At 70.4% G+C, this 57,671-nt stretch carries 28 protein-coding genes (2 of these 28 only partly in view); 15 read left to right on the forward strand and 13 right to left on the reverse strand.

What is annotated here, in order from left to right:
• Positions 1 to 4, reverse strand: the start of a protein-coding gene (locus JL100_RS34535; RefSeq protein WP_202683273.1) for a hypothetical protein. It extends 224 nt beyond the left edge of the window; the window shows 4 of its 228 coding nt (coding positions 1-4); its start codon is at positions 2 to 4; its stop codon lies beyond the left edge, outside the window.
• A 393-nt stretch (positions 5 to 397) separates the two neighbouring features.
• Between JL100_RS34535 and JL100_RS34540 the strand changes: the two genes are divergently transcribed.
• Positions 398 to 2,986, forward strand: coding sequence for a toll/interleukin-1 receptor domain-containing protein (locus JL100_RS34540; protein WP_202683274.1), 2,589 nt, complete (start codon positions 398 to 400; stop codon positions 2,984 to 2,986).
• A 118-nt stretch (positions 2,987 to 3,104) separates the two neighbouring features.
• On the opposite strand, the gene JL100_RS34545 is transcribed toward JL100_RS34540, so the two are convergent.
• The 6 genes from JL100_RS34545 to JL100_RS34570 all read right to left on the reverse strand — a co-directional run bounded on the left by JL100_RS34545 (position 3,105) and on the right by JL100_RS34570 (position 31,999).
• Positions 3,105 to 3,848: a glycosyltransferase family 32 protein gene (locus JL100_RS34545; protein ID WP_202683275.1), complete on the reverse strand. Its 744-nt coding sequence runs from the start codon at positions 3,846 to 3,848 to the stop codon at positions 3,105 to 3,107.
• The gene (locus JL100_RS34550) at positions 3,845 to 4,612 is read right to left on the reverse strand and encodes an SDR family NAD(P)-dependent oxidoreductase (protein WP_202683276.1); all 768 of its coding nucleotides are present in this window, start codon (positions 4,610 to 4,612) and stop codon (positions 3,845 to 3,847) included. Before JL100_RS34550 ends, JL100_RS34545 begins: the two co-directional genes overlap by 4 nt.
• Before the next feature lie 89 nt (positions 4,613 to 4,701).
• Positions 4,702 to 5,439: a hypothetical protein gene (locus JL100_RS34555; protein WP_228421713.1), complete on the reverse strand. Its 738-nt coding sequence runs from the start codon at positions 5,437 to 5,439 to the stop codon at positions 4,702 to 4,704.
• Between the two features lie 177 nt (positions 5,440 to 5,616).
• Positions 5,617 to 16,623 (reverse strand): non-ribosomal peptide synthetase, encoded by an 11,007-nt coding sequence (locus JL100_RS34560; RefSeq protein WP_202683278.1) that lies wholly within the window; start codon positions 16,621 to 16,623, stop codon positions 5,617 to 5,619.
• A gap of 4 nt (positions 16,624 to 16,627) precedes the next feature.
• Positions 16,628 to 25,525 (reverse strand): non-ribosomal peptide synthetase, encoded by an 8,898-nt coding sequence (locus tag JL100_RS34565; RefSeq protein WP_202683279.1) that lies wholly within the window; start codon positions 25,523 to 25,525, stop codon positions 16,628 to 16,630.
• 3 nt (positions 25,526 to 25,528) lie between these two features.
• On the reverse strand, positions 25,529 to 31,999 hold the full coding sequence (locus JL100_RS34570; protein WP_228421715.1) for a non-ribosomal peptide synthetase: 6,471 nt from the start codon (positions 31,997 to 31,999) through the stop codon (positions 25,529 to 25,531).
• A gap of 343 nt (positions 32,000 to 32,342) precedes the next feature.
• Here JL100_RS34570 and JL100_RS34575 point away from each other — a divergent pair, with 343 nt between their 5' ends.
• On the forward strand, positions 32,343 to 32,552 hold the full coding sequence (locus JL100_RS34575) for an MbtH family protein (protein ID WP_202683281.1): 210 nt from the start codon (positions 32,343 to 32,345) through the stop codon (positions 32,550 to 32,552).
• A 9-nt stretch (positions 32,553 to 32,561) separates the two neighbouring features.
• Here JL100_RS34575 and JL100_RS34580 read toward each other — a convergent pair whose 3' ends face one another.
• From JL100_RS34580 to JL100_RS34595, 4 genes are all read right to left on the reverse strand, one after another.
• Positions 32,562 to 33,677, reverse strand: coding sequence for a prohibitin family protein (locus JL100_RS34580; RefSeq protein ID WP_202683282.1), 1,116 nt, complete (start codon positions 33,675 to 33,677; stop codon positions 32,562 to 32,564).
• Positions 33,674 to 35,317, reverse strand: coding sequence for a cyclic peptide export ABC transporter (locus JL100_RS34585; protein WP_202683283.1), 1,644 nt, complete (start codon positions 35,315 to 35,317; stop codon positions 33,674 to 33,676). Before JL100_RS34585 ends, JL100_RS34580 begins: the two co-directional genes overlap by 4 nt.
• Before the next feature lie 107 nt (positions 35,318 to 35,424).
• A complete protein-coding gene (locus tag JL100_RS34590) occupies positions 35,425 to 36,141 on the reverse strand; it encodes a thioesterase II family protein (RefSeq protein WP_202683284.1) in 717 nt (238 codons plus the stop codon).
• Positions 36,138 to 36,713, reverse strand: coding sequence for a hypothetical protein (locus tag JL100_RS34595; RefSeq protein ID WP_202683285.1), 576 nt, complete (start codon positions 36,711 to 36,713; stop codon positions 36,138 to 36,140). The genes JL100_RS34590 and JL100_RS34595 overlap by 4 nt, the downstream gene beginning before the upstream one ends.
• Positions 36,714 to 37,255: 542 nt before the next feature.
• Between JL100_RS34595 and JL100_RS34600 the strand changes: the two genes are divergently transcribed.
• Positions 37,256 to 37,765: a YcjF family protein gene (locus JL100_RS34600; RefSeq protein WP_228421745.1), complete on the forward strand. Its 510-nt coding sequence runs from the start codon at positions 37,256 to 37,258 to the stop codon at positions 37,763 to 37,765.
• 368 nt (positions 37,766 to 38,133) lie between these two features.
• Here the strand turns inward: JL100_RS34600 and JL100_RS34605 are convergent, their stop codons facing one another.
• Positions 38,134 to 38,787, reverse strand: a complete 654-nt coding sequence (locus JL100_RS34605; protein ID WP_202683287.1) for a hypothetical protein — start codon at positions 38,785 to 38,787, stop codon at positions 38,134 to 38,136.
• Positions 38,788 to 38,879: 92 nt separating this feature from the next.
• Entirely contained in the window at positions 38,880 to 41,237 is a 2,358-nt protein-coding gene (locus JL100_RS34610) for a ShlB/FhaC/HecB family hemolysin secretion/activation protein (protein WP_202683288.1), read from the reverse strand.
• 307 nt (positions 41,238 to 41,544) lie between these two features.
• Here JL100_RS34610 and JL100_RS34615 point away from each other — a divergent pair, with 307 nt between their 5' ends.
• From JL100_RS34615 to JL100_RS34670, 12 genes are all read left to right on the forward strand, one after another.
• Positions 41,545 to 42,252, forward strand: coding sequence for a hypothetical protein (locus JL100_RS34615; protein WP_228421716.1), 708 nt, complete (start codon positions 41,545 to 41,547; stop codon positions 42,250 to 42,252).
• A gap of 112 nt (positions 42,253 to 42,364) precedes the next feature.
• Entirely contained in the window at positions 42,365 to 43,780 is a 1,416-nt protein-coding gene (gene ehuR / locus JL100_RS34620) for a MocR-like ectoine utilization transcription factor EhuR (RefSeq protein ID WP_202683290.1), read from the forward strand.
• A 35-nt stretch (positions 43,781 to 43,815) separates the two neighbouring features.
• Entirely contained in the window at positions 43,816 to 44,580 is a 765-nt protein-coding gene (locus JL100_RS34625) for a GntR family transcriptional regulator (protein ID WP_202683291.1), read from the forward strand.
• Between the two features lie 93 nt (positions 44,581 to 44,673).
• Positions 44,674 to 44,880 carry a hypothetical protein gene (locus JL100_RS34630; protein WP_202683292.1) on the forward strand — a complete coding sequence of 69 codons (207 nt, stop codon included), beginning with the start codon at positions 44,674 to 44,676 and terminating at the stop codon, positions 44,878 to 44,880.
• A gap of 168 nt (positions 44,881 to 45,048) precedes the next feature.
• Positions 45,049 to 46,044 carry a hypothetical protein gene (locus JL100_RS34635; protein ID WP_202683293.1) on the forward strand — a complete coding sequence of 332 codons (996 nt, stop codon included), beginning with the start codon at positions 45,049 to 45,051 and terminating at the stop codon, positions 46,042 to 46,044.
• Positions 46,034 to 47,515 carry an MBOAT family O-acyltransferase gene (locus tag JL100_RS34640; RefSeq protein ID WP_202683294.1) on the forward strand — a complete coding sequence of 494 codons (1,482 nt, stop codon included), beginning with the start codon at positions 46,034 to 46,036 and terminating at the stop codon, positions 47,513 to 47,515. The genes JL100_RS34635 and JL100_RS34640 overlap by 11 nt, the downstream gene beginning before the upstream one ends.
• 203 nt (positions 47,516 to 47,718) lie before the next feature.
• Complete coding sequence (locus tag JL100_RS34645) at positions 47,719 to 48,579, forward strand: universal stress protein (protein WP_202683295.1); 861 nt, start codon at positions 47,719 to 47,721, stop codon at positions 48,577 to 48,579.
• 783 nt (positions 48,580 to 49,362) lie between these two features.
• Positions 49,363 to 50,655, forward strand: coding sequence for a diaminobutyrate--2-oxoglutarate transaminase (ectB, locus tag JL100_RS34650; RefSeq protein WP_202683297.1), 1,293 nt, complete (start codon positions 49,363 to 49,365; stop codon positions 50,653 to 50,655).
• Between the two features lie 143 nt (positions 50,656 to 50,798).
• Positions 50,799 to 54,905 carry a Pls/PosA family non-ribosomal peptide synthetase gene (locus tag JL100_RS34655; protein WP_202683298.1) on the forward strand — a complete coding sequence of 1,369 codons (4,107 nt, stop codon included), beginning with the start codon at positions 50,799 to 50,801 and terminating at the stop codon, positions 54,903 to 54,905.
• Positions 54,906 to 54,994: 89 nt separating this feature from the next.
• Positions 54,995 to 55,411, forward strand: coding sequence for a hypothetical protein (locus tag JL100_RS34660; protein ID WP_202683299.1), 417 nt, complete (start codon positions 54,995 to 54,997; stop codon positions 55,409 to 55,411).
• Positions 55,387 to 56,793 (forward strand): S41 family peptidase, encoded by a 1,407-nt coding sequence (locus tag JL100_RS34665; protein ID WP_202683300.1) that lies wholly within the window; start codon positions 55,387 to 55,389, stop codon positions 56,791 to 56,793. The genes JL100_RS34660 and JL100_RS34665 overlap by 25 nt, the downstream gene beginning before the upstream one ends.
• A gap of 55 nt (positions 56,794 to 56,848) precedes the next feature.
• Positions 56,849 to 57,671, forward strand: partial view of a porin gene (locus JL100_RS34670; protein WP_202683301.1) — the start only. It continues 869 nt past the right edge of the window; only the first 823 of its 1,692 coding nucleotides appear in the window; the start codon lies at positions 56,849 to 56,851; the stop codon falls past the right edge of the window.

The following is a 57,671-nucleotide window of genomic DNA, read 5'->3' on the forward strand; positions in this document are numbered from 1 at the left end:
GCATGATGCTTACCCCCGCGCCGCCGGACTGACGACGGTGGGAGCCCCCCGCCGCGGCGAACGAGGTCGCCGCGGCGGGGGTAACAATGACCGGAGCGCGAACACTCCGTTTGTGCTAATCAATTGGGTAGCCATGGATGTGGTTCCTTGATCAAGAGGCATCTATGGTCAGGCCGGGCCTAGGAGTCCCCACTCTTTGGCTCGGCCGCCACGTCCGGGTGGTGTGGCGCGCGAATTTTGATCCGAATTCGCGCGCATGTCAAATTATGCGCATATTTCAGAATGTTTTCGCGCAATAATGCTCCCGACGCGGTTCCGCTGCTGCTATAATGCCCGCATCGGTTGATCTTGAAGGCTTGGCATCGTCGCTGCCGGCCGGTACCGGGCGGGGCGGGCGATGGAATACGATATCTTCTTCAGCTACGCCTTCGCCGACCGCGACGCGGCTCTGCCGGTGATCCAGGCGCTGCGGGCGCGAAAACTCCGCGTTTTCAGCTTCGAAACGGAGATTCAAGAAGGCGAATCCATCCAGCGCCGGATCGTGGAGGATCTTGGCCGCGCCCGGATGATGGTGGCGTGGTATTCGGCGACTTACCCGACCAGCCGCGCCTGCCAATGGGAGCTGACTTCCGCCCTCATCGCCGCCCGGCACGAGTCACCCGACGGCCAGATGGTGGAGCGCCGAATCCTGGCGCTGAACCCGGAGGAAGATGTCGGCCATCTCCAGCCGGCCGACATTCTCGTGAAGAGGTTCGTCAATGCGCGGGGTGTCCGAGCGGACGAACTGGCCGGCCGGGTCGCTGACCGGCTGGCGGGGCTGACCGGCAACTTCGGGAGAATCAAAGCCTTCAGCGGCACGCACTGGCACGGCGGCAACCCGCGTGCCGGGTCCAACCGGTTCGTCGGCCGCTTTCCGGACATGTGGCGGATCGACAGTCACCTGTCGAAGAACAGGATCGCGCTGATCGCTGGCGCCAGTCCCAGCCTGATCCAGGTGCAGGGCATGGGCGGCATCGGCAAGACCCTGCTGGCGGAGGAATACGCCCGGCGCTTCGGCGCAGCCTATCCCGGCGGCATCTTCTGGCTCAATGCCGTCAAGGGGCAGGACCTGGGCGCGCAGCGGCAGGGCATTGCCGGAAACCTCGGCATCGCGGTCGCCGGCCTGGGGCCGCACGAGGTCGAGGGTGCGCTGAAGATCAAGCTTGCTGACCTGGACAGCTACCTGTGGATCGTGGACGACTTGCCGCCGGACGCTGGCATGGCCGACCTGAACGCCTGGAGAGCACCCACCGACAACGGCGCCACCCTGGTCACCACCCGCGGCACCGGGCTGGACGGGGCGGGCTTCGTCCACCGGCTGGGGCTGCTGTCGGGTACCGAAGCCCATGAGCTTCTGACCAGCCGCCGATCTGCGCGTAGCGATGACGAGCGGGCGGCGGCGCGGGAGATCCTGGCCCTGCTGGGCAACCATGCTCTGGCGGTCGATGTGGCGGGTGCCGCCGTCGCGATGCTGGGCTATGCGGCCTTCCGCGACCGGCTGCGCGATCCGGCGAAGGACGCGACGGAACTTGCCGCCGAACTGGCCGGCGACCTGCCGACCGGCCATGCCCGGCAGATCGCGGCCACCCTGCTGGACAGCATCGACCGGCTGGACGCGGCGGGCCTGCGCTTCCTGCACCTCGCCGCCCTGCTGGCCCCGGCGCCCATCCCCCTGTCCCTGGCCGCCGATGTCTTCGCCCGGCAGCCCGGCGGCGACGACGGCTTGGCCGAGGCCGCCCGCGCCGTCAAGGCGGCCGCGCGCGAAGCCCTGGCCGAACACATCCCGGGTGGGGAGGAGGATGCCGGCGACGCCGTGTCGGTCCATGTGCTGGTCAGCCGCACCCTGCGCTTCCACAGGGGCGATCCGCCGCCCGCGATGCGCGACGCCGCCGTGGCGGCGTTGAACGAGTCGATGGAGGAGGCCGGCGACATCCGCAACCATGCCGCCTTACTGCCCCTGGTCCCCCACGCCCGCGCCCTGACCGGGGACCTGCCGGACGTCCCTACAGCCACGCTCCTGTCGTGGCTTGGACGGCTCAATAATGAGCGGGGAGCCTACGCCGACGCGGAGGCGGACTACCGCCGAACAGTCGAGGCCAGGAAACGCCTGCTGGGCGCCGAGCATCCCGACACCCTGACCAGCATGAACAATCTGGCCGAAACGCTCCGGGCACAGGGCGACCACGGCGGCGCCCGGACGTTCCAGGAGCAGGTGCTGGCGCTCCGCCGCCGGGTGCAGGGCGACGAGCATCCCCACACCCTGACCAGCATGAACAATCTGGCCGTAACGCTCGATGCACAGGGCGACCACGGCGGCGCCCGGGCGCTCCACGAGCAAGAACTGGCCATCTGCCGCCGGGTGCAGGGTGACGAGCATCCCGACACCCTGGCCAGCATGAACAATCTGGCCCTGACGCTCCAGGCACAGGGTGATCACGGCGGCGCCCGGGCGCTCCACGAGCAGGAATTGGCGCTCAGCCGCCGGGTGCTGGGCGAAGAGCATCCCGACACCCTGGCCAGCATGAACAATCTGGCCACAACGCTCCGGGTACAGGGCGACCACGGCGGCGCCCGGGCGCTCCAGGAACAGGTGCTGGCGCTCTGCCGTCGGGTGCTGGGCGACGAGCATCCCAACACCCTGACCAGCATGAACAATCTGGCCCATACGCTCTGGGCACAGGGCGACCACGGCGGCGCCCGGGCGCTCGAAGAGCAGGTGCTGGCGCTCCGCCGCCGGGTGCTGGGCGACGAGCATCCCGACACATTGCTCAGCATGAACAATCTGGCCGAAACGCTCCGGACACAGGGCGAAGCTGACCGAGCAATGGCGCTGGTGGCCGAGGCATTGCCCATCGCACTGCGGAAATATGGTCCCGAGCCCGAAGTTTCGCAGTGTTTGATCGCCAGGGCCAAGCATCTCGGCCTGCCGATCCCGCCCCTGCCGTAGTCTACGTCGTCGCCTTGATCCTCCGATGGGATCAGCTATGCCAGCGTTCGGCATCGGCGATCCCGCCGCTTCGCCGCGCCGGGGTGAAGCGGCAGGCCGTCTGGACGCCGCCGCCGCCTCACCCCGGCGCGGCGAAGCGGCGGGCGAGCGCCATCACCGGCTTGAGGGCGGCGTCGAGGGCGCGGCGCCAGGGGGACATCCAGGTCTGGCTCATGTGGTGGATGCCGTAGGAGCGGGAGGTGTCGGGGTCGATGGTGATGCGGCCGTTCACTTCCGCCGGGGTGCCGGGCTCGAAGTACCAGGAGGGGCAGACCAGGGTGTCGGCGTCGGCCTCCACGCCGCTGCGCCGGACGCAGTCGGTGAACAGGCGGGGTCCCGTGCTGTGCGCCATGAACAGGGCGTCGGCATCGACCAGGAGGTTCAGCGGCGAGCGCTTCGGGCGCTGGTGGTTGGACTTCAGCGCCTCGAACACCGTCTCCCAGAAGCGGTGGCCGGGCACGCTGCCGACGATGGCGTTGTTGTACCCCACGGTCCGCGACAGCAGCAGGCTTGGCCGTTCCACCAGCGTATCGATCGGCTTCAGGCTCTCGATGTCGCTGTCCACATAGAGGCCGCCCAGCGTGTGCAGGATGAAGTAGCGCACCGCGTCGATGCGCTGGATGTTCAGCGGATAGCCGTCGTAGATCGGCAGGAACCAGGCGTGGTTTTCCGCCATGAAGGCGCGCATGGTGGTCTCGTTCCACAGGTGGAACGACCAGTCCGGGTGGTTGCGGCGCCAGCCGTCGCCGAAGGCGCGGAACTTGGCGGGCATCTGGTCCTCGCCCTGGTACCAGATCTGGTGGATGATGCGCGGGATGCTCATGAATAGCTCGCCCCGCCGTCCACCTGGATGACCCGGCCGGTGAAGAAGTCGCATTCCACGATGAAGCGCAGCGCCGCCCAGATCTCCTCCGGCCTGCCCATGCGGCCGAGGGGCACGTCGGCCACCATGCCGGCGCGCTCGTCGGGGTCCAGGGCCTGCGCCATGGGCGTGTCGATCAGCCCCGGCGCTATGCCGCCGACGCGGATGCCGTATTGCGCCAGTTCCAGCGCCCAGGTCCGCGTCGCGGCGTCCAGGCCGGCCTTGGCGGCGGCGTAGTTGCCCTGGCCCGGGTTGCCGGCCCCGGTGATCGAGGAGATGTTGACCACGAGGCCGGGGCTGACGCCGTTCTCCAGCATCTGCGAGACCACCTCCCGCGCCATCACGTAGCAGCCGGTCAGGTTGGTCTCGATCACCGACTTCCACTGGACGCTGGGCATCTTGCGGACGAAGCCGTCCTCCTCGCGCAGCGCCAGGACGCCGTCGCGCAGGATGCCGGCATTGTTGACCAGCAGGTTCGGCGTGCCGAGCCGGGCCGCCGTCTCGCCCAGGAAGCCGCGCACCGAGGCCTCCTGGGTCACGTCGAGCGCCATGGTCTCGACCCGGCCGGCGAGTCCCCGGGCCTCCTCCGCGAGGGTGCCCAGGCCGTCGGCCTGGATGTCGCCGGCCATCACCCGGGCGCCGGCGCGGGCCAGCTCCAGGGTGAAGCAGCGCCCCAGCCCCTGGGCGGCCCCGGTGACGACCGCGGTGACTGTGTCTATGCGCATGACCTGTTCTTTCGTCTCGGGGGCTTTGGCGATGCGGAGGCGGCGGCGTACCGCCTCCGCAATCTCGACGGGGCGAAGTGAAAACCGAATTAAGACGGCAAGGGCTGCCTGTAGGCTGCGTCGAAGCGGTCGCCGTTCCGTAGGCGTTCGATCAGCGCCAGGAGGCCGGCACGTCCATTCCGCGCCAGCCATCCGCGAACCTCATGGCCGACCATCGGGTAAACGACCATCGGATGATCCGGATTGCCTTCGATGGCGGCTTGAACGTCGCCGTACCGGACGACGGCACGACTCCAGTCGCCGTTCGACATCAACTCGGTCAACTCAGGCCGTGGCAACGCGCGTCGCTCCACCGTCCGCCAAACTTCTTCGGAATGCATCGGCTCGCCGCTTACGGCCACGGCCAGTCCTTCATCGAACCATGATGGCAGATCTCCCAGAACCCAGCGCGTGAGCCAGCCCAGCCGGGCACTCAGTTCGGTATGCGACCACTCGTGACTGACCATGTGAACCGTGGAGCCACGGGGGGAAAGCAACATCCGATCTCCGAAGGCCAGCGCCCGCTGTCGGCCGCCGCCGAAGCTTTCGAAACAGCTCTGCGTCGAGCAGGCCACTATGTCCGGCGTGGAAACAGCAGCTCCATAGACTTCGGCGATCCGGCTTCTTGCTTCGGCGACATTGGTGACGAGTGCGCGTCGCACTTCGTCCGACATGGAGCTGTCGACGTAGATGCCCTCGGCGATTCGTTCCATGCCGAACAGCTCGGGGTTGAGAGCCTTGGCATAGCCTACCGCCGAGCATCCGCCGAGCCCGCCGATGAACAGCATCAGGAGAGACGACAGCCGCAGAAAGCCTCGGAGCCGGTTGTGCCTCATTCATTCCCGCCATATCTCGATCGGCTCGGTAGGCCAAGTTAATCGCCATGATCACGTTCCGGGTAGCGTTGCGATGCCGCAGCACGGGTATTCGATGGGAGACTTTCGCTTGACGGATGATCGGCCGGCTCATTGAACGATTTGGGCTTTGCCGGCGGAGCGGGCCTGCCGCAGGGCTTCCTTCTGCTCCGGCGTCATGGCGAGCAGGCGGAGATAGGCCTGGGCCACCTTCAGCGCGCGGCCGGGCGATGCCTCCCGCGACCGCAGCAAGGCGGCCTGGGCGGCGACGGTCGGCGCCTCCAGGAACTCGCGCAGGCGCAGCTCGGTCTGGAACACCCGGCCAAGCTTGGCGTGGATCCGCATGGCGACCAGGGAATGGCCGCCGAGGTCGAAGAAATCTTCCTCGACGCCGATCTCCCCGCCGCCGAACGCCTCGGCCCACAGGCGGGCGACGGCGTCCTCCACCGGGTCGCGGGGCGCCAGCCGGGTGGCGGTCACCTCGACGGGGGCCTGGGCCAGGGCCTTGCGGTCGATCTTGCGGTTGGGCGTCAGCGGCAGCTCGGGCAGGATGCGCCAGACCGTCGGCACCATGTAGCCGGGCAGGCGGGCGAGCGACCGCTCGCGCAGGTCGGCGACGGCCAGTTCGGGGGCGGGTTCGGGCGCGCCGTCCTGCGGGACGAGGTTGGCGACGAGGCGCGGTTCGCCCTGGCCGTCGCGGCCGATCACGACCACCGCCTCGGCGATGCCGGGCAGGGTGCGCAGGACGCTCTCGATCTCGCCCAGCTCGATGCGGAACCCGCGGATCTTGGCCTGGGTGTCGAGCCGGCCGAGGATGTCGAAATCGCCGTCCGGCCGCCGCACCGCCCGGTCGCCGGTCAGGTAGCAGCGGGCGCCGGGCAATCCGGGGAAGCGGTTGGGCGCGAAGCGGTCGGCCGTCAGGTCGGGGCGTTCCCAATAGCCCTCGGCGAGGCCGTCGCCGCCGATCGCCAGCTCACCCGGCGCATCGACCGGGGCGGGGCGGCCGAAGGCGTCGACCACGCCGATCCAGGTGTTGCGCACCGGCGCGCCGACCACGCCGGCCTGAGCCGCGTCGTCGATCCGGCGGGCGGCCGACCAGATCGTCGTCTCGGTCGGGCCATAGACGTTCCACAGCGCGACGCCGCGGTCCAGCAGGGCCGCCGCCAGGTCGGCGGGAACCGCCTCCCCCCCGACCCAGCCGGCGAAGCCCTGCGGCGGGCGCCAGTCGGCGGCGAGCAGCAGGCGCCAGGTGGCGGGTGTGGCCTGGAGCACGGTGGCGCCCCGGGACGCGATCAGCTCCGCGAGCGCTGCGCCGTCCACGGCGGTGGCGCCGCCGCACAGCACCAGCGTGGCGCCGGCGGCCAGCGGCAGGAACAGTTCCAGCGCCGCGATGTCGAACGACAGGGTGGTGACCGCCGCCAGCCGGTCGTCGCGGCCGAAGCCGGGCCGGTCCGCGAAGCTGTCCACCACGTTGGCGAGCGCGCGGCGGCCGACCGCGACGCCCTTGGGCCGCCCGGTCGAGCCGGAGGTGAAGATGACATAGGCCAGCCGGTCGCCCTCGCGCGGGTCGGGGGGGACGGGCGCGTCGGGGCCGGCCAGCAGGTCCTCCACCGTCAGCACGGGGGCGGCGGTGGGCGGGGCGTCGGCGCGCAGGGCGCGGGAGGCGACGACGGCGGCGGGGCGGCCGTCCTCCACCATCATCGCCAGCCGTTCCGCCGGGAACGCGGGGTCGAGCGGGATATAGGCGGCCCCCGCCAGATGCACGCCCAGGAGGGCCGGCAGCAGGTCGGCGCCCCGGTCCAGGAAGATGCCGACGCGGTCGTCCGGGCGGATGCCCGCCGCGGCGAGGCCGGACGCCACGCGCCGGGCACGCTCGGCCAGCTCGCCATAGGTCAGGGTCGCGTCCTCGGCGATCACGGCGAAGCGGCCGGGTTCGGCCTCGGCATGGTCCAGGATGCGGCGGTGGACGGGGAGCCCGACCGGGCCGGCGGTGCCGGTGGCGGCGGGGCTCGGTGCTGCCGGCAGCAGGTCGGCGATCCGCTCCCGCGCGGGGTCGCCAAGGGCTTCGAGCAGGGCCGCCAGCTCGGCCAGGAGCGCGCCGGCGGCGCCCTCGTCCAGCCGGGCGCGGTCCCACATCAGTTCCAGCCTCAGGCCGTCGCCGGGGAGGGTCCCGGGAAGGACGTAGAGGCTGAGCGGGAAATTGTTCTGTTCCCGCGCCGTGACCGCGCCGACCGCGAGGCCGGCGGAGGCGCGGACCTCGGACGCGACGGGGTAGTTCTCATAGACCAGGATCGCCTCGAACAGCGGCTGCTGGCGGGGGCGCCCGCTCCAAGACTGGATATCCACCAGCCGGCTGTCCTGGTGGGCCGCCAGATCGCCGAAGCCGGCCTGGAACGCCGGCAGCCAGTCGGCGAGATTCGCCGCCGGGTCGAGCACGGCCCGCACCGGCAGCGTGTTGATGAACATGCCGACCATGCCGTCGGAACCGTCGAGGTCCTGCGGCCGGCCCGACACCGTGACGCCGTAGAGCACGTCGAGCGTGCCGCCGTAGCGGCCGAGCAGCACCGCCCAGGCGGCGTTGACCAGCGTGCTCTGGGTGACGCCGTGGCGCCGGGCTGATTCGGCGAGGCGGGCGGCCGGGGCCGGGGGCAGGTCGAGGCTGCGCATCGCCATGCCGGTCCCGTCGCCGCGCTGGCGGCCGGCGGCGGGGAACGTCGCCTCCGGCGCGTCGGCCAGCCGATCGCGCCAGAAATCCGCGGCCTTGGCCGGATCTGCCTTCGCGAGGCGGGCGACATGGTCGCGGAAACCGTGGTCGCCCGGCAGGTCCGGGGCCTCGCCCCGCGCGATGGCGGCCAGCGACCGCATCACGCCCCGGAACACGATCGGCATGGACCAGCCGTCCAGCAGCAGGTGATGGTGGCTCCACACCACCTGCCAAGCGATCTCCCCGATCCGCGCCAGGGTGACGCGCATCAGCGGCGGCGTCGCGGGATCGAAGCCCCGCGCCCGGTCGTCGGCCAGGAAACGGTCGAGGGCGACGGCCTGCCCGGCCTCGTCCAGGCCGCGCCAGTCCAGCACCGCGACCGGCAGTTCGGCGCGAAGGGGAATCCGCTGGAGCGGCCGGGGCAGCCCCGCCCAGGCGAAGCCGGCGCGCAGGTTGGGATGGGCATCGAGCACCGCCTGCCACGCCCGGGTCAGCCCCTCGGCGCCGAGCGGGGTGTCCAGCCGGGCGGTGACCTGCTGGACATAGACGCCGGAGGCGGAGTCCTGCTCCACCGTGTGGAAGAGCATGCCTTCCTGGGCGGGGGTCAGCGGATAGATGTCGTCGAGGTCGCCGTCGCCCAGGACCAGGGGAAGCGTCTGGGCGTCGAGCCCCGCCAGCGGGAAGTCGGACGGCGTCCAGGCGGCCCGCGCCGCGGCACCGTCCAGGCGGACGAGCCGTTCCAGCGCCTGCGCGAAGCGGTCGGCCCAGGCTTCGACCCGGGCGGCGGCGTGCAGCGCGGGGACATGGATCCAGCGCAGGGTGAGCCGGCCGCCGACCACGGCGGCGACCAGTTCCAGCGCGTGGCGCCGGGGCGCGTCCGGGTCGATGGTGTCGCCGACCGCCTCCGGCGCCAGCGCGATCGGGGCGGAGCGGCCGAGCACCCCGTTCACCTGGCCCAGGAAGTTGTACGCGAAGGCCGGCTGCGGGGCGGAGGCCAGCCGGTCCGCGACCTCCCCGTCGCCGTACCAGCGCAGCAGCCCGTAGCCGACGCCGTCGTCGGGGATCGCGCGCAGCCGTTCCTTGACCCGGGCCAGCGTCGCGGCCGGACCCTTGCCGCCGTCATCGCCGCCGCCGGCGGGCAGGCGGAACGGGTGCAGCGCGGTGAACCAGCCGACCGTGGACGCCAGATCGACGCCGGGGACCAGGTCCGTGCGGCCATGGGATTCCAGCGCGATCCGCAGGTCGCCGGAGCCCAGGTCGGGAGCGACGGCCTCGGCCAGGGCGGCCAGCAGGATCTCGTCCAGCTTGGCGCGCAGCTTCTGCGCCGCGGAGCGGAGGAGGGTGACTTCCCCGGCGCCGATCTCCCGCTCGACCGTGCGGGCATCGCCCTCGACCGCGGGGCCGGCGCCGTCGGACGGCAGGTCGCCGGCCTCGCCCAGCGCCTCGTCCAGCCAGTAACCGGCCTGCCCCGCGATGCGGGGGCCGGCGGCGGCGGCTTCCAGCCCGCGCGCCCAGCGGCCGAACGCCGGCCGCAGGGGCGGCGGCTCGGAAAGGGAGCCGATCAGCGCCCAGCCGAGATCGATCAGGATCAGGCGCCAGGAGACGCCGTCCACCGCCAGATGGTGGGCGACGATCATCAGGCGCGGCAGTTCCGGTGCCGGAAGGGTATAGAGAACGGCGCGGACCAGCGGCCCGGCGGCGAGGTCCAGGGTGCGCTGCACGCCGGCGGCATGGGCGACCAGGGCGGCGCCGTCGGCCACCGCGACCGCCTCGAACGGCACCGGGGCGGCCTGCTCCGCGTAGGTCTGCTCCCAGCCGGCATCGGCGCGGCGGAAGCGGAGGCGGAAGGCGTCGTGCCGCTCCAGCGCAGAGCGGACCGCCGCAGCCACCGCGTCGGGCGCCGCCGGCCGCTTCAGGGTGACCAGGACGGCGTGGTTCCAGTGCGACGGGTTGGGCGGCGGGTCGGCGAAGAACCAGCGCTGCGCCGGGGTCAGCGGGACGGGGCCGGCCAGCGGCTCGGCCGTCGGTTCCGCGGCCGCGGGGGCCGGCAGCGCGGCGGCGCGCGCCATGTCGGCCAGCTTGGGGTGGCGGAAGACCTGTTGCAGGGTCAGGATCAGGCCGCGCGCCTTGGCGCGGGCGACGATCTGGAGGCTGAGGATGCTGTCGCCGCCGAGCGCGAAGAAATCGTCCTCGGCCCCGACCCGCTCGACCGCCAGGACGGATTGCCAGACCTCCGCCAGGGTGGTCTCGGCGCCGGGGGCGGGTGCCCGGAAGGGGCGGCCGGAGTCGGGTTCCTGCGGGGCCTCGGCGGGGTCGGGCAGGGCGGAACGGTCGATCTTGCCGCTCGCCAGCAGCGGCCAGGACCGGACGGCATGGTACAGCGCCGGCACCATGTAGTCCGGCAGGCTGGCGCGGGCGTGGTCGGCCAGCGGCTGTTCCCAGCCGGCGCCGGACTCCTCCAACGATATTTCCACATAGGCGACCAGCCGGGGCGAGCCGCCCGGGCCGGGACGGACGGAGACGGCGGCGCGGCGCACCAGCGGGTGCCGCTCCAGCACGCGCTCGACCTCGTCCGGCTCGATCCGGTATCCCCGCAGCTTGGTCTGGCGATCGACGCGGCCGAGATAGTCGAGCCCGCCGCCGGGGGTCCGGCGGACCCGGTCGCCGGTGCGGTAGAGCCGCGCGCCGGGCGTGCCGGAAAACGGATCGGGGACGAAACGTTCGGCCGTCAGGTCCGGCGCCCCCCAGTAGCCGCGCGCCAGCCCGGCGCCGCCGACATAGAGCTCGCCCGGGACGCCGTCGGGGACGGGCATCAGGTCGCCGTCCAGGACATGGAGCGCGGTGCCGTCGCGGGAATCGCCCAGGGTCGCGGTGTCGCCGGCCTCGAACCCCTCGACCCGGCGGATCGAGCATTCGACCGTCGTCTCCGTCGGGCCGTAGAGGTTGATCACCTCCACCGGCAGCAGCGCCTGGAGCCGTCCGACCAGCGCCATGGGCAGCGCCTCGCCGCCGACCGCCACGCGCCGCAGGGTGCGGCAGTCCGCCAGGGCGGGCTCGCGCAGCAGCAGGTCGAGCTGGGTCGGCACCAGATGGAGCAGCGTGACGCCGCCGGCCGCGATCTCCGCCGCCAGATAGGCCGGGTCGCGGTGGCCGTCGGCGCGGGCGAGCCGCAGGGTGGCGCCCGACATCAGGGCGGCCCACAGCTCGTCCACCGAGGCGTCGAACACCACCGGCGTCTTCTGGAGCATGACGTCGTCGGGCCGGACCGGATAGTCCCGCAGGAACCACGCCATATGGTCGGCCAGCGCCTGGGACGGCACGGCGACGCCCTTGGGCTTGCCGGTGGAGCCGGAGGTGAAGATCAGGTAGGCCAGCGCGTCGGGGTGGTCCGTCCCCTCCGGCGGGGTCGCGGGAAGGCAGGCTATCTCCAGCGCCTCCGCGGCGAGGTCGAGGACGCGGGTGCCGTCCGGCACGGCCACGCCGCCGGTGCCGCCCGCGGTTATCAACACGGCCGGCCGGCAGGTCTCCAGCGAGGAGGCGAGGCGGGTCGGCGGCTGCGCCGGGTCGAGCGTGACATAGGCGCCGCCGGCCAGCAGGGTTCCCAGCATGGCGGAGACGAAGGCGAAGGAGCGTTCCAGCAGCAGCGCCACCGGCCGGTCGGGGCCTACTCCCAGCGCGCGCAGCCGATGGGCCAGCCGGGCGGAGCTGTCCGCCAGCTCGCCATAGGTCCAGCGGTCGCCGCCGGCCACCACGGCGGTGCGGTCCGGCGACAGGCTCGCCTGTTCCAGCACCACGCGGTGGACGGGGACGGCGGGGGCCTCGGACGGGAAGTCGGGCGCGGGGGGGAGGGCTTCGACCAGCACCGCGTCGGCGAAAGGCCGGTCGGGCGCCTCGGCGAAAGCGCGCAGCGCGCCTTCCAGCAGGTCGGCGGCGGTCTCCGCGAAGCTGTCGGGGAACTGGGCGGCGTCGAAGCCGATGCCGACGCGCAGCGGCCCGCCGCCGGCATCGTCGCTGAAGCTGACGCTGAACGGGATGTCGATGTCGTCGAACGACCTGGTGTCCAGCAGCTCGATGTCGCGCAGCCCGGCGAGGCCCTGGTAGACGTGGAAATTGACGAAGTTGAACGAGGTCTCGAACAGCGTCCTGCCGCCGGCGATCCGGCGCAGCTCGGCCATGGGAAGGCGGCGGTTGGGGAGCATGGCGGCCTCCCCCGCATGGACGGCGCGGGCGAGGTCCAGCCAACTCCAGCGCCGCTCGATCCGGAAGCGGAACGGCAGCGTGTTGAGGAACAGGCCGAGGACGCGCGTGCTGTCCTGGTCGTCGGGCCTGCCGTTGGACACCAGCCCGGTGACCACGTCGGACGATCCGGCGAGCAGCGCCAGCACGCGCAGGTGTGCCGCGAGCAGCAGCGCCTTCAGCGGCAGCCGGCTGGCCCGGGCGACCTCGCGCAGCCGGTCCTTCAGCTCCGGCGGGAACGCGCGGTCGATCCGGCCGGACGGGCGCGGGGCGTCGGCCGGGCGCCTGACGCGCGGCAGGGAGGTTACCGGCAGGCCGGCCAACGCCCCTTCCCAATAGCCCCGGATCGCGGGGTCTTCCAGGGCTTGGGTCTCCAGCGCGACGAAGTCCCGGAAGCTCGCCGCCGGCGCCGCCGGCAGCGAGCCTACGCCGCGGCCCAGGCGGTGCAGGTAGCGCTGCACCCATTCCGCCAGGAAGGTCGCGACGCTCCAGCCGTCGAGCACGGCGTGGTGGAAGCCCAGGCTGAGATGGACCACGTCGTCGGCGAGGCGGTGGACCGCGATCCTGCCGCACGGGGCCTTGCGCCAGTCGTAGCCGAGCCGGCGTTCCTCGGCGACATGGGCCGCCAGTTGGATTTCCTGCTCCGCCGGGGGCAGGCCGCGCAGGTCCGATACCGTGAGGGGCGACGGCACCTCCCGGTGGACCAGCTGGAGCGGGCGGGAGAAGCTTTCCAGGTCGAAGCCGGTGCGCAGCGCCGGGTGGACCGCGATGGTCTCCGCCAGCGCCTGTTCCAGCGCCGGGATGTCCACCGGCAGGCGCAGGCGGAACAGGAACAGGTCCTGGTACAGGGACTGGGCGGCGTCGAAATCGCCGTGGAACAGCATGCCGGCCTGGAGCCGGGTCAGCGGATAGGCGTCCTCCGCCCAGGCGGGCATCAGGGCGCGGTCGGATTCGGGGACCAGGGAGAAGGGGCCGGCGGGCACCAAGGCGGGCGCTGCGGTGGCGGGTCCGGCGCTGTCCAGTGCTGCGGCGAGGCGGCGGACGGTCGGGTTGCCGAAAAGCTGCGGCAGGCTGGCCGCGACCCCCTTGTCGCGGGCCAGCGCCACCAGCCGGATGCTGCGGATGCTGTCGCCGCCCAGCGCGAAGTAATCGTCGTCGATGCCGACCCGCTCGATGCCCAGCGCCGCGGCCCAGGCCTCGCACAGGATGCGCTGGGTCTCCGTCTCCGGCGCGGCGTAGGCGCCGGCCACGCCGGTGCGGGCGGCGTCGGGGTCGGGCAGGGCGGCGCGGTCGATCTTGCCGTTGACGGTCAGCGGGAAGGCATCCAGCGGGACGAACACTTCCGGCACCATGTGGTCGGGCAGCCGGCCGCGCAGGAAGTCGCGCAGCGCGTCGGCGCCGGGCCGGGCCTCGCCGGGACGCATCGCCAGATAGGCCACGAGGCGCCGGCCGGCGGGTCCCTGCGGCGCCAGGACCAGCGCCTGGGCCACCTGCGGGTGCCGGGACAGGGCGGATTCGATCTCGCCCGTCTCGATCCGGAACCCGCGCACCTTCACCTGGTGGTCGCGCCGGCCGCAATATTCGATGTCGCCGTCGGGCAGCCGGCGGGCGAGGTCGCCGGAGCGGTAGAGCCGGGAGGCGGCGCGCTCGACGAAGCGCTCGGCGGTCAGCTCCGGCCGGCCGAGATAGCCGCGGGCGACGCCGGCGCCCAGGACGCAGATCTCCCCGATGGCGCCGGGGGGCACGGGATGGCCGTGCTGGTCCAGGATCTCGATGCCCAGGTCGGGGATCGGCCGGCCGATCACGCTGCGGCTGCCGGCCTCGATGTCGGCGCTGCGGATCGGGCGGTAGGTGACATGCACCGTCGTCTCGGTGATGCCGTACATGTTGACCAGCTCGGGCATCCTGTCGCCGCGCCGGGCCACCCAGGGGGCGAGCATCGCGGGCTCCAGCGCCTCGCCGCCGAACACCACGGTGCGCAGCGCCAGGTCGGGCCTGGCTGGCCGCGCCGCGTCGGCCGCCATGAGCTGGGCGAAGGCCGACGGCGTCTGGTTCAGCACCGTGACCCGCTCCCGCTCCAGCAGGGCCAGGAAGGCGTCGGGATCGCGGGAGACCAGCCAGGGCACGATGACCAGGGTGCCGCCGTGGAGCAGCGCGCCCCACGTTTCCCAAACGGAAAAGTCGAAGGCGAAGCTGTGGAACATGCACCACACGTCCCGCTCGCCGAAGCCGAACCAGGGCTGCGTCGCAGCGAACAGGCGGAGCACGTTGCGGTGGGTCACCACCACGCCCTTCGGCGTCCCGGTCGAGCCGGAGGTATAGATGACGTAGGCCGCGTCGTCCGGGCCGGCGGCGCGGCTATCGGCGGGGTCGGGAACCTCTGACGGCCGGTCGATCAGGACCGGCGCCGGGGCCTGCGGCAGCCGGCCGGCCAGTTCGGCGCTGGTCACGACGATGGCGGCGCCGCTGTCGGCGACCAGGAACGCCAGCCGCTCCGCCGGATAGGCCGGGTCGAGCGGCAGGTAGGCGCCGCCGGCCTCGACCACCGCCAGCATGGCGACGATCAGGTCGGCGGACTTCTCCAGGCAGATGCCCACGGGCCGGTCGGGTCCGGTCCCGGCGGCGCGCAGCCGGCGGGCCAGCGGTGCGGCGCGGGCGGCCAGCTCGGCATAGGTCAGGCGCGCTTCCCCGTCCACCACGGCGGTGCGGTCTGGGAAACGCGCCGCGGCGGCGGCGAAAGCGTCGGCCAGGGAGGGGGCGGGCAGGGCGACGTCGCGGATTTCGCCGGCTTCGGGCGGGGTGGCCAGCAGGCCGATCGAGGCGACCGGGCGGGCCGGGTCGGCGGCCATGGCGTCCAGCACATGGGCCAGGTGGCGGAACACGCCCTCGGCGGCCTCGGCCGGGATGCGGGCGGTATCGACCGCGACCTTGACCGTCAGCACCTCCCCCGGGACCACGATCAGGGTCAGGGGGTAATGGGTCTTCTCGATCAGGCTGGCGTCGCGGACGGCGATCTCGGGCACCGCCTCGCCCAGCCTGTCGCCGAGCGGAAAATTCTCGAACGCGAACAGGCTCTCGAACAGCGGCTCGCCGCGCGGCACCGGCGACCAGCCCTGGATGTCGGTCAGGCCGCAATGGTCGAAGCGCTGAAGCTGGAGCTGGCGTTCCTGGACCTGCCGCAGCAGGTCGGCGACCGGCGCCGCCGCGTCGATGGCGACCCGCAGGGGCAGGGAATTGACGAACAGCCCGACCATGCGCTCTGCCCCGGGCAGATCGGCCGGGCGGCTGCTCAGCGTGATGCCGAAGGTCACGTCGTCGGTGCCGGCGTAGCGGCTCAGCACGATCGCCCAGGCGGCCTCGACCACGCTCGCCTGGGTGACCCGGCAGCGCCGGGCGAGGTCGGCCAGGGCGGCCGTGGCGGCGGCGTCCAGGCCGAAGGTCCGCTGCTCGATCCCGCCGGCCCCGCCGCGCTTCCCGGCGATGTCGATGCCCAGGGGCGTCGGCCCTTCCAGCCCGGACAGCCCGTCGCGCCAGAACGCCTCCGCCGCCGCGCGGTCCTGGCGGCCGAGCCAGGCGACGTAGTCGCCGTAGGCGGCGGGGGCCGGCAAGGCGGCCAGGGTGCCGTCCCGCTCGGACCGGTAGAGGGCGAACAGCTCGCCCATCAGGATCGGCAGCGACCAGCCGTCCAGCAGAAGGTGGTGGTGGCTCCAGACCATGCGGAACCGGTCCGGACCCAGCCGGATCAGCGTGATCCGCATCAGCGGCGGGCGGTTGAAGGCGAAGCCCTTGCGGCGGTCCTGTTCCAGGAAGTCGTCGAGACGCGCCCGCTGGGCGGCTTCGTCCAGGCCGCTCCAGTCCTCCGGCGTGATGGAGAACGGCACTTGGTCGAACACGACCTGCACCGGCTCCCGCTGGCCCTTGGTCACGAAGGCGGAGCGCAGGATGGCATGGCGGTCGATCAGCCGGCGCCATGCCCGCTCGAAGGCGCCCGCGTCCAGGTCGCCTTCCAGGGTGACGCAGAGCTGCTCGAAATAGACCGCGGAGTCCGGCTCGTACAGGGCGTGGAACAGCAGCCCCTTCTGCAAGGGCGTCAGCGGATAGATGTCCGCGACCGCCGGCTTGGCGGCGGGCTTGCGGGCGGGTCCGGTCGGGGAGGCGGCGGAGGGGTTCGCGGTCATCCGGTCAATCGTCGAAGCTGTCGGCCAGATCGGCCATGAGGGCGTCAAATTCGTCGTCGGCGAGGTCGATCTTGTCGAACCGGGCGGCGCCGGGTCCGGTGTCCCCGACCAGGGAGTCCAGCGCCTCGGCCATGCCGGCGACGAGGCGGTCGGCGGTCTCGGCCGAGAGCCGGCCGGCGCCGTAGGCGAGGTCGAGGGTCAGCGCTCCCCCCTGGACGCGGGCGTTGAAGGCGAGCGCGTGGCTGCGCGGCTGGCTGGGGTCGCGCTCCGCGCCATGGGCGGCGGCGAGCGGGGCGAAGCCGTCGAGGCCGGCGGCCCCGGCGTCGGTCTGGCCCAGGTAGTTGAGCGCGACCGGTGCCGGCGGCGCCGAGGACAGGGTTTCGTCCCCCGCGAGGTGGCGGAGCACGCCCCAGCCGAGCCCCTTCGACGGGACGGCGGACAAGGCCGCTTGGGCCGCGGCACGGGCCACACCCGGGTCAGCGGTCCCGGCGATCTCCAGCCGCACCGGGTGGAGGACGGTGAACCAGCCGCAGGTGCCGGACAGGTCGATGCCGGGCCAGGGGGCGTCCCGGCCGTGGCTCTCCAGGTCGATGACCGCGGCACCGGCGCCGCGCCACCGGCCCAGGGTCAGGGCGAGGGCGGCCAGCAGCGCCTCCGGCATCGGGCCGGCGGCGCCGTCGAGCAGGGTCCGGGTGCGGGCGACGCCCAGGGAGACGCGGGCGACCCGTTCGCCGGCCACCCGGTCCGGCCCGGCGGGATCGGGGCCGTCGAACGGCAGCGGGGCGGTTCCCGGCGCCATGACGGAACGCCAGTGCGCCGCCTCGGCCTCGAAGTCCGGGACATGGGCGGCGAGCGCCTCCGACCAGCGGCGGAAGCTGGTGCCGCCGGGGGCGGCCGGGCGCGGAGCACCGCCGGCCTCCGCCCGGTAGAGCGCGTGCAGGTCGGACAACAGGACGCGCCAGGACACGGCGTCCACCGCCAGATGGTGGGCGCACAGCAGCAGGACGCGCGGGCGCCTGGCCCCCTGCTCGGCCAGCAGCCCGGCGATCAGGCAGCCGGAGCCCAGGTCGAATCCGGCCTGGAGGCGGTCGGCGGCCCGGGCCAGCATGGCGTCGGGATCGGCCTCGGCGGTGAGGTCGATGCGTTCCAGCCGGGGCGGCTCGCCGGGGCCGTCGTAGAACTGGCGCCAGCCGCCGGGCGTGCGGGCGAAGCGCAGGCGCAGCGTGTCGTGGCGGGCATGCAGGGCCCGGAGCGCGCGGGCGAAGGCGGCGGCGTCGAACCCGGCGTCCACCGCGAAGGCCAGCGACTGGTTCCAGTGGTGCGGCGCCGGCAGGTCCTGCTCGAAGAACCAGCGCTGGATCGGCGTCAGCGGGATCTCGGCTGAGGCTGGCTCGGGCTCCGCCGGGGCCGCCGCCAGGGGGACCGCCAGTTCGGCGAGAGCGGCGACGGTCTGCGCCTCCAGCACTTGGCGGGGCGATATCTCCAGCCCGGCGGCGCGGGCGCGGGCGGCGATCTGGAGGCTGATGATGCTGTCGCCGCCCAGGTCGAAGTAATTGTCGTGGCGGCCGATCGCCCGGCCGTTGAACACCTCGCGCCAGACCGCCGCCAGGATCTCCTCCGACGCGCCGACCGGCGTTTCGGCGAGGGCGGGAGACGCGGCCGGCTCCCGCTCCGCCGCGCGGGCGAGCAGGGCGGCGCGGTCGATCTTGCCGTTGGGCGTCAGCGGCCAGCGGTCGAGGACCAGCACGGCGGAGGGGACGGCATGGCCGGGCAGGCGTCCGGCGGCATGGGCGCGAAGCTCCGCCGGGTCGGGAGCGGTGGCGGCCCCCGTGACGAAAGCCAGCAGTTCGGCCGGCCCGGCGGCGGGACGGTGGACCAGCGCCACCGCGGAAGCCACGGCGGGATGGTCGGCCAGCACCGCTTCGACCTCGCCCAGTTCGATGCGGAAACCGCGCAGCTTCACCTGATGGTCGCGCCGGCCGAGATAGCGGATGCGCCCGTCCCCGTCCCACAGGGCGAGGTCGCCGGTCAGGTAGAGGCGGGCTCCGGCGACCGGACTGAACGGGTCGGGGCGGAAGCGCTCCGCCGTCAGGGCGGGCAGGTTGCGGTAGCCGCGCGCGACGCCGATGCCGCCGATCGCGATCTCGCCCGGCACACCGGGGGGGACCGGGTCGCCGCGCGGGTCGAGCAGGTAGAGCGCGCAGCCGGCCATGGCGCGGCCCAGGGCCGGTTCCCCGGCGAGGTCCGTGCAGGTCTCGACCGAGGCGCAGACGGTCGCCTCGGTCGGGCCATAGGCGTTGACCACGTGGCCGACCCGGCTCCAGGCGCGCAGCAGGGCGCCGGGCGCCGCCTCGCCGGCCACCACGACCGTGCGCAGGTCCGGCAGGGCGGCGGGGTCGAGGGCGGCCAGGACGGAGGGCGGCAGGGTGACGTGGGTCGCCCGCGCCTCCGCCAGGTGGCGGCCGATGTCGAGCGCGTCGCCCTCGGGCGGCAGGCACAGGGTGGCGCCGGTGCCCAGCGCGTGGAAGATCTCCGCCACCGCGGCGTCGAAGCTGGGCGAGGCGAACTGGTAGACGCGGTCGCCCGGCCCGATCCGGAAGGATTCCGCCTGGGCGGCGACGAGGTTGGCGATCCCGGCATGGGGCACCAGCACGCCCTTGGGGCGGCCCGTCGTGCCGGAGGTGTAGATGGTGTAGGCCAGGCCGGACGGATCGACCTCGGGGAGCGTGGTGCCGGCATCCGGTTCGGCGGGCGCGTCCAGGTCCAGGACGGGGCGGCCGGCGGCCAGGTCCACGGCGGCGGCGCCACGCGTCAGGATCAGGCGGGCGCCGCCGTCCGACAGCATGTGCCCGAGCCGGTCCGCCGGATAGGCCGGGTCGAGCGGCAGCCAGGCTCCGCCCGCCTTCAGGATCGCCAGCAGGGCGGTGATCAGGTCGGCCGAGCGCGGCAGCAGGGTCGCGACCACGGATTCCGGCCCGACGCCCCGGGCGGCGAGATTGCGGGCAAGCCGGTCGGCGGCACCGTCCAATGCCGCATAGGTCACGACCGCGCCGGCGGTGTCCAGCGCCGGGGAGTCCGGCCGGCGGGCGGCCATCCGCTCGACCAGCCGGTGGGCGGGCTCCGGTTCGGCGGCACCCTTGCCGACGGGGTTTGCGCGGGTGATCAGCCCGGCGGCCTCGGCCGGCGGCAGGACGGCGAAAGCGTCCACCGGCGCGTCCGGCCGCTCCGCCATCGCGGCCAGCAGGCCGATCCAGCGGTCGAGCAGGGCCGAGGCCTCGGCCAGCCCGAAGCGCAGCCCGTCATAGTTGATCTTCAGGATCAGCGCGTCGCCGGGGATCACGGCGGCGGTCAGCGGATAGTTGGTCCGCTCCACGAACCTGATGTCGGAGAAGGCGATGCCGCCGGCCTCCCGCTGGAGGGCCGCCGCGACGGGATAATTCTCGAACACGAACAGGCTGTCGAACGGCGCCTCGTCCGCCGGCAGTCCCGCCCAGCGCCGGACCTCGACCAGACTGACGGCGTCGTGCTCCTGCGCCGCGGCAAGCCGCTGCTGGACCTCCCCCAGCCAGCCGGAGAGCGGCGTGGCGCGGGGCACCGGGACCGCGCAGGGGAGGGTATTGATGAACAGCCCCACCATGCCGTCGGAGCCGGCCAGGTCGGGCAAACGGCCCGAAACGGTCAGGCCGAACATCGGGCGGGGGCCGGCGCCGTGGCGTTCCAGCAGGAGCGCCCAGGCGGCGGCGGCCACCACGTTGAGGGTGACCTGATGTTTCCGCGCCAGGGTGCGCAGCGCCTCGGACGACGCGACATCAAGCGTGCGCTCGACCTCGCCGGGCAGTTCCTCCGCCGCGTCGGCCGGGCGTTGCAGGGCGAGGCGCGACGGTCCTTCGATCCCGGCAAGCTCCGCCTTCCAGAACCGCTCGGCGGCGGAGCCGTCGCGGGCGAGGAGCCCGGCGACATGGTCGCGGAAGGGGCGGGCAGGTGCTGGCTCGGCGACGCCACCGCCGATCCGGGCGACATAGGATGCCAGCAGGTCGCCGAACAGGATCGGCAGAGACCAGCCGTCCACCAGCATGTGGTGGTGGGTCCAGACCCAGCGCCAGGCGGCATCCCCGGTGCGGACCAGGGCGAAGCGCATCACCGGCGCGCGGCCGAGGTCGAGGCCCAGGCGGCGGTCGGCCGCCAGCAGCGCTTCCAGGCGAAGGTCCTGCTCGTCGGCGGGCAGGCCGCGCCAGTCCTCCCGCCGGACCGGCAGGGCGGCGCGGGCCAGCACGACCTGATGGGGCTCCGGCACGTCACGCCAGACGAACAGGGTGCGGAGCGGCGGATGCCGGTCCATCACGTCCTGCCAGGCCTGGAGGAAGGCGGGTTCGTCCAGCTCCCCGATCAGGCGGCCGGCGAGCTGTTCGACATAGACGCCGGCGTCCGGCCGCTCCACCGCGTGGAACAGCATGCCGAGCTGGAGCGGCGTCAGCGGGTAGGCGTCGGCGATGGGGGCCGGAACGGTGGCGGCGATGGCCGCGAGGGCGCCCGCGTCCAGCCGGGCGAGCGGCAGGTCTTCCGGCTTCGGCGGCACGATGCGGCCGGCGGCGGCGCCGGCGACTTCCAGCAGGGCGGCCCTGAAGCGGACGGCCCAGCGCTCCGCCGTCGCGGCGTCGATCCCGGCGGCGAACAGCCAGGTCACCTCCAGCCGGCCGCCCGCGACCAGCGCCACGAGGTCGAGGGCGAAGGGGCGGCGGTTCTCCGGCGCGGAGACGGGCACCGAGGCTTCGCGGCGCAGCCGCCAGCCGGAACCGGCGGCATCGGCGATGCGGCCGAGATAATTGACGCTGACCTCCGGCCAGTCCGCCGGGTCGGCGGGCAGTCCGTCGGCGGCGCCGGCCAGCGCCTCGGCGGCTTCGGCGGGGGTGGCTTCCGGGCCGAGCGGCAATGCCAGGGTGCGGAACACGGTGAACCAGCCGACCGTGCGGGACAGGTCGGCGTCGGGGACGTCGCGGCCATGGCCCTCGATGACGACGGGGAGCAGGCCCGCGCCCAGGTCCGAGAGGGCGCGGGCCACGGCGGCGAGGACCAGGGCATCCACCGGCTGGCGGGACGCGGCCGGGGCATCGACCGTGATCAGCGCCGTCTCGGCGGGATCGAACGCGGTGGAGATCCTGCCGGCGGTCCCGGACGTGTCGGGGACGCCGCCGGCCAGGGGAAGTCGGCGGCGCTCGGCGGGAACGGGGGCCGGCGGGGCCGCCGGGCGGTCCCCGAGTGCGCGGGCATGGGCCGCGAAGCCGAAGGCGGGGGCCGGCGGTTCCCCGGCCAGGGCGCCCGCCAGATCGTCCAGCAGGACGCGCCAGGAGACGCCGTCAACGATCAGGTGATGGACCGCGACCGCGAGCACGCCGCCAGCCTCGTCGCCGAACCAGGCGGCGCGGGCGAGAGGCCCCACGGCGAGGTCCCAGCCTTCCTGGAGGTCGATGGCGGCCCGGGGCAGTTCCGACCGGTCATGGACGGTCAGCGGCAGGGTCGCGGGACCGGGCACCAGGGTCTGCACCCAGCCGGAGGACTCCCGATGGAAGCGCAGGCGGAACGCGTCGTGGGCGCCGGCCACCTGGTCGAGGGCGCGGGCCAGGGCGGCGGGATCGACGGGAGCGGCGGTCTCCAGCCACGCGATCTGGTTCCACCAGGACGGCCGGGCGAGGTCCAGGCCGAAGAACCAGCGCTGGATCGGCGTCAGGGGCACGGGGCCTTCGGACGACCCGGCGACCGTCGCGCCGGCGCCGGCCTCGGTGGCGGCCAGGGCCAGCTCGCGAAGGGACGGCTGGAGGAAGACCTGCCGGGGGGTCAGCGCCAGGCCCTGCTTGCGGGCGCGGGCGACGACCTGGAGGGAGAGGATGCTGTCGCCGCCCAGCGCGAAGAAATTGTCGTCGCGGTTGACCGCCGGCACGCCCAGCACGTCGGACCAGATCGCCGCCAGCGCCTGCTCGACCGGGGTGGCCGGCGCCTCGCCGGCTTCCGAGCGGGAGCTTTCCGGCGAGGGCAGGGCGGCGCGGTCGATCTTGCCGTGGTGGGTCAGCGGGAACCGCTCCAGCACCACGAAGGCCGCCGGGACCATATAGTCGGGAAGGGTCTCGGCCAGCGCCGCGCGCCATCCCGCCACGTCGCCCCGGCCGTCCTCCGCCGCCACATAGGCGACCAGCCGCGGGTCGCCGCCCGGGCCGGGCTGCGCCAGCACCAGTGCCTCTCGCACGCCGGGCCGGCGCACCAGCGCCGCCTCGATCTCCCCCGGCTCGATCCGGAATCCCCGCACCTTCACCTGCTGGTCCGCCCGGCCCAGATACTCCAGGCTGCCGTCCGCCAGCCGCCGCGCCAGGTCGCCCGAGCGGTACAGCCGCGACCCCGGCGGCCCGAACGGATCGGGAAGGAACCGCTCCGCCGTCAGGTCCGGGCGGTTGCGGTAGCCCCGCGCGACACCGCCGCCGCCGACATAGATCTCGCCGACCACGCCGACCGGCACCGGCTCCAGCCGGTGGTCGAGCAGATGCACCTGGAGATCGGAAAGCGGCCTGCCGATCTCGCTGCCCCGGCCGGCCTCGGCGTCCGCCGGCTCCAGCGCCCGGTACGTGACGTGGACCGTGGTCTCGGTGATGCCGTACATATTGACCAGCACCGCGGCGTCGCCCTGCGCCGCGTACCACGGCAACAGGCTGGCCAGCTCCAGCGCCTCGCCGCCGAACACCACCCGGCGCAGCTTCAGCCTGCGGCCCGCGACGGCGGGGATCAGCTGGCGGAAGGCGGACGGCGTCTGGTTCAGCACCGTGACGCCCTCGCGTTCCAGCAGCTCGGCCACAGCGTCGGGCGCCCGGCTGACCCAGTAGGGCACCACCACGAGCTTGCCACCGTAGAGCAGGGCGCCCCAGATCTCCCAGACCGAGAAGTCGAAGGCGTAGGAGTGGAACAGCGTCCAGACGTCCTCCGGGCCGAAGCCGAACTGCGGCTCGGTGGCGGCCATCAGGCGGGTGACGTTGCGGTGGCTGACCACGCAGCCCTTGGGCCTTCCGGTCGAGCCGGAGGTGTAGATCACGTAGGCCGCCTGATCCGGATCGATCGTCACGCCGAGAGATGTGGCGGGCAGGGCAGCGGCGTCCGCCTCGGCGTCGGCCAGATCGACCACCGGCAGGGTGCTGCCCCCCAGCGCCGCGGCGAGCGCCGGGCGGGCCGGCGCGTGGGTCAGCACCAGCTTCAGGCCGCCGTCCTCTGCCAGCCAGGACAGGCGGTCGGCCGGGTAGGCCGGGTCGAGCGGGACATAGCAGCCGCCGGCCTTGAGGATGGCGAGCAGGCCGACGATCAGCTCGGCCCCGCGCTCCAGGCACAGGCCGACCGGCGTCTCGGCCCCGACGCCCAACCCGGCCAAGTGGCGGGCCAGCCGATTGGACCGGGCGTCCAGCTCGGCGTAGCTCAGCGTGGTGCGTTCATAGCTCAACGCCGGGCGGTCCGGATGCGCCGCCGCGGTGGCCTCGAACCAAGCGTTCAGGGTGCCGGTCGGGCGCACTTCCGAGCCTGCGTTCGCCTCCCGAACCAGCCAGTCGCGCTCTCCGGTGGTGAGGACATCCAAGGAGGACAGGCGAGCCTCGGGCGATCCGACGACCTGCTCCAGCAGGCGCATCCAGCGGTCGAGGATCGTCTCCGCCGTGGCCCGCTCGAACCGGTCGGCGGCATATTCCAGGCTGGCGAGCAGGGTGTCGCCGTCCGGTTCCAGGATCAGGGTCAGGTCGAGCTTGGCGGCTCCAGTGTCGGGGCGCAGGATCTCAACCTTCAAACCAGGCAGGGCGACCCGGCCCAGGGGAGCGTTCTGGACCGCCAGCATCGTCTGGACCAGCGGCGAACGCGCGCCCTCGCGGGCGGCGCCGGCCAGTTCGACCAGCCGCTCGAACGGAAGGTCCTGGTTGGCATAGGCGTCGACGGCGGTCTTGCGCACGCGCCCGATCAGGTCGGCGACCGTGGGATCGCCGTCGAGCCGGCAGCGCAGCGGCAGCGTATTGACGAAGAATCCCACGACATCCTCGAACCCGCCATGGTGGCGGTTCGCGACCGGCGTGCCGACCAGCAGGTCGCGCGCTCCCGTCAGCCGGCCCAGCAGGACGCCCCAGGCGGCCAGCGCCAGCATGAACGGCGTGGCGCCGTGACGGGCCGCGGCCTCGTTCAGCCGCTTCGCCAAGGCGGGCGGAAGGGCGCTGCGCACCGTGCCGCCGGCACCGTCCCGTCCGGGAGCGCGGGTGCGGTCGGACGGAAGCTCCAGCACCGTCGGGGCGCCCGCCAGTTCGGACCGCCAATGGGCGATCTGCGGCGCCAGGGCCTCGTCGGTCAGCGCCGTGCGGCGCCACTCGACATAGTCCGCATAATGCAGGTTGTCCGGCGCCAGGGCGTCGCCCCGGCCCGCGTAGAGGGCCGCCAGTTCGCGCACCATCACGCCGAGCGACCAGCCATCGCAGGCGATGTGGTGGAGCGTGACCAGGAGCATGTGGGTTTCCGGCGCCACGCGGAACAGGCGGGCGCGGATCACCGGCCCGCGCCGAAGGTCGAAGGGTGCCGCCACCTCGGCCGCGATGCGGGCGTCCAGGTCGGACGGGTCCGCCGTTTCCTCGATTTCCAGGGTCAGGCCGCCCTCGGGATGGACGAGCTGGCAGGGCTCGCCGGCCTGGGTCGCGAAGGTGGTGCGCAGGATCTCGTGGCGTTCCACCAGCCCGCGGAGCGCCGATTCCAGCCGCCGGGCGTCCAGGCCGCCCGTCAGCCGCAGCGCCAGCGGGACATGGTAGGCCGGGTCGGCGGGGTCGAGCTGATGCAGGACCCACAGCCGCCGCTGCGCAGGGGACAGCGGAAACAGGAAGACTTCCTGGGATGTCGCCAAGGTCATGGATCAGTCCGCCGCCCCGTCCGCCAGGACCGAGCCGTCGATATCGACCACGACGCGGGTCGCCGTCCGGCGGGCGGCGCGGATCGGCACGACGGGAGCGGATGCCGCCGCCCGCGCCTCTTCCAGGTAGACCGCGAGCGCCGCGATGCTGCGATGCTCGAACACGGCGCGCAGCGGCAGCTCCAGGCCGAGACGCCGGCGCGCCAGGGTGACGAACCGGGTCGCCTGGATCGAATCGCCGCCCAGCGCGAAGAAATCGTCGCTGACCCCGATCTCCGGCATGCCGAGGACTTCCTGGGCGACTTCGGCCAGCGTGATCTCGATGGGGCTCCTGGGCGGCAGGTAGTCGGGACGCCCGGCGGCGGCATCGGCCATGGGCAGGGCGGCGCGGTCGATCTTGCCATGGTGGGTCAGCGGGAACCGTTCCAGCACCACGAAGGCCGCCGGCACCATGTAGTCGGGCAGGGTCTCGGCCAGCGCCGCGCGCCATGCGGCCACGTCACCCCGGCCGTCCTCCGCCGCCACATAGGCCACCAGCCGCGGGTCGCCGCCTGGGCCGGGCTGCGCCAGCACCAGCGCCTCGCGCACGCCGGGCCGGCGCACCAGAGCCGCCTCGATCTCCCCCGGCTCGATCCGGAAACCGCGCACCTTCACCTGCTGGTCGGCCCGGCCCAGATACTCCAGGCTGCCGTCGGCCAGACGCCGCGCCAGGTCGCCCGAGCGGTACAGCCGCGACCCCGGCGGCCCGAACGGGTCGGGAAGGAACCGCTCCGCCGTCAGGTCCGGGCGGTTGCGGTAGCCCCGAGCGACGCCGCCACCGCCGACATAGATCTCGCCGACCACGCCGACCGGCACCGGCTCCAGCCAGTGGTCGAGCAGGTGGACCTGGAGGTCCGCCAGCGGCCGGCCGATCTCGCTGCCCCGGCCGGCCTCGGTGTCCGCCGGCTCCAACGCCCGGTAGGTGACGTGGACCGTGGTCTCGGTGATGCCGTACATGTTGACCAGCACGGCGGCGTCCCCCTGCGCCGCGTACCACGGCGACAGGCTCGCCAGCTCCAGCGCCTCGCCGCCGAACACCACCCGGCGCAGCTTCAAGGCACGCCCGGCCGCCGCCGGGATCAGCTGGCGGAAGGCGGACGGCGTCTGGTTCAGCACCGTGACGCCCTCACGCTCCAGCAGGTCGGCCACGGCGTCGGGCGCCCGGCTGACCCAGTAGGGCACCACCACCAGCTTGCCGCCGTAGAGCAGGGCGCCCCAGATCTCCCACACAGAGAAGTCGAAGGCGTAGGAATGGAACAGCGTCCAGACATCCTCCGGCCCGAAGCCGAATTGCGGCTCGGTGGCGGCCATCAGGCGGGTGACGTTGCGGTGGCTGACCACGCAGCCCTTGGGCCTTCCGGTCGAGCCGGAGGTGTAGATCACGTAGGCCGCCTGATCCGGGTCGATCGCCAGGCCGGGAGATGTGGCGGGCAGGGCAGCGGCGTCCGCCTCGGCGTCGGCCAGATCGACCACCGGCAAGGTGCTGCCGCCCAGCGCCGCGGCGAGCGCCGGGCGGGCCGGCGCGTGGGTCAGCACCAGCTTCAGGCCGCCGTCCTCTGCCAGCCAGGACAGGCGGTCGGCCGGGTAGGCCGGGTCGAGCGGGACATAGCAGCCGCCGGCCTTGAGGATGGCGAGCAGGCCGACGATAAGCTCCGCCCCGCGCTCCAGGCACAGGCCGACCGGCGTCTCGGCCCCGACGCCCAACCCGGCCAAGTGGCGGGCCAGCCGGTTGGACCGGGCGTCCAGCTCGGCGTAGCTCAGCGTTGTGCTCTCGAAGCCCAACGCCGGGCGGTCCGGATGCGCCGCCGCGGTCGCCTCGAACCAGCCGGCCAGGGTGCCGGTCGGGCGTACCTCCGCACCCGCGTTGGCCTCCCGCACCAGCCAGTCCCGCTCCCCGGCACCCAGCAGGTCGAGGGCGGCGACATCCGCGTCAGGCGTGTCGGCCAGGGCCTCCATCACGCTGATATAGGCGCTTCCGAGCTTGGCGATCTGCTCGGCCGAGTATTTGCCGTGGTCGTAGATCAGCGTCAGCTCCAGCTCGCCGCTGGTCGGGTGGCGGGCGAACTGGGCCAGGAACGGGAAGTCGGTTTCCTCGAAGATGCCGACGTCCAGGACCCGCAGTTCCGGCATGCCGAGGATGCCGGCATAGACGTGGAAATGGATGAAGTTGAAACCGGCCTCGTACAGGTCGATCCCGCCGGCCAGACGCTTGATGTCGGCGGTCGGCAGGCGCCGGTTGGTCAACACCTCGGCCTCTTCGCGCAGCAGGTCCCGCACCAGGTCGCGCCAGGTGCCGGAACCCGGTTTCAGGCGCAGCGGCACCGTGTTGAGGAACAGCCCGGTGACTTCGGAAGCGCCGTCCAGCTCCGGCCTTCCGTGGGTGACATAGCCGGTCACCGCGTCGGGACGCCCGGTCGCGAAGGCGAGCACCCGCAGATGGGCCGCCAGCGCCAGGCTCTTGATCGGCGCGCCGAGCCGGTCGGCGCTCGCCGCGAGCCGGCCGGACAAGCTGTCCGGCAGCGCCACCAGATGGCGGCTGACCTTGGCGCCGTTGCCGGCCGGGGGAGCGACGGCCAGACGGGGCAGCCGGGGAACGTCCAGGCCGGAGACCCTCCCGGCCCAGAAGCGGCGCATGCCCTCGTCGGCGATCGCCGCCTTCTCCAGCGCCACGAAACAGGCGGGAACGGCGGTGCCGCCAGCACCGGCCTGGACGGGGCGGCCAAGATAGAGGCTGATCAGGCGGGTCAGCAGGGTCGCGACGCTCCAGCCGTCCAGGATGGCGTGGTGGAAGCTGATGGTGACCTGGACGACCTCGTCCTCCAGCCGGTGCAGGCGGACCCGGAAGAGCGGTGCGGCGGCAAGGTCGAAGCCGGTCCGCTTCTCCGCCGCGAGGAAGGCTGCGACGGCGTCTTCACGTTCCGCGGGATCGAGCGCCCTGAGATCGTCCACCTCCAGCGGGACCCGCGCCCGCCCATGGACCACCTGGAGCGCCTCGCCGAAGCCGGTCCAGTGCAGGCTGGTGCGGAGCGCGGGGTTGGCGTCGGCCAGGGTTTCCAGCGCCCGGTCCCAGGCGTCGTCGCGCCAGGGCAGCTCGATGCGGTAGCTGAAGATGTCGTGGAAGATGGCCGTCCCGGCCTCCATCTCGGCATGGAACAGCATGCCGGCCTGAAGCCTGGACATGGGGAAGGCATCGACGGCGCCGGCCGGCAGCAGGGCGCGATCGGCCGGGGCGATCAATGCGAAGGGGGCGGGAGCCTCGTCCCTGTCCATGTCGGGCGGACCGGACATGGCCGACGCCGCGAGGCCGCGCAGGGTCTGGTGACGGTAGAGGTCGCGCAGCCCGAAGCCGATGCCCTGCTTGCGGGCTCTGGCGACGACCTGGAGGGAGAGGATGCTGTCGCCGCCCAGCGCGAAGAAATTGTCGTCGCGATTGACCGCCGGCACGCCCAGCACGTCGGACCAGATCGCCGCCAGGGCGCGCTCGGCCGGGGTGGCCGGCGCCTCGCCGGCTTCCGAGCGGGAGCTTTCCGGCGCCGGCAGGGCGGCGCGGTCGATCTTGCCATGGTGGGTCAGCGGAAACCGCTCCAGCACCACGAAGGCCGCCGGCACCATGTAGTCGGGAAGGGTCTCGGCCAGCGCCGCGCGCCATGCGGCCACGTCGCCCCGGCCGTCCTCCGCCGCCACATAGGCCACCAGCCGCGGGTCGCCGCCCGGGCCGGGCTGCGCCAGAACCAAGGCCTCGCGGACGCCGGGCCGGCGCACCAGCGCCGCCTCGATCTCCCCCGGCTCGATCCGGAAGCCGCGCACCTTCACCTGCTGGTCGGCCCGGCCCAGATACTCCAGGCTGCCGTCGACCAGACGCCGCGCCAGGTCGCCAGAGCGGTACAGCCGCGATCCCGGCGGCCCGAACGGGTCGGGCAGGAAACGCTCCGCCGTCAGGTCCGGACGGTTGCGGTAGCCCCGAGCGACACCGCCGCCACCGACATAGATCTCGCCGACCACGCCGACCGGCACCGGCTCCAGCCGGTGGTCGAGCAGATGCACCTGGAGGTCCGCCAGCGGCCTTCCGATCTCGCTGCCCCGGCCGGCCTCGGCGTCCGCCGGCTCCAGCGCCCGGTAGGTGACATGGATTGTGGTCTCGGTGATGCCGTACATGTTGACCAGCACCGCGGCGTCGCCCTGCGCGGCATACCACGGCGACAGGCTCGCCAGCTCCAGCGCCTCGCCGCCGAACACCACACGGCGCAGCTTCAGCTTGCGCCCCGCCGCCGCCGGGATCAGCTGGCGGAAGGCGGACGGCGTCTGGTTGAGCACCGTGACGCCCTCGCGCTCCAGCAGCTCGGCGACCGCATCCGGCGCCCGGCTGACCCAGTAGGGCACCACGACCAGCTTGCCGCCGTAGAGCAGGGCGCCCCAGATCTCCCACACCGAGAAGTCGAAGGCGTAGGAGTGGAACAGCGTCCAGACATCCTCCGGCCCGAAGCCGAACTGCGGCTCGGTGGCGGCCATCAGGCGGGTGACGTTGCGGTGGCTGACCACGCAGCCCTTGGGCCTTCCGGTCGAGCCGGAGGTATAGATCACGTAGGCCGCCTGGTCCGGGTCGATCGCCAAGCCGGGAGATGTGGCGGGCAGGCTTGCGGCTTCCGCCTCGGCGTCGGCCAGATCGACCACGGGCAGGGCGCCGTCGCCCAGCGCCGCGGCGAGCGCCGGGCGGGCCGGCGCGTGGGTCAACACCAGCTTCAGGCCGCCGTCCTCGGCCAGCCAGGACAGGCGGTCGGCCGGGTAGGCGGGGTCGAGCGGGACGTAGCAGCCGCCGGCTTTGAGGATGGCGAGCAGGCCGACGATCAGCTCGGCCCCGCGCTCCAGGCAAAGGCCGACCGGCGTCTCGGCCCCGACGCCCAGCCCGGCGAGGTGCCGGGCCAGCCGGTTGGACCGGGCGTCCAGATCGGCGTAGCTCAGCGTGGTGTCCTCAAAGCTCAACGCCGGGCGGTCCGGGTAGGCCGCCGCGGTCGCTTCGAACCAGCCGGTCAAGGTGCCGGTCGGGCGCACTTCCGAGCCCGCGTTGACCTCCCGGACCAGCCAGTCCTGGTCCGCCGCGTCAAGCCAGGGCAGGGAGGCGACCGGCCGGTCCGGCTGGTCCAGGGCGCTTTCCAGCAGGCGCCGGAAGCGGCCGACCAGCGCTTCGGCGCCGGCGTGGTCGAAATAGCTCTCGTTGAAGTCGAAATCGACCGCGATGTCATCGTGGTCGCCGAAGTCGCGGACGAAGACCTGGAGCGGCTGGTTCTGGTGGCCGCTGGACAGGACCACCGTCCGGTTCGTGCAGCCTGCGACCTGCTCGCCGTAATGGTGCCGCTCGTAGGACAGGCTGACCTCGTGCAGGCGGTTGCGCGCCGTTTCCTCCGGCAGGCCCGGCAGCTTCATCTCCCCGATGGGGAAGCGCTGGTGCCGGTAATCCCGGCGCAGCTGGGCGCGGATCTCGCCGACCAGCGCGCGCAGGCCGTGCAGCCCGTCGGGGCGAAGCCACAGGGGCGAGACGCTGGCGAAGAGCCCGATCGCCTGCTTCTCCACCGCGGTCCTTCGGTTGAGGATGGGCGCCGCGATCACCAGGTCGCGGGTGGCGCACTGGCGCGACAGGACGGTCCCGAGCGCCGCCAGGAGCACGTGGAACGGCGACGCCTTCTCCGCTTCCGCGAGATCGCGGATCCGGCCGTACAGGGCGCCGTCCAGATGGATGGTGCGGCGCGTGGCGCGCGTGGCGAAAGGGCCGTTCTGCCGGAACAGCGGCTCCGGCAGGGCGGGGAAGCGGCTTTCCCAATAGGCCCGCCCCGCCTCGAACCCGGGCGAGGCGCGGTACCGCCTCTCCTCCGCGATCTGGTCGGCGACATGGCCGAGTTCCAGCGGGGGCAGCGTGCCGTCGGCCGTGAGCTGGTTGTAGCTGCGGACCAGGTTGGCGTGGAACAGCGAGGTGCCCCAGCCGTCGGCGATGATGTGGTGGAACTTGCCGTACCAGAAGAACAGATCGGGGCCGCACCGAAGCGCGGCGAACCTCGCCAGCGGGCCGGTCGGCCCGAACGGCAGGGGTTCCGCCATGTCGCTTTCCATGAAGCGGAGCGCCGCCGCCTCGGGGTCCCGCTCAAGGCCCAGGTCGATGAAATCCACCGCCCCCGGGAACCTGTCCAGCACGCGCTGCCGCGGTCCGTCGTCGGTGTCGATCATGACCGTGCGGAAGGCCGCCGCACGGCCGGCCACATGGCGCATGGCCGCGACGGAGCGGTCGCCGTCCACCGGACCGCTGATCCGTACCAGGGCGCCGATGTTGAACAGCGGGCTTTCCGGGTTGAATTTCTGCTCGACATAGATCTCGAGCTGGACGCGGGTCAGGGGCAGCATAGCCGCGTCATCGGCCGGCCGCCTATCGTCGCCGCCGTCGAGCATGCGACCAGGATCCGCATCATTCATGGCTAAGGCTCACAAGGAAAATTAACCCGGATTAACAATCGCCGTGATTGGAAGTGAAAAGACCCCGACGCCCGGCAACGCCCTGACAACTCAACCTGAAACAGAAATCAGTTACTTGTTCGGTATACGTGGATAATGACACTGTCATACACGGTCAACTAGGTGCGACATTCTGTCATTCTATCGACAAGCTACTGTTCCTGTGTTACCACAATCAAATTTGCCGCACAATAGGATCATTCCCGTATCAGGGATACTGCCGGCATGAATGAAGACTTATGCGTCATATCTTCGTATGTAACTTCGCGGGAGACGTTGAATGTTTGACGACGAGTCCGTCGTTTTCGCCGTCGTGATCAACGACGAGGAGCAATATTCGATCTGGCCGGAGTTCAAGCCCATGCCTCAGGGCTGGCGCGCGATCGGCAAGACCGGCACGAAGGCCGAATGCCTGGACCATATCCGCGAGGTCTGGACCGACATGAGGCCGGCCAGCCTGAGGCGCCGGCTGGCCGAAGCCGGCGCCTGAGTTCGCCGGTCATGGCGTCTGCCGTCCCGGCGGGGCGGCGGGCGCTCCCCCGAGGGGAGCGGGCGGCAATCCGGGCGCGGCCGGCTGCGGGGCGCCCCCCGGCGCGGGGGCGGGCAAAGTCTTCCGGGTATTGTCGTCCGGCGGTATCGCCAGGCGCAGGGGCGGCGGCTGGAGCTCGGTCAGGCCGCTCGGCTGGTTCAAGGCTCCCGGCAGCAGCACAGTGCCGCCGCCGGCCCCCGGGGGAGGGCCGTCGATGTTGCCCAGGATCAAGGGCAGGCCGGAGCTGCCGGAACCGATGATCACCACCTTGGCGTTGGGCGACTGGGCGAGCTGGAGGGTGGCGTCGATCCCCTTCCATTGCAGGTAGGCCTGGGTGATGCCCTCGCCGATGATCTCCTGGAACTTGCGGATGCCGTTCGCCTCGATCTCGCGCCGCTGGGCCTCGCTGCGCTCGCGGTTCAGGCGATGGACATATTCCAGCGACAGGTGGTACTGCTCGACCTTGCGGACGATGGACGCCTGCACGTCCGGGGGCAGCTGGATCGACCGGATCAGGATGTCCTCCAGCTTGACATACTCGACGTCGATCAGCTTGTCGGGATTGAACTGGGTGACCAGGTTGTTGCGGACCTGGGCCTCGATCTTCTCCTGGATCTCGACCCGCCTGGTGTAGATCTCGTCCGGCAGGTATGTGGCGAAGATGTCGCGCGCCTGGGACCCGATCTCCGGCAGCAGCAGGATGTCGGTATAGCTCTTGCCGATGTACTTGTGCAGGATCGGGACGTTCTCCGCGACGATGCGGTATCGGAAAGCGATGTTGACCGTCATGTTCAGGCCGTCGCTCGACAGCACGTCGAAATCGTGATGCACCTGGAGCAGGCGGGCGTCGTAGATGAACAGCTCGTCGAACGGCGCGATCAGATGGATGCCTTCCGTCCAGACCGTCGTGGTGTCGGTGCCGCCGAAGAAGCGGCGCCACAGCACGCCCACGTGGCCCGACGGGATCGAGATGACCGACATGGGATACAGCAGGCCGGCCAGGAAGGAGAGGATCAGCAGCATCATCGTCACCTTCATCAGGTGACGCCGGAAAAACGCCTTGATGTGCCCCCAGACGGAACTCAAGCGTGGTCTCCTTGATCAGAGCTGTGGTCGCCGGAGTCGTGCCCCTCCGGAACGAAACGCCCTTCCTCCATGTGCAGGCGGCGGTCGGCCAGGTGGAAATAGCGGTCGTCGTGGGTCACCGCGACGACCGTCTTGCCCATGGCCTTGAACGCCGGCAGCAGCTCTTCGTAGAATTTGCGGCGGAAGATCGGGTCCTGGTCGGCCGCCCATTCGTCCAGGACGATGATCGGCCGGTCCTCCAGCAGCGCCACGATCAGCGCCAGGCGCTTCTTCTGCCCGGCCGAGAAATCCAGGCTCTCGAAGTCGCGCCCGGACATCGACACCTTGTGATCGATCTCCATCTGCCGGAGCAGGGACGAGACGTCCGCCTCCGGCAGGCCGTACAGCCGGCGGAACAGGTGGTAGTCGGTGAACACCGCCGCGATCAGGCTGCGGTAGGCTCCGTGGCGGCGCTGGTCGAGTTGCTTGCCGTCGAGCAGGATGCGGCCGCCGTCGGGCCGGTAGAGCCCGGTGAACAGCTTCAGGAAAGTCGACTTGCCGGCGCCGTTGCCGCCGGTGATGAAGATCATCTCGCCCTTGTTCACGTCGACGTCGAACGGGCCGACCGAGAACCGGGTGCCGTACCGGGGGTCCACGTAGGAGAAGGTGACGTTCTGGAACTCGATCCGGGTGAAGGCGTCGACCTCCTCCTCGGTCGCCGTCGGGTCGATCCGCTCGGACAGGGTCCTGGACAGCCGCTCGATATTGTCGGTCGCGGCGTTGGCCATGGTGATGGCCGGGATGGCCTGGACCAGGCTGGTGATCGGCCCGATCAGGAACAGGACCGCGGCGCTGGTCTTCAGGGCCACGTCGCTGAAGGTCGGGCTGAGGGCCGGCACCACGAACACCATCGCCGCCAGCATCAGGTAGAAGATCGACTGGGCGAACAGGAACTCGTTGCTGATGCCGATCTGGGTCTTGACCTTGGCCTCGGTGGAGGCCGACGAGACCTCGTCGAAATGCTCCTGCAGCTCCCGGCTCCGGGAGATGTTGAGCTTGACCTCCTTGTAGCCCGAGAGCAGGTCCGTCAGCCGCTCGAAAAGCTGGTTCTCCAGCTGGAAGGACAGCTCGACTTCCTTGCGGAGCTGCCCGATCCGCGCCAGATGGGTCGACGCCGCGATGGCGGTGATCGCGATCGTCAGCATGAAGGCGGTCGACGACAGGACGTAGATGTAGGCGAGCGTGAACACCAGCAGGATGCCGGACTGGCAGCCGTTGACCAGCATCGGAACGCTGGACGAGATCGCCTGCGTCTCCTTCGTGATCATCGCGAAGATTTCGGAACGCCCGATTCCCTCCAGCGTCGTCAGGTCGGTCTGGCGGATCAGCGAGATCAGCCGCTTGCGCAGGCGGTGGATGATCTCCTCGACCTCGCGGGTCGTCGTGCGCGAGACGTAGCGCTGCGCCAGCACCTGGATGCCCATGGTGGCGGCGAACATGATCATGTCGGCGATCTGGGCGCCGCCGTCGTTGGCCAGGTCGGCGGAGCGGTTGATGATCGCCAGGATCATGGCGTTGCCGAGCCCGGCCAGCATGGCCATGACCGCGACCTTGTAGGGCGACGAGCGGCTTTCCCGCAGGACCAGCTTGATGAATGTCATTCAGCGGCGGTCCCGGAAAGCTGCGTCCCGGAAAGCTGCGTCGCGGCCGGGACCGATCCCGCCGCAACCGCGTTCGCGCAGATTCGATTCGTCACGACCAGCCCGCCTCATGCGTCGCGGAGCAGGGCGGCGATCCGCGCGATCACCGCGTCGCGGGCCGAGGAAAGATAGAAATGGTCGCCGGGAAACAGGGTGACGGAGCTGGCGCCGGCGGCGTGGTCCCGCCATTCGCCCAGCTCCTCCACCACCACATGGTCGTCCCGCTCCCCGCACAGCACGTGGATCGGCAGGGCCAGCGGCGCCGCTAGGGTCGGCCGGTAGGTCTCGCAGGCGCGGAAGTCGGCGCGCAGGACGGGAATCACCAGTTCCAGCAGTTCCGGATGGGCCGCCACTTCCGCCGGGGTGCCGCCGAGGGCCACGACCCGGGCGATCAGCGCCCGGTCGTCCAGGTGCGACACCGGCTCCAGCAGCCGGGGACGGTGGGGCGGCTCGCGCCCCGACACGAAGAGGGCGCAGGGCTGGGGCACGCCCCGGCCCCGCAGCCGCTGCGCCAGCTCGTAGGCGACCATGGCCCCCATGCTGTGGCCGAACAGCGCGTACCGGCCGGCCGGCTGCCGGTCGAGCGCGTCCAGGACGCGCATCTCCGCATGCTCGGCCAGGGCGCCGATGTCGGATAGCGGCTCCTCCGCGATCCGGTCCTCGCGGCCGGGGTACTGCACCGGAACGACCCGGAAAGGCGCCGCGGAGACCCAGGACCGGTATGCCGACGCACCGGCGCCGGCATGGGCGAAACAGAACAGGGTGATCGGTCCCGTACCCGTCATGCCGCCCCCGGGCGGCCCAGGCCGCCGACCCGCCTGACATACTGCTCCGCCAGGGCGACGGAATAATAGGCCCCCACCGCGGCCCCGAGTCCCATCATGAGGAATCCGCCGCCCACGAAGGCCGCCAGGCCCAGGCCGGTCACGCTGCCGATGGCGCTGGCCGACGCCGTGACGGTGTCCGACGCCGTGACGGTGTCCGACGCCGGCTGCGGCGCGGCCTCCGGCACGGTGGCGGGAAGGGCTTCGGTCAGGGCGACCGGCGATTCGGCCGGCATCGTGTCCGCGAGTACCGGAGCCGGCGCGGCCGACTCGGAGCCGAGGACGAGCGCCACGGGCGCCGGCTCGGGAGACCCGGCCGGGAAAGCCGGTCCGGAAAGGGTCGATTCGCCTTCGAACGGCGTGTCGGTGCCCTGCTCCGGCCCGGCCTGTGAGACGTCAGCCTGAGTCACGTCAGCCTGTGCCCCCTCAGCCTGCGTCACGCCGAAGTCGGTTCCGCCGGACTCCGGGCCGTCGATCCCGGCGTCGTCGGGCCGGGTGATCGAGCCCGCCGGGGGCTCGAAAGACCCAGCCATTCCACCGCGTTTTCTGGGTGCCATCACAAGCCTCGCATCTTTGTCGGAGGGCCGGCTTCCATCGCCGCCGATCGCCGCGGATCGGCGGAGGCGCTTCGCGACCAGCCGCCGGAGATATAACCATACCACGCATGGATTAGCCATATTAGCTTACCTATCGATTACGAAGAGGATAAGCTCCCAGGCCGGAACAGGCGCAGCCGAACCCGCCAAAGTCTCTACCTTTGGCTTAAGCCTTATGATTTAGCCAAAACGCGCCCGAGATGAAAGCGCTGTAAAGCGGCACGCGGCGAAACAACGCAAATTGTCACTTTTACATAACAGGGAGCCAGGCGATGTTACTCTGAGTTTCGATCGCGAGTAACCGACTCGGCCCTGCGTTACGGCGCATACGCGAATAAGCATTTATGTGAGTGCTTTTAAGCGCGTCTAACCCTTATGCGAGAGTTTATGCTTGCAGTAACCCGAAAAGCGTTTATACACTCCCGTCAGTTGCATTGGCGCAAGGTGTGGCCCATTGCTGTTGAGCGCTACCCGACGATCTGCGCCGAGGCGGTAACCAGGCCACGGAGAGAGTTATGAGCAACGAACGTATCAATGACGCCAACAAGCTGGTTTCGCGCTACGCCCTGTGGGCCGCCGGCGGCGGGCTGATTCCCGTCCCGACGCTGGACATCGCCGCGATCGTGGCGGTCCAGATCAAGATGGTCGCGGACCTGTCCAAGCTGTACGGCGTTCCCTTCAGCCAGGATCGCGCCAAGACCGTGGTCAGCGCCCTGATCGGCGGCGTCCTGCCCGGCGCCCTGGCCGGCGGTTCGCTGGCCGTGCTCGGCACCGTGATCAAGCTCATCCCGATCGTCGGCACCGCGGTCGGCATGGCCGTCAGCTCGGGCTTTGCCTATGCCCTGACCCAGGCGGTTGGCAAGGTCTTCGTGCTGCACTACGAGACCGGCGGATCGCTGCTGAACTTCGAGCCGGAGAAGGTGCGCAGCCACTTCGAGAAGGAGTTCAAGGGCGCCCAGGCCGCTCCGGAAACCCCGGTCGCCGCCTAAGGCGGGCAGCCGGCCGCTTCCCCGTGGCCGGGATGCGCGGACCGTTCCGCGCATCCGCCCGGGAATGATGTCCGGTTCGTCAAAAGGCTTGGTCAGGGGCGGAAGCCCCCTTTTCGTCATACCCGGACTTGATCCGGGTATCTCCCTGCACGGCGTCGCTGATGAAGCCTGCAAGCGATGACCGGGTCAAGCCCGGTCATGACGATGAGGGGGGGATGGATGCTCTGCCGGAAATGAGCGCGAGCGATGGACTGTAGTACAGTCTGCCGGTAAGGCTTCTCCAGGTTGACCGGCAATGACCATACCGCGCAGCCCGTGCCAGGGAACCAGGAATGCCGCCCCTTCTCTTCACGCTCCTCTACGTCTTCCTATCGATAGTGGTCGGCTTCGTCGGCAGCGACCGCCGTTGCCGCTTCATAGGCGCCTTCGTGCTCAGCCTGCTCTTCACGCCGCTGGCCACGTTCCTGGTGCTCTACATGACCGAGCCGGTCAAGCGGACAGCGGTCAAGGCACGCTGAGTCCCCTGCGCGCGCCATGGCCCGCGGTGCGGCGCTCCATTTCACGAACTCGAAGCTGTCCCGCGCGATGACCCGCCCCGGGATCCGCGACAGGGGCGTTCCCATCCGGTCCAGCGTCGCCATGTTGTCGATGTCCAGCCGCATCGGCGCCGCCGCATTCCCCTCGTCCAGCCACAGCCTGCCGAACAGCCGCTTGGAATAGCCGGGCGACCCCACCGCGGTCGCGAGGGTGGCCCCCTCGACCGGTTCGAGCGCCGTGAAGGTCGGCTCGGCCAGTTCGACCTCCGCATACACGGGATAGGAACCGTCGGCATCGGCCGGGGAGGGCGCCCTGACATGCAGGGTCCGGACCCGCCAGGGATGGCCGATCCGCCGCTCTATGGCCGCGCTGACGGCGTCCCGGATCGGAGTGGCCCTGGCGGGTTCCCGCTCCGGGTACCACCACGCGGCGCCGGCCGCGATCAGGGCCGCGAGAGCCAGCGCGTATCCCGCCCGTGATGCCATGGCGCGTCTCCCCCACAAGTCCTTTCCAGGATAGCAGAGAGGGGAGTCGCGCCCCGCGGTGGCAAAAGCATTAGCCTGCGATCTTCGGTCGGTCAGAAACTTGCCTGGAGCCCGAAGAAATATTGTGGACGCTTGGTCGGCAGGTTGCCCGACGTGTAATAGGCGCGGGTCAGCGGTTGCGCCACGACCAGTTCGCCCGACAGCCACTGGGTCAGCAGGAAGCGGGCGCCGGCGACCACCGAGGCCGCGTCGTCCATGGGCTTCTCCCCCGCCAGCAGGTCGCGCCGCCAGGTCCGGCCGAAATCATACCCGGCATAGAGCTGGTAGCCCTGGAAATAGGGCAGGCCGACCGCGCCGTTGTATTGCAGCTCCGCCTTGGTCGCCACGCCGTGGTCGCCCATGATGATCGTGTTGTTGTAGCCGCGCCCGTATTCCTTGCCGCCGACGCTGAACTGCTCGGGGCCCAGCAGGGGGTCGAAGGCGTACTGTCCGGTCACGCCCAGCGCCAGGGCGAGCCCGGTGGCGCCCAGCGGCTGGGTCCTGGTAATCTCGGCATTGACCTTCTGGTAATCGCTGACGCCGTTTTGCCTGGTGGAGTATTCGGCGCCGGTCTTGCGCGCGCCGAAAATGTCGAGTCCCTGGCTGAACTTCGCGCTGAACGCCGTCAGCCCGTGCAGGCTGTCGACGAAATCGAACCGGCCGCCGATCCGGAGGCTGCGCGTGCGCGAATTGGACAGGATGAAGGTCTGGCTGCCGAAGAACGGGGAAGTCAGCGGAGTCGCCTGCGCCAGGCTGTTCAGGTAGTCGAACTGGGCCGAAACGGTCAGGTTCTCGATCGACGACCGGATCACCGGATAGGACAGGCTGGCCGTGAACAGCGAGCCGAAGCTTTCGCCCTGCTGGTCCTTCAGGTTGGCGCCGGGCTTGCCCAGCGTCCGGCTGTAATAGGTGGACAGCTTCAGGCCGTCGGACGTCAGCGGCTGGTCGTAGCCGATCCCGAGGATCCTGACCTCCTCCGGATCGATCATGGTGATGTGACTGAGCGACAGCCGCTCGTTGAAGCCGAGCGCGCCGGCGGCGGAACCGCTGGCCATCAATTCGATGATGCCGGTCGGCTGGGATCCGCGGTTGTCGAAACCGACGCTGCCGCTGAAGGTCTTGCGCGCCAGTTCGAGCGTGGCGATGCCGCCCGGCTCCTTCGGCGGCGTGATCGAGCGGATGCTGATGCCCGGAATGTCGCCGAGCAGCAGCGAGTAGCGGTTCAGCGTCGCGATGGTCAGGGGCCGGACGTTGGCGACCCGGTTGGCGGTCCGGTACACCAGGTCGTCCGGCGGAACCTCCTTGCCGTCGAGCAGGACGACCACCCGCGACGCCCAGATCTCGTTGACTTGGATTCGGGCGGCGCCGTCCACGACCGACTGGGCCGGGATCCTCACCTCGGGCGGAACATAGCCGTCGGCCCCGTAGCGCCCGCGGATCTTGCCGGCGATGGTATAGAGGTCGGCGAGCGAGATCTCCTTGCCGATCGAGTCGGCATAGAGCGGTGCGAGCGCGTCCGCCGGATATGTCGTGACGCCGGCGAGGTCCAGCCGGTCGAGCCTGAACCGGATCCGCTCCGCGCCGGGCGGCGGCTTGTCCTGGTCGAGGCCCGGCGGCACCTCGATGCCGATCCGCTCCAGCGTGGCGGGGGCGCGGCGGCTGAGTTCCACGGTCACGGCGACGCTCTGGTCCGGCTCGATCCGGCTTTCCAGATGGACCACGAACAGCCCCAGTTCCCGCTGCAGGCGGTCGCGGGCGCTCTCGAACACGGCGCGGGACAGCGGCCGGTCGGCCTCCACGTCGGCGATGATCCGGTCCAGCACGGGGTCGGAGCCGGCCGGGGCGCCGTCGATCGTGACGACGGTGCGGTCCACGGCGAACTCGTCGATCCGCAGCTTGACGGTGCCGTTGTTGATCTTCTGCGGCGGCACGCTGACCTTGGGCCGGAAATAGCCCAGCGCCTCGTACCGCTCGGCCACGGCGGCGGCGGCCTCGAACACCTGGAGCAGGGAAACCGTCCTGCCGGCGAGCGGCTGGGCGATCTCGTCGATGGCCGCCTGCCCGACCGGGGCGGGCTGCTCCAGCTCGAAGGTTCGGAAGGCGAAGCGGATGGCGCCGGCGTTGCCCGGCGGGTGGGTCTGGTCGAGCAGGACCGGCACCTCGGGATCGGTCGAGGTCACCGGCAGGTCGGGCCGGGCGAACTTGTCGTTGATCCTGTCGATGTCGGTCTCGCGCAGCAGGGCCGGGTTGCTGGTCAGGGAGGCGGGCGGGCCGACCTGGGCGACCGCGGGAGCCGCCGCGGAAAGCGCCGAAGCCGCGACGATCAGCGGCAGCAGGGCGGAGCCGCGAAGCGCCCCGGCCCGATGCCGCGACCGCCGGGAGGACATTCTTTCGTCTTGAGGATAGGTCATGGTGAACAGCACCCGCTCCAAAGCCCGGAATGGATGCATTTGTACTAACTAATATTATCATAGGAAACAGGTTTTTCCCGCTATCCTCGATCATTCCGAAAGATATTCTAGTAATCGCCTTCAAAAGGAGAAGCCGGCCCGCCGGCCCGTGGTGCGGCGCGGAATTCATTAACCAATATCCGGCAGAATTCCCCGAGCGAAACCGCAGGGTCGGCCGCGCGGACGCCGGGAACCGGCCGAATCGGCGGGCGGCGTCAGGACGGGGCAGATGGACAATACTCGGCAGACCGGACAGAAACAGGAATCCTTGTGGACCCTCGCGGCCGCCCTGATCCTGATGGGCGGCATCTTCGCCGCCGCCACGGCGCTCGACCGATCGGGCGCCGGGACCTCGGGGGCGGCCCGGGGCGCCGTCGTCCACGACCGGTCCTTCGCGGCGGCCCTGTCCCGCTTCCCGGAGGAGATGAGCCGGACCCGGCCGGAACTGTCCGGCAGCTTCGCCGACGGCGACGTCAGCGTCCGAAGTTGCCTGGATTTCCTGACGGCGACCGTACGCCCCGACCGGCTGCGCCACTTCGGCGGGCTCGCCGATTCGTATCATTACGACGACTGCCTGCCGCTCCGCGCAGCCTATCTGGGCCGCAGCCCGCGCGATTTCATCGGGCCGGACCAGCGGCTGGGGCAGATCCTGGGCGACCGGCTCGACCCGTCCCGGCTGAAAGACCTGCTGCCGGCCTGGATCAGGCCGGCGCGCAGGCTCCGCGATGCCGGCGCCGACCGGATCGAAATCCTGCCCCGCGGCATCGTCCTCCACCAAGGCGGCCGGGCGGTGGCGGTCGATGTGCTCGCGTCCGCCGACATCACGGGGCGCGGGATCGAGGATCTGATCATCCGCGTGACCGGTTCCGGCCCGGTGCGCTACGCTCTGCTGGAACAGGACCAAAGCGGCGCGCTGGTCCCCATGGACCGCCAAGCCGTCGTCCCCCATGCCGGCATCGCCAGCCAGCCGGACTGACCATCCCCGAGGCCGACAGGGAGCGGGAACTTTCCTTTGACATTGCAACCGCGCCAATGACCATATCGAGCCGATCCGATGGATCCTGTTGGTATGGTGGCCGAGAGACAGCATGACAGAGTGGCTTCCCGTCCTGGCGCCCGGGGGGCGCGGCGGCACCCGTCGGCAGACCAAGCACAAGGTGCTGACCGAGGCGATCATCGCCGACATCGACGCCGGCAGGCTGACCCGCGGCCAGCGGCTTCCGGCCCACCGGGAGCTGGCGCTGCGGCTCGGCCTGAGCGTCCAGACGGTGAGCGCCAGCTACAAGGAGGTCGAGCGGCGGGGCTATCTGCGCAGCGAGGTCGGCCGGGGCACCTTCGTCAAGGGCGGGATCGCCGAGGCGGGCGGCTGCAGGCTGGACATGCGGCCAAGCGGGTCCTTCGACCTGTCGGTCGTCCGGGCCGTCTTCACCGAACGGCACGACGCGGCCTCGCGCACCCTGCTGGCCGCGATGTCGCAAGCCGACAACACGCCCTGGATGCAACCCTGCCGCCCGGTCGCCGGTCTGGAAGCCCACCGTGCCGTGGGTTCCGCCTGGCTGGCCAGGCTCGGCCTGCCCGACGTGGCGCCGGACCGCATCCTGATCACCAACGGCACCACCCACGGCATCTTCCTGGCGCTCGCCACGGTGGTCCGCAGCGACGACCTGGTCGTGACCGAGGCGCTGACCGACCACGGTGTCATCGGCCTGTCCAACGTCCTGGGTTTCACTCTTTGCGGGCTGCCGACCGACCGCGAGGGCATCCTGCCCGACGCGTTCGAGGAGGCGTGCCGGACCGCCAAGGTCAAGGCGCTGGTCTGCACGCCGACCTTCACCAACCCGACCGGCACCCTGATGGGCGCCGCCCGCCGGCGGCGCCTGGCCGAGGTCGCGCGGGCCAACAACGTCTATATCATCGAGGACGAGGTCTATCGCCCGCTGATCGAGGACGAGCTGCCGTCGGTCACCTCGTTCGCGCCCGAACTGGGCTTCTTCAGCACCAGCTTCACCAAGTCGGTGATGACGGGATTGCGGACCGGCTATCTGGTCGTCCCGCCCCATTTCACCCTCCGGACCGCCAGCGTGCTCCGCGTCACCTGCTGGAGCGCGGTGCCGGCGGTCGCGGAGATGGCGGCGCGCTGGGTCGAGGACGGAGTCGCCGAGCAGCTGCTCCAGGTGCAGCGGAGCGAAATCCGAAGACGGCAGCAACTGGTCGCCGCGATCCTGGGACCCCACGTCGCGGGCGGCCATCCGCTGGCGCTCAGCGCCTGGCTGCGGGTGCCGGGCTACTGGACGGAGGAAGGGCTGGTCCGGACGTTGCGCGAACGCGGCGTCGCGGCCACCCCGTCCGAGCCGTTCGTGGTCGAGGCGGGCGAACCGCCGAACGCGCTGCGCATCTGCATCGGCGGCACCCTGACGCTGGAAGACCTGCGCGAGGCGCTGGAGATCATCGCGGGCACCTTCGCCCAGTACCCGGGCATCAACGACGCCTGTTTCATCGCCTGACCCGCAGGGCCGCGCTCGAGAGCTGAACCGGGACCATGACCGACCACAACCCCGCCGCACCCCCGGACGCCCGCCGACGCCGCGGCGGCAATCCGCCGACCGGATCCCAGCAGCGGTTCGAAGCGATCCATGGCGAGATCCGCGACCGGATCTGCCTGCTGCGCTATCCGCCCGGCCACACGCTGGGCGAGCACGACCTGGCGCGGGAGTTCGGGACGAGCCGGACCCCGATCCGCCGGGTGCTGCAGCGGCTGGAGCATGAGGGGCTGGTCGTGAGCCGGCACGGCGTCGGCACCATCGTCACCCTGATCGAGTTCGATGAGCTTGAGGAGATCGACGCCCTGCGCATGAAGCTGGCTGAGATCGCCGGCGAGCTGTCGCCGCTGGCGCGCGGCCCCGACGACGTCGCCCGCATGAGGACGCTGCTGGAGCGCTGCCGCGGCATCCGGTCCAGGATCGACCTGGAGGCGCTGGGCCGCCTCCACATCGCGGTCCAGCGGGAACTGTCCCGGTCCATCGGCAACCGGCCGCTGCGGGAGATCGGCGACCGCCTGTTCTTCCAGACCGCGCGGATGTGGCTCCAGCTGCTGCCGCGGATGGACTGGACGGCGGAAGTCGACGCGTTCGCGGGCGAAATAGCGGATCTGATCGGGGCTATGGAGCTGAACGACCTCGCCAGCCTCCACCGCATCCGCGAAAACCATATTTCGATGAGCCGGAGGCGCATTAAGGGATACTTCGGTCAGGAGATCCCTGCGGGAGCGACATCCCTCCTCCGGCCGGACAACGGAGTTATATAAAATGCGTGCTTAAACCGGGCGCTCCGGTCCGTTATCGTCGACAATCCGAAGGACTGTTCAGCGGTCAGATCGAAGCGGATCGGAAGCGACCAAATGCGGATCTCGACTGACAACGTCGAAGACAGAGGAGGCGGGCGCGGCGGCGCCTGGCCCGAAAGGCCGGGCAACAGGTCGCGGCTGCGGTCCAAGCAGGGCCGCCGTGCCGTCGCCGCCCTGGTGCGTCCGGGCATCTCCAGCCGGTTCCGGCCGGCCACCGTGGCACGCCACGGACAACGAAGCGTCCCCTGCGCCCCACCGTGAGGACGGCGTCGCGATAACGCGACCCTGTCGGCGCCGAAGATCCATCCCCGGGCACGCCTGCCGTGCCTGCGCGACGGCGCGCGCCGCCTTTCCGTCATCAACGTCACGTCGAACCGGGCTCCGCACCGCGGGTGCCCGCCCGGCCGACCATTGGGCGAAACCAGAAAAATGTCGAATACACCGTCCACCAGGGCCGCGCTGCGATTTAATATCGCCTTCCTGTCGTGGTGCGCCCTGTTCCTGGTCCTGGGCGCCGCCGGGCTCGCCGCCCTGGCGTCCGTCGATCGTCTTCCCGCGCCGCCGATCACGGCGACCAACTGCATCGACGAGAAGTTCAAGTTCCTCCGCGAGACGACCATCCGGGAACCCGACCTGCTGGCCGTCGGCTCCTCGGTCACCTGGAGAAACCTGGACCTTTCCATCCTCAAGGCCCGCTACGGCAGCGCCGTCCAGCCGCTCAACGCGGCGCCCTGCTATCTCCACGTGGACGAGACGGCGTTCTTGACAGGATTCCTGCTGGACAACATGCCGAGCGTCAAGACGGTGCTGTCGGTCTTCTCCATGCGCGATTTCGAAGCCTGCTCCGCCGGCGAGAACGCCTTCTTCCGGCCCGGGGATGCCCAAGGCTATGTCTTCGGCGGCAATCCGGGCTGGCATCTCTACTTCAAGAACTTCAGGCCGGGAGCCTTCCTGCGCGACGCCCTGACCCTGGCCGACATGCGGTCCGGGCGGAACATCGACGCGCCCCTGGTGATGGACGCCTACGGCTCGGGACCGCTGATGCTGCCGGAACCGGACATCCGCGAGAACGTCTCGGTCGATCCCGCCTGCCTCACGCAGCTGCGGGCCTTGAGCGAGGGTCTGGCCCGGCGCGGCGTCGAGTTCGTGGTCGTGCTGCTGCCGCCCATGCCGGCCTGGATCGCCGCCTACGATCCCGGCGGATTCCGGGACCGGGCCTTCCGAGCCGAGGTTTCCCGGCACCTGGAACGGACAGGAGCCCTGCTGATCGACGCCGCCAAGGGGCTGTCGCTGACGGACAAGGACTTCACGGACCATGCCCATCTGCAATGGACGTCCGTGCCGGCCTTCATGGATCACCTGATCTCCCAGATGGACCGGTCGAAGCTCGATTTCGCCGGCGGGGAAAAACACCATGCTCTTTAATTCCTGGGTGTTCATCGCCGCCTTCCTGCCGGTGACGCTGGTCGTCTACCGCCTGCTGGCGCTCCAGCCCAACCCGCGCCTGCCGCTGCTGTGGCTGACGCTGGCGTCGCTCTTCTTCTATGGCTGGTGGAACCCGTCGCACGTCCCGCTGCTGCTGGCCAGCGTGCTGTTCAACCACGCGGCGGGAGCGAAGCTCGCCGCGCTGTCGCGGGGGCCGGCCGGATCGACCAGGCCGCTGCTGGCCCTGGGCGTCACCGTCAACCTGCTGCTGATCGGCTACTTCAAGTACTCGGTCTTCGTGCTGGACAATGTCGGGGCGCTGGCCGGCATCGATTTCGGCATCAGGGCGCTGGTCCTGCCGCTCGGGATCTCGTTCTTCACCTTCCAGCAGATCGCCTATCTGGTGGACGCGGCGGAAGGCAAGTCGGCCGACTACGGCCTGGCGGACTACTGCCTGTTCGTGGCCTTCTTCCCGCAGCTCATCGCGGGGCCGATCGTCCACCACAAGGACCTGATGCCCCAGTTCAGCCGGCCGGAGAACCTGCGCTTCAGCCACGAGGGCTTCGCCCTGGGCCTGGCCTTCTTCACGGTCGGGCTGTGGAAGAAGGTCGTGCTGGCAGACCAGCTCGCCACCTATGCGACCCCCATGTTCGATGCCGCCGCGACCCATGCATTGACCGCCGCGGAGGCCTGGACCGGAGCGCTGGCCTATTCCCTCCAGCTCTATTTCGACTTCTCCGGCTATTCCGACATGGCGGTCGGCCTGGGTCTGCTGTTCGGCGTCTGGCTTCCCTTCAACTTCAACTCGCCCTACCAAGCGACCGACATCATCGATTTCTGGCGGCGCTGGCATATCACCCTGTCGGAGTTCCTGCGCGACTACCTCTATATCCGGCTGGGCGGCAACCGCCACGGCAAGGCGCGCCGCTACCTGAACCTGTTCCTCACCATGGTGCTGGGCGGGCTGTGGCACGGCGCCGGCTGGACATTCATCGTCTGGGGCGCCCTGCACGGCGTCTACCTGATCGTGAACCACGGCTGGCGGGCGCTGCGCTCCCGCCTGGGCCTGGGTAACGGGGGCCTGGGCGGCGTCTGGCTCGGCCGGGGGCTGACGTTCCTGTGCGTCACCGTCGCGTGGGTCTTCTTCCGGGCGACCTCCCTGGACGACGCCTTCGCCATCCTGCACGCCATGACCGGCGCCAACGGCTGGACCGCCGATCCCGTGCGGCTCGGGTCCGTGGCCGACCTGTTCGTCTATCGCCACGAGATCCTGATCGCGTCCCTGCTCGCCGTCTGCATGCTGGCGCCCAACTCCCAGGAATGGCTGCTCGGCACGGCCGGGGCCGGGCGGACGTGGCGGCTGCCCCGCTGGCAATTCACGCCGCTGTGGGCCGGCGTCGCGGCCTGCTGCTTCCTGTTCACCCTGACCCGCCTGACCTCGGTCAGCGAATTCATCTACTTCAACTTCTAGATCGCGGAGGGGCGGCGTCCTGCCGCCCTGGAACTGTGCCCGATCAAGTCGATCCGGCCGGGGCAGGCGGCCGGAACCTGACCCGCATCCCGCCGATCCCGCGCCATGCGCAGATAGTGCTGGATCGGCCGGGCCGGACTGCGGATCATCTCCGGCGGGTCATGCAGCCAACGACGTGGCTCTTCTGAGGGGAGGCAGCGATCATGTTCAAGAAGATACTGGTGCCGTTGACGGGCGCAGGCACCGACCGGCGGTCCGCCGCCCTGGCCTTCATGGTGGCCGACCGGGTCCGGGGCCATGTCGAGGGCCTGTGCGTGACGCCCCACGCGGAAGTGGCGTCCCCGGTGGAGACCGCCTCGATCCCGGCCGCCCTGGGCCGGAAGCTGCGCGAGATCGCGGAGACGCGGCAGTCCCAACTGGTGGAATCGGCACGGCTGCTGTTCGAGGACCTGGACCGGCGCTTCGGCGGCCCCGGCACCGGGCGGCCGACCTCGTCCTGGCGCGCCGAGGTCGGCTCCCTGGCGGAGATCATCCCCGAGGAGGCCCGGCTGGCGGACCTGACCGTCTTCGCCCGCGACGGCGGCGGCGCCGACCTGATCGGTGCCGCGCTGGAAGCCACGCTGTTCGATTCGGGCCGTCCGATCCTGCTGGCGCCGGCAATGGAGCCCGGGGCGGAACCGGCGTCGTTCGGGACGGCCGTCGCCGTCGCGTGGGACGGCGGCCTGCCGGCGTCGCGCGCCGTTGCCTCGGCGCTTCCGCTGCTCGCGGCGGCGGACCGCGTGATCATCCTGACAGGCGAAAAGCCCTCCAACCGGCGCGCGGGCGATCCCGACCGGCTGGCGGAAAGCCTGCGCTGGCACGGCGTGAATGCAGAGTGCCTGCGGGTCACCGACGACGGGCGCCCCCTGGCGCTGGCGCTGGTGGCCGGAGCCGCCGAATGCGGCTGCGACCTGATGGTGATGGGCGGCTATGGCCATAGCCGTTTCCGCGAGACGGTGCTGGGCGGCGTGACCCGGGACATCCTGTCCACCCCGCCGGACCTGCCCATCCTGATGGCGCATTGAAACCTGCTTCCGGCATCGGGAAGCCGGAGAGAGTTCTGACGGGTCCCTGGCCTATGGGTCCGGGACCCTTTCCACCGATGCCGTCCCGTGGACGCACGCGCGCCCACCGGCCCGGCCCCTCACATCCTTACTTGATCCCGGCGAAGCATACCCCGGCGGAACCAAATCCTCGGAGCGGCCGGAAGGGTGCCGCACTGTAAACCCCGCCGCTTACTTTTTCAGGTTGCACATTGGGACGATCGGATACATTGTGCCCTGAAAGAACATTGCGTTTTTAAAAATATTCCCAACTTCAATATGCATACAACTATCAGCCCGCACTGGAAAGAATCGGCCCTTCAGATTAGCTCCACCATGTACGTCCATGCGAACATGAACTAGTGAATAAAGTCTTATGCCTAAAATAAACAAGAAAAAACGCCTGGTTTCATGTATTAGTTTGAATGCTGCCCACCGGCGATCCAGGGACAGCATCTCCGCGTTAGACACAATAAAAACCAAAGGTGTTCGCGCAGAAACCTCCCGATGTACTTTCAAAGAATGGAACCTTAGCTTCCAGGCACAAGCACATGCCGGTTCCTGAACCACCGTTGTCCTTGCCGGATATGCACTGATCAGGATTTCCTGAGCCGAAAAGCCGACGTTATTTACGCGCAATCCCAACCGGGAGGCCCTGCGGAAGACGAATAAAAAGGCGGTCGGAGAGGCTCGAGATATCAAGCCCATGTGAACCTGACGTTTCAGTCGTCGTCCCATCGTGACGATATCAGGAGGGAGAAAAAGATGGCGACCAATCCATCGCCGGAAGCCGACTGCGTCTTCCATCGCCGGGAATCCGGCGTTCGAAGCTATTGCCGCCACTTCAACGTCGTCTTTCGCAGCGCCCGGGGCAGTTTGATGAGGGACGCCGCGGGGCGCGAATACATCGACTTCCTGGCCGGATGCGCATCCCTCAACTACGGCCACAACGACCCGGACATGAAACAGGCCCTGGTCGAGCACATCCTGAACGACGGCATCGCCCATGGCCTGGACCTCTTCACCACGGCCAAGCAGAGTTTCCTGGAAACATTCGAGAAACTCATCCTCGAGCCCCGGGGGCTGGATTACCGCCTGCAATTCACCGGCCCGACCGGCACCAATGCGGTCGAGGCGGCGCTCAAGCTGGCGCGCAAGGTGACGGGCCGAACGAACGTCGTGGCGTTCACCAACGGGTTCCACGGCGTGAGCCTGGGATCCCTGGCCGCCACCGGCAACCGCCATCACCGCATGGGTCCCGTCCTGCCGCTCCACGGTGTTTCGCGGGTTCCGTTCGACGGCTACCTGGGGCCGGACTTCGATACCGCCGACCTCCTCGACCGCATGCTGTCCGATCCAAGCAGCGGACTGGATGCGCCCGCCGCGATCCTGCTGGAGACGGTCCAGGGGGAGGGAGGGCTGAATGCGGCCGGTGCCCCCTGGGTGCGCCGGTTGGCCCGCCTGGCGGAGCGGCACGGCGCCCTCTTCATCGTGGACGACATCCAGGCCGGGTGCGGCCGGACGGGGACCTTCTTCAGCTTCGAGGCCCTGGGCGTGGTCCCCGACCTGGTGGTCCTGTCGAAGTCCCTGTCGGGCTTCGGGCTGCCCATGGCGCTCCTGCTGATCCGCCCGCAGCACGACGCGTGGCGGCCGGGCGAGCACAACGGCACGTTCCGGGGCAATACCCATGCCTTCGTGACGGCCAGGGTCGCCCTGCGGAAATTCTGGTCCGACGGCGCCTTCGCCGCGGCCACCCAGGCGAAGGCTTCCCGGGTCAGGGAACGGCTGTCGGGGATGGCGGAAATGATTCCGGGCAGCCGGATCAAGGGACGGGGCATGATGATCGGCCTGGATGTCGGCTCGGGCGAACTGGCCGACAGGATCTGCCATCACTGCTTCGGGGACGGGCTGATCATCGAGACGTCGGGAGCCCATGACGAAGTGGTCAAGATCCTCGCCCCCCTGACGACCCCTGACGACCTGCTGGAACGCGGGCTGGACATCCTGGAGAACGCGGTCCACGCGGCTGCCCACGGCGGCCGGGCCGCCGCCGAATAGGACCGACCCGGGCGCTTTCCCGAGGGAGACCGTCCGTCCGGCACCCGGAACCGGGTGCCGGCGCCTCCCGCCTTGCTCTCGTCCGACAGATCCCGCGCGGCATTCCGATCAACGTCAGCAAGAAACAGCTTCGGGGATCCGAAATGGAAAGAACCGAACAGACCGTCACGAGCGAAGCGCCCGTCGAGGAGGAAGCCCCCTTCTCCCGCGAGACGATCGCTCAACTCTATCCCGAGCCGGAGCGGGTCCTGACATGCCCCGGCCTCGGCAACCACATCCGCTGGCAGACCGGCGAGCGCCTCGACGGGCTGATCGCGTGGCGCTGCGCGATGATGAGCCGGAGCGGCGCCGCCGACCGGCTGGCGGTCTCGGCCGAGGACGGCCACCTGGGCTACGCCGACCTCGACCGGACGGCCAACCGGCTGGCACGCCTCCTGCTGAAGCGGGGCGTCGCGCCGGGCGACCGCGTCGGCCTGCTCTTCGCCAGGTCGATCTGGACCTATGTCGCGATGCTGGCGGTGATGAAAGCGGGGGCTGCCTACGTCCCGCTCGATCCCGGCTTTCCCCGGGAGCGGGTCTCCTTCATCTCGCAGGATGCCGGCATCGGGCTCTTCCTGACGACCTCCGGGCTGGTCGGCCAGCTCGACGGGCTGGGAATGGAAACGCTCTGCCTGGACCGGATCGCCCCCCTCGTCGAGCGGGAACCCGACGCCCCCCTGGAGCGGCCGGCCGACGCCCCTCCGGATGCCCTCTGCTACATCATCTACACCTCGGGTTCGACCGGCTATCCCAAGGGCGTCGCCGTCGAGCACTCCAGCATCTGCAACTTCGTCAGGGTCGCGGCGGAAGTCTATGGGCTGACGGAGGACGACCGCGTCTACCAGGGCATGACGATCGCGTTCGATTTCTCGGTCGAGGAGATCTGGGTCCCGCTCTATTCCGGGTCGGCGCTGTTTCCCGCGCCGGCGGGTCCCAGCCTGGTCGGAGCCGACCTGTCGCAGTTCCTCTCGGTGCGGCGGATCACGGCGCTCTGCTGCGTGCCCACGCTGCTGGCGACGCTGGAGGACGACCTGCCGTCCCTCCGGTTCATCCTGGTTTCCGGGGAGGCGTGCCCGCACAATCTGATCGAGCGGTGGTACCGGGAGGGCAGGACCTTCCTCAACGTCTACGGCCCGACGGAGGCGACGGTCACGGCGAGCTGGACGCTGCTGGAACCGAACAGGCCCGTCACCATCGGCGTGCCGCTCCCGACCTACATGATCCTGATCCTGGAGCCGGGCGAAGCCCGGCTGGCCAGGAAGGGCGACGCCGGGGAGGTCTGCATAGCGGGCATCGGCCTGGCCCGGGAGTATGTCAACCGGCCCGACCTGACCGCCAAGGCCTTCATCCCCGATTTCCTGTACCTTCCGGACAACCCGTCCGGCCGCATCTACCGGACCGGCGACCTGGGACGCGTCACCGGGGACGGCGAGATCGAGTATCTCGGCCGGATCGACGCGCAGGTGAAGATCCGCGGCTACCGCATCGAGCTGGCGGAGATCGAATCCGTCATCATGAGGGTGCCCGGGATCGCCCAGGCCGTCGTGGGCAAGTACGAGCCCGCGCCCGGCGCCGCCGAACTCGTGGCCTACTACACCCTCCGCCAGGACACCGCCGACCCCGGGCCGGACGCGATCTTCCAGGCCATCCGCAGCCATCTTCCGGCCTACATGCTGCCGGCTTTTTACGAGGCGATGGACGCCTTGCCGATGCTGCCGAGCGACAAGGTCGACCGGAAGAAGCTGCCGGCCCCGTCGCGACCCCGCTTCGTCGCCCGGAGCGCCCGGTACGTGGCGCCGGGCAACGACACCGAGCGGGAGATCGCCCGGATCCTCGGCGACGTGCTGACGGTCGAGCAGGTCTCGATGGACGACCATTTCTTCGACGACCTGGGCGCCAATTCCCTGCTGATGGCGCGGTTCTGCGCCCGGGTCCGGGAACGCTTCGACTTCTCCGAGGTCTCCATGCGGGAGGTTTACCTGCATCCGACCCTCCGGGAACTCACCGCGTTCCTCTCGACCAAGGTCCGCCGGAAACAGGAGGCCGTCCGCGACGAGCCCGTCCATGTCGCAAGCACGGCGGACTATGTCCTGTGCGGCTTCCTCCAGCTTGCCTTCTACGCCGTCTATTCGACCGCCCTGGTCGTCGCGCTGGTCGAGGGCTACGGCTGGGTATCCGCCTCGGACACCTTGGCCGACAGCTATGTCCGGTCGGCGGCGTTCGCCGCGACGGCCTTCGTCACCCTCGCCGCCCTGCCGGTCGCGCTCAAATGGCTGCTGGTCGGCCGGTGGCGGGAGGAGCGGATCCCGATCTGGAGCCTGGGATATTTCCGATTCTGGATCGTCAAGCGGCTGGTCCAGGCGAACCCGATGGTCCTGTTCGTCGGATCCCCCGTCTACAATGCCTATCTGCGGATGCTGGGAGCCAAGGTCGGCCGGGACGCGGTCATCTTCTCCGTCGCTCCCGTCTGCACGGATCTCCTGACGATCGGCGATGCCGCGATCGTCAGGAAGGATTCCCTCCTTACCGGATACCGCGCCCGGTCCGGCTTCATCGAGACCGGCTCCGTCGCCATCGGCCGGAACGCCTTCGTCGGGGAAGGGACGGTGCTGGATATCGGCACCTCGATCGGCGACGGCGCCCAGCTTGGCCATTCGTCCTCCCTTCACCGGGGGCAGGCGATACCTCCGGGCAAACGCTACCACGGGTCGCCCGCCCAGGAGACGCAGGACGATTACGCGACGGTCGAGCCCAGGCGCTGCGGCACCCTGCGCCGATGGGCCTTCTCCGTGGCGCAGGTGGTGTCCCTGTTCGCGGTCACCCTGCCGCTGCCCGTCATGGTGCTGGACGCGCTGCTGAGCTCACTGGAGTTCGGGACGGCGGCGGAAGTGGTCGCCCACGCGAGCGCGAGCTTCACCGCCCTGGACTTCCACCTGGACCTGCTCGCCTGGTCCGCCGGGCTGTTCTTCGGGCTGCTGATCCTGGGCCTGGCCATCATCGTCACGGTGCCGCGCCTGCTGAACCTCTGCCTCAGGGAGGACACGACCTACGTCCTGTACGGGTTCCACTACTTCGTGTACCGGCTCGCCTCCCGCATGAGCAATTCGTACTTCTACAATCTGCTGTTCGGTGACAGCTCCTGCATCATCTATTACCTGCGGGCGATCGGTTACCGAATCTCGCTGAGCGACCAGACGGGATCGAATTTCGGGGTCTCGCAAAAGCACGACACGCCCTTCCTGTGCGAGATCGGCAAGGGGACCCTGATCTCCGACGGCATCTCCATGATCAACGCGCATGTCTCGAACACGTCCTTCAGGCTGTCGAGGGTCGCGATCGGCTCGAACAGCTTCATCGGGAACAACGTGCTCTACCCGGCCGGCGCCAAGGTGGGGGAGAACTGCCTGCTGGCCACCAAGGTGATGGTCCCGATCGGCGGGGCCGAGTTGAACGGCGCGGGGCTGCTGGGATCGCCCTGCTTCAGGATCCCGCGCTCGGTCGCCCGGGACCAGCAGTTCGAGCATTACCGGGACGGCCCGACCTTCAAGGAAAGGCTCCGCCTGAAGAACATCTCCAACACGATCACCATGGGATTGTTCCTCGCCCAGCAATGGCTGTTCGTCCATCTGGTCACCCTGCTCGCGGTGAACGAGATGGCGCAGTACCATGAGGCCGGCTGGGTGGCGCTGTTCGACTTCACCCTCATCCTTCCCGTCATGACGGTGGCGTACTTCGCCCTGGTCGAGCGGGCCAGCCTCGGGTTCGGGAAGCTGAAGCCGCAATTCTGCTCCATCTACGACGACTATTACTGGAAGCACGAGCGGCACTGGAAGCTCAGCGAGATCCTTTACCTCGAGGTCTTCTCGGGAACGCCGTTCAAAAGCATGATCTGGCGACTGCTCGGGCTGAAGGTCGGGCGGAAGCTGTTCGACGACGGCTGCGCGATCCCGGAAAAGTCGCTCGTCGCCATCGGCGACAACTGCACCATCAACCGGATGACCACGATCCAGGGCCACTCGCTGGAAGACGGGGCTTTCAAATCCGACCATATCCGCATCGGCAACGGCTGCACGATCGGCTGCAACGCCTTCGTCCATTACGGGGTCGATATGGCGGACGGCGTGGTGCTCGACCCGGACTCATTCCTGATGAAGGGCGAGACGCTGGCCGCCAACTCGACATGGCGAGGCAATCCCGCCCGGGAGATCTGAGGCCGATCGGGTGCCAAGCAGACAACAATGGGGAACATGTCATGTCCGGAACAGCAAGAATGCGGCCGGCAGATATCCGTCCGGAGTGGATGCCACTCCTCGGTCCGGCTGATACGCTGGAACTGATCGGCTTCGGCAAGGGAACGGGGTGCCGGTCAGGCTTTCGGGAATGGATCTACGTGGCCCTTCACCGAACCTATGGCGATTGGACCCACGTCTACGACGTCGTGCTTCGCCCGGGCTGCCTGGACGCGGAGATACGCCTGATCCGCGTCATGCCCGGCGACCGCAGGGGCGAGGCGCGCTCCTGGGCCATGGCCGCACGGGGAAACGATCTCCGCGGCCGGGCGGCGGGACCGGACGACAGCCTGTACGGGCGGGGCCTTGCCTGGTGCCGGCCCTATCCGGAGGGTGGCCGCGCCTTCCAGGACACCGCGAGGCAGGACACCGCGAATCGAGCCACTGCAACGAAGGATTTGAGATGCGCCTTACCCGCCGTGCCCTGATCGCCTCCACCGCGGCAGCCGCCGCCACGGGCATCGTGGCGTCCCTGGCATCGGCCGACCGGACGGTGCCCCGCGGTACCCTACCCACGGGATTGTGGCGTTCCCGAACCACGGCCGACCTGCTCGCCGTCGACAGGTCGGCCTGCCGCACCTACACCCGCTACGACACGATGATGGCCCTGGTAGACGAATCGCCGCGCGACGGCATCGAGAAGGAGCTGATCGAGGCGCGGCTCGAAACGGACCCGGGCCGCGGCGACCGGCTGGAGCTGGAATACTGGGGCACCGTAACCCGCTTCGTCTATGACCGGGAGGCGGACTGGCCGGCCATGCGCCGCCTGGGCGGCGACGACTGGATATCGGACCCGTCCCGGACAGTGGACGCGTTCTTCAAGGCGGTGTCCGGCCACTTCGCCTTCGCCCCCGAGGCGGGGATCGACTGGACCGACCTGCGGGCGGAAACCGACGCGGCGCTCCGGCGCGGGTCGTCTGAACCGGGAGCCCTGTTCGACGCGCTGGCGGCGGCCCTGCGGCGCCTGGAGGACGGCCACGGCTCCCTGAGGGGCATGGGGCGCTACGCCGCCAGCCGGGACGGCCCGGATCGGTTCTACCAATCGTGGAAGGCGGCGGGCGGAAATCCGGTGGGCGGCGACTATTCGGACGGCTTCAGCCGCGACTGGCTCCATCATGTCAGCGACCGTGTCCTGGCCGGAGCGGGACACCGCGCCGCCCGGGACACCGTCGCGTGGGGGCGGCTCCGGAGCGGCCTGGGCTACATCGCGCTGATGGCCTGCGAAGGGCTGTCGCACGACGAAGGGGGACAGGCCGACGTGGCCGCGGCCAGGCAGGTGTTCGACCGGGTGATGCGGGATCTGGCGGACACCCGGGGAATCGTCGTGGACATGCGCTACAATTACGGCGGATGGGACCGGGTGCCCCTCTCCCTGGCCGCCCATTTCACGGACCGGCCCTTGCCGGCCTTCACCAAGCAGCCGGTGAGGCGCGGCATCGGCCTGGACGTCCAGACCATCGGGATCGTCCCGGCGGCCGGTCCCCGCCACGCCGGGCCCCTGGCCGTCCTGACCAGCGACGCCACCATCAGCGCCGCGGAAGTCGGGACCATCGGGTTCCGCGCCCTGCCGAACGTCCGCACCTTCGGAACCGCCACCTACGGCGCCCTGTCCGACCCCTTCTACTTCCGCCTGCCGAACGGGTGGAGGGGGGCGGTCTCCAACGAGATCTACCGGGCGTCGGACGGCCGGGTCTACGAGGGGACGGGGATCCCGCCCGACCGGCCCTCGGCGGCCCCCTCCGCATCGGACTTCCGGGAGGTGGTGGACTCCCAGCTTCGGGACGCGGAAGCATGGCTCCTGTCACTTTGACGGCGGCGGCATCATGAGGCGGAGGGCGCTTGCCTCGACGGCGGTCCTTGCCCTCATGATCCTTCTCCCGGCAGCCGACGCTTCCGCCGAAGAGGCGCTCACGACGCTTGCCCAGGCCGCCGAGGAGGAGGACGAGGAAGAAGAGGAAGAGGAAGAGGAAGAGGAAGGGGAAGAAGAAGAGGATCAGAACGAGGAAGAGGACAGCGAGGAAGAGGACAGCGAGGAAGACGACAGCGAGGAAGAGGACGACGAACCGGTGCTCGTCCCCGGACAGCTGCTCGCGACCCTCTACGGCACGTCGACACTTCAGGCGGGATTGGGCGGGGACCTCACCCGCGGCCTGCAGTTCCGCAACGACACGGAGATAGGGATCAACGTCGGGGGCAAGGCCGACAACGGGCTTCTGTACGGCCTGAAGGTTCAGTTCCAGGCCATCACCGGGGGTGACTCCACCTCGGAGATGGATATCGACGAAGCATATGTTTATCTCGGCGGAAACTGGGGCCGCCTGGAGTTCGGCGACACCGACGATGTCGTGGCCGGAGGACTTCTCGTCTATGCCCCCAGCGTCGGGATAGGCCAGGTCGACGGCGATTACGGCAGCTTCTCCAAACTGACTCTGGACGATTACTATCCGTTCTATCCGGACCTGGGATCGGGGACCAAGGTGAACTACTACACCCCCTGGATAGGCGGCTTCCAGGCGGGAATATCCTACACGCCCTATGTTCTGGATCGCGGCCAGTCGGTCGTCGCCTTCAAGCCGGGAAGGCTCCGCACCGCTCCGGCGACCCTCGCGGGTCCGTCGTCGCTCGGCTTCGTCAGCACGCCCGCGGCGGCGGGCCTGTCTTCTTCCCTGGCCGTTCCGGCGGTGCTTC

The sequence above is a fragment of the Skermanella mucosa genome (assembly GCF_016765655.2).
Taxonomy (GTDB): domain Bacteria; phylum Pseudomonadota; class Alphaproteobacteria; order Azospirillales; family Azospirillaceae; genus Skermanella; species Skermanella mucosa.

What these genes read in the sequence shown, in the direction of transcription:
- JL100_RS34625 (WP_202683291.1), top strand. Translation starts at nt 43,816, where the DNA reads ATGACCGACCACAACCCCGCCGCACCCCCGGACGCCCGCCGACGCCGC.
- JL100_RS34605 (WP_202683287.1), bottom strand. Translation starts at nt 38,787, where the DNA reads ATGGCATCACGGGCGGGATACGCGCTGGCTCTCGCGGCCCTGATCGCG.
- JL100_RS34645 (WP_202683295.1), top strand. Translation starts at nt 47,719, where the DNA reads ATGTTCAAGAAGATACTGGTGCCGTTGACGGGCGCAGGCACCGACCGG.
- JL100_RS34540 (WP_202683274.1), top strand. Translation starts at nt 398, where the DNA reads ATGGAATACGATATCTTCTTCAGCTACGCCTTCGCCGACCGCGACGCG.
- JL100_RS34545 (WP_202683275.1), bottom strand. Translation starts at nt 3,848, where the DNA reads ATGAGCATCCCGCGCATCATCCACCAGATCTGGTACCAGGGCGAGGAC.
- JL100_RS34665 (WP_202683300.1), top strand. Translation starts at nt 55,387, where the DNA reads ATGCGCCTTACCCGCCGTGCCCTGATCGCCTCCACCGCGGCAGCCGCC.
- JL100_RS34595 (WP_202683285.1), bottom strand. Translation starts at nt 36,713, where the DNA reads ATGGCTGGGTCTTTCGAGCCCCCGGCGGGCTCGATCACCCGGCCCGAC.
- ehuR (WP_202683290.1), top strand. Translation starts at nt 42,365, where the DNA reads ATGACAGAGTGGCTTCCCGTCCTGGCGCCCGGGGGGCGCGGCGGCACC.
- JL100_RS34550 (WP_202683276.1), bottom strand. Translation starts at nt 4,612, where the DNA reads ATGCGCATAGACACAGTCACCGCGGTCGTCACCGGGGCCGCCCAGGGG.
- JL100_RS34660 (WP_202683299.1), top strand. Translation starts at nt 54,995, where the DNA reads ATGCCACTCCTCGGTCCGGCTGATACGCTGGAACTGATCGGCTTCGGC.
- JL100_RS34590 (WP_202683284.1), bottom strand. Translation starts at nt 36,141, where the DNA reads ATGACGGGTACGGGACCGATCACCCTGTTCTGTTTCGCCCATGCCGGC.
- JL100_RS34640 (WP_202683294.1), top strand. Translation starts at nt 46,034, where the DNA reads ATGCTCTTTAATTCCTGGGTGTTCATCGCCGCCTTCCTGCCGGTGACG.
- JL100_RS34570 (WP_228421715.1), bottom strand. Translation starts at nt 31,999, where the DNA reads ATGCTCGACGGCGGCGACGATAGGCGGCCGGCCGATGACGCGGCTATG.
- JL100_RS34555 (WP_228421713.1), bottom strand. Translation starts at nt 5,439, where the DNA reads ATGCTGTTCATCGGCGGGCTCGGCGGATGCTCGGCGGTAGGCTATGCC.
- JL100_RS34565 (WP_202683279.1), bottom strand. Translation starts at nt 25,525, where the DNA reads ATGACCTTGGCGACATCCCAGGAAGTCTTCCTGTTTCCGCTGTCCCCT.
- JL100_RS34575 (WP_202683281.1), top strand. Translation starts at nt 32,343, where the DNA reads ATGTTTGACGACGAGTCCGTCGTTTTCGCCGTCGTGATCAACGACGAG.
- ectB (WP_202683297.1), top strand. Translation starts at nt 49,363, where the DNA reads ATGGCGACCAATCCATCGCCGGAAGCCGACTGCGTCTTCCATCGCCGG.
- JL100_RS34610 (WP_202683288.1), bottom strand. Translation starts at nt 41,237, where the DNA reads ATGACCTATCCTCAAGACGAAAGAATGTCCTCCCGGCGGTCGCGGCAT.
- JL100_RS34635 (WP_202683293.1), top strand. Translation starts at nt 45,049, where the DNA reads ATGTCGAATACACCGTCCACCAGGGCCGCGCTGCGATTTAATATCGCC.
- JL100_RS34585 (WP_202683283.1), bottom strand. Translation starts at nt 35,317, where the DNA reads ATGACATTCATCAAGCTGGTCCTGCGGGAAAGCCGCTCGTCGCCCTAC.
- JL100_RS34655 (WP_202683298.1), top strand. Translation starts at nt 50,799, where the DNA reads ATGGAAAGAACCGAACAGACCGTCACGAGCGAAGCGCCCGTCGAGGAG.
- JL100_RS34630 (WP_202683292.1), top strand. Translation starts at nt 44,674, where the DNA reads ATGCGGATCTCGACTGACAACGTCGAAGACAGAGGAGGCGGGCGCGGC.
- JL100_RS34560 (WP_202683278.1), bottom strand. Translation starts at nt 16,623, where the DNA reads ATGACCGCGAACCCCTCCGCCGCCTCCCCGACCGGACCCGCCCGCAAG.